The sequence below is a fragment of the Tistrella mobilis genome (assembly GCF_039634785.1).
Taxonomy (GTDB): Bacteria; Pseudomonadota; Alphaproteobacteria; order Tistrellales; family Tistrellaceae; genus Tistrella; species Tistrella mobilis.
The window spans coordinates 113,626-169,586 of sequence record NZ_JBBIAB010000011.1; the positions used below are offsets into that span (position 1 = coordinate 113,626).

Consider the following 55,961-nt stretch of genomic DNA (forward strand, 5'->3'; position numbering starts at 1 on the left):
TCGGCTTCGGCATAGGTTTCGAGCAGAAGTTCCAGATCCAGCCAGGCGACTTTCGACAGGGCCGAGGCGAAGGCGGCATCATTGCTGCGGCGCCGGTTGTGGCCGAACAGGCCGCCGCCGGTTCCGGCGGCGGACATGTCCTCGATGATGGCGCGCGAGACCGTCGAATGACAGATCGCGACCGCATAGCCCGGCACGCCATGGTCGTAGAAGGCCGAGGCGAGGTTGCGGGCCGAGGCGGCGAAGCCGTTGTCGATCTGGCCGCCGGCGGCCCGGCTCCAATGGGCCAGACGGATGGCGTGGACCTTCGGATCCTTCAGCGCCGCCTGAATTTCGGGCCAGGGCGCGAAACGCGCATGCAGCGCATCCAGCAGGGCGGGAAGCCGCTGCTGAACCCGTGCCCGGTATGCGGCCAGGGCGTTCAGATCGTCATCGGTCAGGTCAAAGGCCGCACAGCGGCGGCGCTGATCGGCATCAAGCGTCTGGAGGCTCATGGGGCCTGGTCCCGTCTCGCAACTTGAAGGTCTGCCCTATCGGCCGGTGCAGAGATCGTTCGACGCCGCAACATGGCAAGGTCGATGCACTTATGTCATGAGAAAACCGTCGACTGTGGCGATTTGCCCATGGCTCTCGGCAGGAGATCATGTCCTGATGATCTCAACCAATTCTTGGGGCCCGGGGAGTCGGTAGGTCTTGCAGGTGTTGACGTCTATTTAAGATCAGAAATCTTGCGAAGATATGAAGATCAGATTTTGGATCACCCCACCCTCAAAAAAATATAGAGGTGAATTTAATCATTTTTGTGAGGTGTTCTGTTCATGGAAGTCCGAGATGTCCACGGATGGCCGTCCGAACAGATAGCCTTGTCCGTATTGCACGCCGTTGGAGCGCAGGAAATTCGCCGTGGCTTCATTCTCGATCATTTCACCGACGGTGATGATGCCCAGGCTGTTGCACAATTGAATGATCGCGCGCAGGAACTTGCGGTCGTCATCGGTCTTCAGCGCGTTGCGCACATAGGATCCGTCGATCTTGACCAGATCGACCTTCAGCGACCGCAGATACTGGAACGAGGCCTGGCCTGATCCGAAATCGTCCAGGCAGACCCGGTGGCCGGCGCGGCGGAGATCCTGCAGGAAGGCGTTGGCGCGGCCCAGATCGTCGATCCGCGCGGTTTCCGTCACCTCGAACATCAGCCGGTCGCGCATGGGGCCCAGCGTCGCCAGCAGCTTGTTGAAGGCGATCACGAAGCTTTCGCTTTCGATCGACCGTGCCGACAGGTTGACGGCCAGCCGCAGCACCTGGCTGCGCTGCTCGGCCCGCTTGATCTTGTCGATCACCATCCGGCAGATGGCGAGGTCGAATTCCTCGATGAAGCCGGCCTGTTCGGCGAAGGTGATCACCTCGAACGGGCTTTCATCGACCCGTTTCAGCCGCAGCAGCGCCTCGTAATGCTCAACCTGACGAGAAGCCAGATCCACGATCGGCTGCAGCGCCACCCGGAAATCCCGCCGGCGGATGATGCCGCGATATTCCGAAATCCGTCGGGCGGTGTCGTCGACCATCTCGCCATGCTGGCGGCGCAGGCTGTTGATCCGGCCCGACAGCTTGCGTTCCTTCAGCTGTTCGGCCACGAAGCTGATCGCGCGTGCGACGTCGGTAGAGCCCAGCTCCGCACCGTCCAGCGGCATGGTCGCCATGCGCAGGCCCAGCACGTCGCCCTTGGGGTCCACGGTGCGGGCCAGCCTGCTCACCTGTTCGCGGAGCTTGGCGACATCGGTCTCGGCGCCGTGGATGACGCTGTAGGTGTCCTGGTCCAGCCGGGCGGCGCTGTCGCCCACCACCGAATTGGCGCGCAGCAGGCTGGTCAGATTGGCCATGAACTCGTCGGTCAGCGACCGGTCGAGCTGCTGACGCAGCAGGCCGAACCGTTCGAGATGCAGCAGGGTCATCTCGTAGTTGGAGCCGATATCATTGGCTTCCTGCTGGCGATGTTTGGCGATCTGGGCGAAGGACCGGGCCGAGATCAGGCCGGTCTCCACGTCGCGCGCCTCGGTCGACACGTCGGTCGCGACCATGTATTTGGGCAGCGACAGGGCCAGAAAATAATGGCCGCCCAGATCCGGCAGCCGATAGCCACTGACGATCGCCCGCCGGGTGACGGCGGAATGCGGGTTGGCCAGCCGCACCATCACCGCTTCGAAGCGGCCGGCGACGCCGGGGCGGTCCAGCACGGCGGTGATCATCCGCCGGTCGTCTTCCGCCACCAGCTCTTCCAGCGCCACGCCGATCAGCCGGTCCTGGTCGCGGCCCAGCAGGCCCGAGGTGGCGCCGGCCACGAAGCGGATGATCCGGGCCTCGTCCAGTTCGAGCAGGATATCGGCAGCCGTGAAGGCCAGCGCGACGAAACGGTCGCGTTCCTGCTTCAGACTGCGAATGGGCTCTGGCGTCTGCACGCTCTGCCGGGACATCGGACCCTTGTCTCGAAAACCTCGTCCCCCGATCTTCCGACAGGAACGTGGTCAAGTATATCTCCAACGTGCGTCAAGGAAGCCTTAACGTCGTATCCGGGATGTGCGGGCGGCGGGCCCGCGCAGGATCTCCTTCGCTTCGAGGAACCGCAGCCGATGACTCATACCCCATCCACACCCCCTGAGGACAGCCTGCTCGGGCCCGTCGCTCTGAAACCGGGCCTGGACTGGTCGGCGCTCGACCATGTCGATACCTGGATCTTCGATCTGGACAATACCCTTTATGCCGCCGGCTCGCGGCTGTTCGATCAGGTCCACCGCCGCATGACCGCCTTCATCATGGAGAGCTTTTCGCTCGACCGCGAGGCGGCGCTGACCCTTCAGCGCGATTATTTCCGCGCCCACGGCTCCACCCTGCGCGGGCTGATGCTCCGCCACGGCCTGGATCCGCATGATTATCTGAACTACGTCCACGACATCGACGTCTCGGTGCTGCCGCCGGCGCCCGAGCTTGGGGCGGCGATCGACCGGCTGCCGGGGCGCAAGCTGGTGTTCACCGCCGGCTCCACCGCCCATGCCGACCGCATCCTGACGCGCATGGGCATTGCCGACCGGTTCGAGGCGATCTTCGACATCGTCGCCGCCGATTTCGTGCCCAAACCCGCGCCCGAGGTCTACGACCTGTTCTGCAGCCGCTATGGCGTCGACGCCGCGACCGCGGTGCTGTTCGAAGACAGTGCCCGCAATCTGGCCCCGGCGGCGGCGCTGGGCATGCGCACGGTCTGGATCAATACCGGCGAGCCGTTCTCGCTGCTGGGATCGAAGGGCGACCATATCGACTGGGTGTCACCGGACCTGTCGCTCTGGCTGGAGGCCTATCTCGCGCATCTGGATACGGCAGGGCAGAACCGGAGCGCACGTTGACACCCGCCCCGCGCGGCCTAAACTGCGATCCGTGCGCGCCTGCGCGCCCCCCAACCTGTCCCGAGGGAGACGACATGACCGCGACCGCCGCACCCGCCACGGCAGAACTGGCCGCCGTGATCGAGGCCGCCTGGGAAAACCGCGCCGAGATCGGCATCGCCACCAAAGGCGAGGTCCGCGATGCGGTCGATGCCGCGCTCGAGGCGCTGGACGGCGGCCGTCTGCGCGTCGCCGAAAAGGCGCCCGACGGCAACTGGGTCGTGCATCAGTGGCTGAAGAAGGCGGTGCTGCTGTCCTTCCGCCTGAACGACATGGCGCCGATCCCGGGCGGGCCCGGCGGCAATGCGCCCTGGTTCGACAAGGTGCCGTCGAAGTTCGAGGGCTGGAACGACAATCGTTTTCGCGCCGCCGGCTTCCGTGCCGTGCCGAACTGCGTGGTGCGCCGTTCGGCCTATATCGCCCCCGGCGCCGTGCTGATGCCGAGCTTTGTCAACATCGGCGCCTATGTGGGCGAGGGCACCATGGTCGACACCTGGGCGACCGTCGGCTCCTGCGCCCAGATCGGCCGCAATGTCCATATCTCGGGCGGCGCCGGCATCGGCGGCGTGCTGGAGCCCCTGCAGGCGGGCCCGGTGATCATCGAAGACGGCGCCTTCATCGGTGCCCGCTCGGAAGTCGCCGAAGGCGTGATCGTGGGCGAGGGCGCGGTGCTCTCGATGGGCGTCTTCCTCGGCGCCTCGACCAAGATCGTCGATCGCGAGACCGGCCAGATCCATATCGGCAAGGTGCCGCCCTTCGCGGTGGTGGTGCCGGGTGCCCTGCCCGGCCGGCCGCTGCCCGACGGCACCCCCGGCCCCAGCCTCTATTGCGCCGTGATCGTGAAGACGGTCGACGCCCGCACCCGCGAGAAGACCGGCATCAACGAGCTGCTGCGCACCTGATCGCCGGCCGCGCCGCCCCTGATCTTCCAACCAGACCGGATCCCCGCCCCATGGCCGTCATCGACACCCTCGACCTCGCCCGCGACCTGATCCGCCGGCCGAGCGTGACCCCGGCCGATGCCGGCGCGCTCGACGTGCTCCAGGCGGCACTCGAGGGGTTGGGCTTCACCTGCCATCGGCTGCCCTTCGAACAGCCGGGCTGGGATCCGGTCGACAATCTCTATGCCAGCATCGGCGATCGCGACGGCGATCTGCCGGTGCTGGGCTATGCCGGCCATACCGATGTCGTGCCGGTGGGCGATGCCGCCGGCTGGACGGTCGATCCCTTCGGCGCCGAGGTGATCGACGGCCATCTCTACGGCCGCGGGGCCGTGGACATGAAGGGCTCGATCGCCGCCTTCGTGGCGGCGGTCTCGCGCTATATCGCAGGCGGCGGCAAGCCCCGGCTCGCGCTGGTCATCACCGGCGACGAGGAACGCGACGCCATCAACGGCACGGTCAAGATGCTGGGCTGGATGCGCGAGCGGGCCGAGCGCATGGATCACTGCCTGGTGGGCGAGCCGACCAACCCGATGCGGCTGGGCGAGATGATCAAGATCGGCCGGCGCGGCAGCGTCACCGGCCATCTGACCGTCTATGGCATGCAGGGCCATGTGGCCTATCCGCATCTGGCCGACAACCCGGTGCCGCGGCTGCTGAAGATGCTTTCAGATGTGGTGGAGCACGAGCTGGACCAGGGCACGCCCTATTTCCAGCCCTCCAGCCTGCAGGTCACCACCATCGATATCGCCAACCCGGCGACCAACGTCATTCCCGGGATCGCCAAGGCGAGCTTCAACATCCGCTTCAACGATCTGCACACCCCGGCCAGCCTCGAAGCCTGGCTGCGGCGCAGTTTCGATGCGGTCGGCGGGCGCTGGGAGATGGATTACCGCATCACCGGCGACGCCTTCGTCACCGAGCCCGGGCCGTTCTCGTCGCTGGTGGCCCATGCGGTCAAGGCCGAGACCGGGCTCGATCCGGATCTTTCCACCACCGGCGGCACCTCGGATGCCCGGTTCATCAAGGATTACTGCCCGGTCTGCGAGTTCGGCCTGATCGGCCAGACCATGCACAAGACCGACGAGCGGGTGCCGGTTGCGGCGCTGGAGGCGCTGTCGCGCATCTACGAGCGGGTGATCGCCGACTATATGGCGACGCCGCCCGCCCGGACCGGCACGAGCGGAGCGTGAGCGCCGGCGGCGGCGATCTGCTCCGCGGCATTCGCGGAGGCCTTGGCCTCGCCCGGTTCGACCGGCGGGCGCTGGAGCTGTTGCGGATCGACGTCGGCGGTTTCTGGCACTCGTTCATGGCTCTGCTGCTGGCGGTGCCCGGCTATCTGCTGCTCTACAGCCTGCCGGTGCCGGGCGAGGGGCTGACGCCTCCCTCGCCCGATGAAGAGGCCGCCGCCGACGTCATCGCGACCATGGCCGCCGGCACCGATCATTTCGGCCTGCTGGGCGATGTGCTGGTCGATCTGCTCGCCTGGGCGAGCTTTCCGCTCGTGCTGCTGATCCTGGCCCGGCGCACCGGTGTCGACCGGGGCTTCGTGCCCTATGTCGTCGCCCGCAACTGGCTGTCGATGGTTCAGGTCTATGTCATGGTGGCGGTGATCGCGACCGCCGGCGTGCTGCCGGCACCGCTGGCCGGCCTGCTCACCACCCTGGCGCTTGCGGCGCTGATCGGCATGGAATGGTTCATGACCCGGCTGACCCTCGGCCTCAATTCCGGGGCGGTGACCCTGATCGTGCTGATGGCGATCCTCTGGCCGATCCTGCTGGCCCGGCTGCTCTGACCGCGCTGGCCTTGTTCCGGGACCGGATGGTGAAACGGGCATTCCACTCGATATTGATACGCACTCGCATTCAGGCTAGGGTTCAGCCCTGAATGATTTCCGGTGCGGCTGCATTGACCCACGATCACGGCAAACTGGCGCTGTTCATGGCCCATCGCGCGGACCTGATCGACTATGCGACGTCGATCACGGGCGGCGATCGCGCGCGGGCCGAGGATGTCGTCCAGGATGCCTTCCTGCGCTTCGTGCCCGCAGGCCAGACCGATGCGGCGCTGGATCAGCCGCTGGGCTATCTGTACCGGATCGTGCGCAATCTGGCGCTGGACTGGAGCCGCCGGCGGGCGGTGGAGGTCCGCAACCAGGACGAAGGCGCCCCCTGGTGGATGCTGCCGGCCGTGCCGCGCACGCCCGAGGAAGAGGTCACCCATCGCCGCACGCTGGCGCGGATCGTGACGGTGCTGAACCGGCTGGAGCCCGATATCCGCATCGCGGTGGAGATGCACCGGTTCGGCGGCCATACGCTGGGCGAGATTGCCGCAAGGCTGGGGGTGTCGGTGCCGACCGCCCATCGGATGGTCCGCGGCGCCCTGATGCAGATCGCTGCGGCGATCGGGCCGGATGATGCCGGCCATGGCTGAGGACCCGGTGCTCGAAGCGGCATTCGACTGGCTGCTGCGCCTGCAGGACACCCCTGAGGATCCGGCGGTCCGGGCCGGCTGGCAGGCCTGGCGGCGGTCCGATCCGGCGCATGAGGCCGCCTGGGCGCGGGTCTGCGGGACCTGGCGCGATCTGGGCGAGGCGGGGCCTCTGCGGGTGACGCCTGTGCAGGCCGATACCCTGCCGCCGGTTGGCGATACCAGGCCGCAACCGCCGCGCCGGCCCATGCAGCGCCGGCCCATGCAGCGCCGGCCCATGCGGCACAGGGCCATGCGCCGCGGGGCCATGATGGCGGCGGCCGCCGCGGTCGTTGCGATGGTGGCGGTCGCGAGCGTCAGGCCGGGCGGCTTTGCCGGTCTCGGCGCCGATGCCGCGACCGGTGTGGCCGAGACCCGCCGGGTGGTGCTGGCCGATGGCAGCCGGGTGGAACTCGACGGCCGCACCGCGATCCGCAGCCGCTTCGACGACGGCCGGCGCGAGGTGACCCTGATCGATGGCGGCGCCTTCTTCGACGTGATGCCCGATCCCGCCCGGCCCTTCATCGTTTGGGCCGGCGATGTCGCGGTCACCGTCACCGGCACCGCCTTCGACGTGGCCGCCGATGGCGGCCGGGTGGTGGTGGAGGTGGCGAGCGGCACCGTCCGGGTGGCGCCGGCCAGGGGCCGGCGCGTGGAGCAGCTGGCGGCCGGCGACCGGCTGGCGGTCGATACCGCAAGCGGCGCCGTCACCCGGGGGCGGCTGGCGCCCGAGGATGTCGGTGCCTGGCGGGACGGCCGGCTGTTCGTCTCCGATGCCACGGTCGCCGAGGTGGTGGCGGAATTGCGGCGCCACCAGCCGGGCTGGATCCTGATCACCGATGCGGCACTCGGCGCCCGCCGGGTGACCGGGCTTTACGATCTGCGCGATCCGCAGCGGGCGCTGAAGGCGATGATGCGGCCGGTCGGCGGCGAGGTCCGCGCCTTCGGCCCGCTTCTGACGCTGGTCACCGCCGCGGGCTGAGAGGCCCGGTCATTTTTTCCTGAAAAGAAAAATCGAGCCGTCCGTTGTTGGGATGAGAACGCAAATGATCCGCATTTGCGTGAGATGATCTCCGACGAGGAAGGGTTCGACGGTATGCGGGATGGGGCAGGGCGGGTAACGATCGCCGCCGGGGTCGGCTTCGGGCTGATGACGGTGCTGGCGCCGGTCGGGCTGGTGGCCCTGACGGCCGGGGCGTCGGTGGCGGTGGCCGCCGGCATGGACCGGATCGCCTTCGACATCCCGGCCCGGCCGCTGGACGAGGCGCTGGCCGCCTTCGGCCGTCAGGCCGGGGTTCAGGTCAGCGGCGCGGCCGAGGTGGTCGCGGGGCGGCGGGGCGGCGCGGTGCAGGGGCAGTTCAGCGTCGACGAGGCGCTGGGCCGGCTGCTCGCCGGCACCGGCATCGGCTGGATCACCGAGGCGGACGGCACCGTGACCCTGCTGCCGGCCCCGCCATCCGACGGGACCACCCGGCTCGACCCGCTGACCGTCACCGGCAGCCGCCGGGCAGTTGAGACGGCGACCGGCCCCGTCGAGGGCTATCTCGCCACCCGCAGCTTCACCGCAACCAAGACCGATGCGTCGATCCTGGAGACCCCGCTCTCGGTGCAGGTGGTGCCGCGCGACGTGATCGAGGATCAGGGCTCGCTCAACCTCAAGGACGTTTACGAGAATGTGAGCGGCGTCCAGCAGGCGGGCAACACGCTGAACGCCCAGTCCGAAGTCCTGCCGATGATCCGCGGTTTCGAATCGCCCGGCCTGCTGCGCAACGGTCTGCGGGCGACATCGACCGGCGCGGTCGATCTGGTGAATGTGGAGCGGGTCGAGGTGCTGAAGGGGCCGGCCTCCATCCTCTATGGCGCGCTGGAGCCGGGCGGCGTGGTCAATGTCGTCACCAAGCGCCCGCAGGCCGAGGCGGCCTATGTTCTGGAGCAGCAGCTCGGCACCGACGAGCTGTTCCGCACCTCGGTCGACCTGACCGGGCCGGTGACCGCCGATCGCGACCTGCTCTACCGGCTGAACGCGGCTTATACCGATGCCGGCTCGTTCCGCGACGAGATGGAGGTCGACCGCTATGCCGTGGCCCCCAGCCTGCTCTGGCTGCCGGATGACGACACCGAGCTTCTGGTCGACCTTGCGGTGGTGCACGAGGAACAGCCCTATGACACCGGCATCCCGCTCGGCACCGACGGCCGGCCGCTGGTCGATCCGTCGACCTTTTTCGGCGATCCCGATCTCGACGGGCGGACCATCGACGACTACACCGCCGCCTATCAGCTGACCCACCGCCTCGACGACACCTGGACGCTGCGCAACCAGCTTCAGTTCCACCGCGCCGATGCGAAGAACGAGGCGCTCCGGCCGCGGGGCGTCGTGGACGATCCGGCCGGTGCCCAGCTGCGTTTTCGGTACCAGAACGAGGATCGGCGCGAAGACGAGATCCAGTTCGTGCTCGATGCCACGGCGGCGTTCCAGACCGGGACGGTCGATCACGAGGTTCTGCTGGGCGCCGAACTCATCCGCCAGGAGTCCGATTTCCGGCGGTACCGGGCCAACGCTCCCAATGTCCCGATCTCGAACAATCCGCAGGTCGATTATCAGCCGCCGAGCGACCAGCCCAAGGACCGGATTCAGGGCAAGACCGAGTGGGCGGGGTTCTACCTTCAGGACCAGGTCTCCCTGCTCGACGATGGCCGGCTGAAGCTGCTGCTCGGCGGTCGCTACGACGTCGTCCACCAGGAGAATGAGAGCGGCGGGGTTGCCGCACCCGATGTCGATGACGGCGCCTTCACCGGCCGTGCCGGGCTGCTCTACCGGCTGACGCCGCAATATTCCGTCTATGCCAGCGTGACCCAGTCCTTCCTGCCCCAGACGCCGGGAACACTCGATCAGTCCGGATCGCCCCTCGATCCCGAAGAGGGGCTGCAATACGAGGTCGGCGCCAAGGCGGCCTTCTTCGACGAGCAGCTTCTGGCGACGGTCTCGGTCTTCCAGATCGAGAAGGAGAATGTCGCGGTCTTCGACAACGCCTTCTACAACGCGACCGGCGGTTCGGCCTATATGGCGGATGTGCGCGAGCGCAGCCGCGGCATCGAATTCGATCTGACCGGCCAGCTGACCGACGGGCTGAAGGTGGTGGCCAATTATGCCTTCACCGAAACCGAGACCCTCTCCAATCCGGACGATCCCTCCGCGGTGGGCCAGCCGCTGGGCGGCGTGCCCCGCCACAAGGCGCGGCTGTGGATGAGCTATGACTTCCAGGAAGGCGACCGCGCGGGCGGGCTCGACCTCTATGGCTGGGGGCTCGGCGGCGGCGTGCGCTATACCGGCACCAGCACGGCCCAGTTCGACCCCAGCATTGAACTCGACGACTACATCGTGACCGATGCAGCGCTCTGGTATGCCTGGGGCGGCGGCCGGGTCGGGCTCAATGTCTACAACCTGTTCGACGAGGCGTATATCGTCCGCGCCAGCGACCGGTCGATCGCCCATCCGGGCCAGCCCTTCGCGGTGCTCGGCTCGCTGACGCTCAGGTTCTGAGCCGGTGCCGCCGATCGACCGCCCCGCCGGCCGTGCCCGCACCGGCCTCTTCAGCCGCAAGGGTCTGTTCCGGATCCATGCCTGGATCGGGCTGGTCCTCGGCTATCTGCTCTATGTGATCTGCCTCTCGGGCACGATGGCGGTCTTCGGCCATGAACTCGCCTGGCTGGGCGATCCGGCGAAGCGGGTCGCGGCCCCGGCGGCCGGCACGCCGCGGATGTCGTGGCAGGGGCTGTACGACCGGGTCGCCGCCGCCCATCCGGATCTCAGCATCCTGGGGCTCGCCATGGATCCGGACGCTCTGCGCCGGCCGGCCTGGGCGCTGGTGGCGGGGCGGGACGGCGATCTCCGCCGGGTGCCGGTCGATCCCTGGACGGGGGAGCCCGGCCCCCAGAAGGCCGGGCTGGACCTGCATCTCTGGCTCAGGGTTTTCCACAAGCAGCTCTATGTCGTGCCCGGCGTGACCGGGGTGCACGGGGCGCTGATCGTGGGGGCGCTGGCCCTGCCGCTGCTGGTGGCACTGGTCACGGGGGTCATCACCACCCGCCGCTGGTGGCAGGCGGCGGTGACCCTGCGCCCCGGCCGCAGCGCCCGGCTGTTCTGGTCGGATCTCCATCGTTTCGCGGGCGTGTGGTCGATGCTGATCGGCATCCTGATCTGTCTGACCGGGCTCTGGTATCTGGTCGAGACGGCGGCCGATACCGCCGGCACGGGCTTTACCGAAGGCCCGGCCCTCCCCAGGATCGCGGGGGCACAGGCGCAGGCGGCTCCGCCGGTCGATCTCGATCTGGCCGTGGCGCGTGCCGCAGAGACTTTTCCGGCGCTGGTGGTAACGACCATCCTTCCGCCCCGCCGGCCGGGCCATCCGCTGGTGCTGGCGGGAAGCGGGGATGGCGTGCTGCTGCGCGACGGTACCGAGGGCGTCGCCCTGGACCCCACGACCGGCGCCGTGCTCCAGATCCGCGATGCGGCGGGGCTGACCCTGCTTCAGCGCTGGGTGAACACCGCCGATCCGCTGCATTTCGGCACCTTCGGCGGCGTGGCGACCCGCATTCTGTGGCTGGTGGCGGGGCTGCTGGTCAGCGCCGGCATCCTGGCCGGGCTGATCGGGGCCTGGCTGCGGCTGGACCGCCGGCAGGCCGGAGGCCCCCCGGGCCGGGTGCGGATCGGCCGGGTGCGGATGGGCGCTCTTGCCACCATCCTGCCCTGTCTGGGGCTGCTTCTGGCCGCCATCCATGGCAGCTGGGTCTATGGCGTGGTGGCGGCCCGGCCGAAGCTGCTGCCGGGCGAGGTCGCCTCAATCGGGCTGGCCCCGGGAGAGATGGCCATCCTGGTCGTGATCCTGGCGGCGCTGGTGGCGCCGCTGCCGCTCTGGATCAGGCTGACCATCCGGCGGCAGGCGTCCGTCAAAAGTCCGGCAGGTGGGGCGGCGACGAAAATTGCATCACATCTTCACCATTAACTGTTCTTGGAAATTGTCCTGCGTATAGTCCCGGCCGTCTGGACAGTGAAGGCGGCGATCGATGCGCATCTCGTTGAGCTCAAAAATCATTCTCGCCAACGCCCTGATCCTTGGCGTCCTGGCGGTGGCGACGACGGTCATGATGCTGGGGGCGCGCGAACAACGCCGTCAGATGGAGGTCGCCACAGCCGCCGCCGGGCTGGCGGCGGGCGATGCGCATGATCTGGTCGCCACCGTCCAGCGGGTGAACATCGATATCGTTCAGATCCAGCAGTGGCTGACCGATGTCTCGGCCACCCGCGCCCAGGACGGCCTGGATGACGGTTTCACCGAGGCCGCGGATGCGCGGGCGCGGGCGACAAAGGGGCTGGCCGAAGCGCGACGGATCGCCACCCGCATCGGCGCGCGCGAGGTGGTCGCCGATATGGATCGGGTCGCTGCCGCCCTGCCGGGATTTTACGAGCTGGGCGTCGCGATGGCGCAGGCCTATGTCCGGGACGGGCCCGCCGCCGGCAACCGGATGATGGTTCATCTCGACAGCCAGACCGAAGAACTGTCCGCCGCCCTGACCGCGGTCGTCGACGGTGTGGAGGCGATCGCCAGCGATGCCCGCAGCCGGATGGAGACGGAGCTTGCCGCCGCCGGCGGCATCGCCGATCGCTCGGCCCGGACCGCGGTGATCCTGTTGATTGCCGGTGTCGCGATCGCCCTGCTGGTGATGGCGGTGCTTCACCGTCACATTTCGGTGCCGCTGGCCCGCATGACCGGGGTGCTGGGCCGGATCGGCGAGGGCGATCTGTCGGTCACCGTGCCCGCCGCCGGCCGCCGCAGCGACGAGATCGCCGATATGGCGCGGAACCTGGCCCTGCTGCACGAGCGCACGGCCGAGAACCAGCGCCTGCGCGACCAGCAGGCCGAAACCCGGCGGCGGGCCGACGAGGCGCGCCGGGCGGCGATGGCCCGGATGGCCGAGACGGTGGAACGGGAATCGCGCGTGGCCGTCGATCGGGTCGCCGGGGATGCCCGCACCATGGACGAGGCCGCACGGGCGATGGCGCTGTCGGCGCAGGGTGTCGGCAGCGATGCCGGCAATGTGGCGGCGGCGGCCGGCCAGGCGCTTGCCAATGCCCAGGCGGTGGCCAGCGCCACCGAGGAACTCAGCCTGTCGATCCGCGAGATCGCCGGTCAGGTCGACCACGCCATGTCGGTCAGCCGCGACGCGGTTCGCCATGGCGAGCATACCCGCCAGACCATCGACAGCCTGAGTGCGGCGGTCGGCCAGATCAGCGAGGTGGCGGGGCTGATCCGCGACATCGCCGAGCAGACCAATCTTCTGGCGCTGAATGCGACGATCGAGGCCGCCCGTGCCGGCGAGGCCGGCAAGGGGTTCGCGGTGGTGGCGAGCGAGGTGAAGGGGCTGGCCAGCCAGACCAGCCGGTCGACCGAGGTGATCACCGCCAAGATCGCCGAGATCCAGGCGGTGACCGGCACGGCGGTGGAGGCGGTGGCCGCGATCGCCCGGGCCATCGGCGAGATGGACCATGTCTCGGCGACGATTGCAGCCGCGGTCGAGCAGCAGACGGCGGCGACCGAGGAAATCGCCCGCAATGTCGACCAGACGGCGACCGCCAATCGCGAGGTCGCCCGGCGCATCACCACCGTCTCGTCCGAGGCGGAGGCATCGGGCCGCAAGGCCCTGACGGTGCAGGAGGTGTCGGCAGAGGTCGCCCGCGGCGTGCGCGATCTGCGCGAAGCCCTGGTGCGGGCGGTACGCACCGCCACCGACGAGGCCGAGGGTGGTGCATCCCCGGAAAGCAGCTCCGGCCGGGGCTGACCCGGTCTGCCCAGATCAGTCGGGCCAGGATCAGTCGCCGTCGACCTCGTCCGGATCGTTGCCCGCCGCTTCGGCGTCCACGGGGCGGGCGCGGCGGCGGCTCGCCATCTCGGCCCAAAGCTCCGGCGGCGGATAGGCGACCAGGTCCAGGCACAGCCCCTGGGGCGGTGCGGTCTGGCCGGCGGCGGCGCGTTTGCGGGCCTGAAGCGCCCTTGTGACGTCGTCGGGCGTCCAGCGGCCCCGGCCGACCATGGCGAGCGTGCCGACCATGATCCGCACCTGGTTGTGCAGGAAGGCCTGGGCGCGGGTGCGGATCAGCACCTCGTCGCCCGCGCGCCGGATGGTCAGCTCGTCGAGCGTGCGCATCGGCGATTTCGCCTGGCAGTCGGTAGATCGGAAGCTGGAGAAATCGTGATGGCCCAGCAGCCGGGCGGCGGCGGCGGTCATCGCCTCCAGATCCAGCGGCCAGGGCACATGCCACAGCCGGTTGCGGTCCAGTGCCGGCTGTGCCCGGCGGTTCAGGATCCGATAGGTATAGCCACGGCCGATGGCGGTGAAACGGGCGTCGAAACTGTCCGGCACCGCTTCGGCATCCACCACCGCCACCGCTTCCGGCTTCAGAAAGTGGTTGATCGCCGACATGGTGGTGAAGGGGCTGTCGGCGCGGGGCAGATCCACATGCACCACCTGGGCCGAGGCATGGACGCCGGCATCGGTGCGCCCCGCCGCGCGGAGCGTGCAGGGGCTGCCGGTATAGGCTTCGATCGCCTCTTCCAGCACCTGCTGGACCGAGGGCAGCCCGTCCTGGCGCTGCCAGCCGACATAGCCGGTGCCGTCATATTCGACGGTGAACTTCCAGCGCTGCATCCGCGGCGGCTGCATCAGCCGAGCCGGGCGCCGGGGGCAAGCGCCGGAAAGCCGCGGGCCAGATCATCCAGGGTCATGGGCTTGCGGCCGGCGCGCTGGGCCCGGATCAGCCTCAGCGCCCGACCGTCGCCGCAGGCGACCGACCGGCCGTCGGCCAGCAGCGTGCCGGCCATCGTGCCGGCCGGCACCGCGGTGGCAGAGGGGGCCGCCTCGATCAGCCGCAGGCTTTCGCCCTCCAGCTCGAAGAAGGCGCCGGGCCAGGGGGTGAAGGCGCGCACCAGCCGGTCGATCCGTGCGGCATCGGCCGTCCAGTCGATCCGGCCTTCGGCCTTTTCCAGCTTTTTCGCATAGGTCACGCCGGTTTCCGGCTGCGGTTCAGCGGTGATGCTGCCGTCCAGAACCCCCGGCAGGGTGCGGGCCAGCAGGGCCGCGCCGTCGGCCGCCAGCCGGTCGTGCAGCTCCTGCGCCGTCATCCGCGGGCCGATCGGCACCCGGCAGGTGGCGAGCATCGGCCCGGTATCCAGCCCGGCTTCCATCTGCATGATGGTGACGCCGGTTTCCGCATCGCCTTCCAGCAGCGCGCGGTGAATGGGCGCGGCACCGCGCCAGCGCGGCAGCAGAGAGGCATGGACGTTGATGCAGCCATGGGCCGGCGCATCCAGCACCGGCCGGGGCAGGATCAGCCCATAGGCTGCGACCACTGCGACATCGGCGTCAAGATCGGCGAAAGCCGCGCGGTCGGCCGGATCGCGCAGCGTCGCCGGCGTGCGCACGGGGATGCCCAGCGCTTCCGCCCGGGCCGCCACGGGGGTGGGCTGCAGCTTCTGGCCGCGCCCGGCCGGCCGGGCCGGCTGGGTATAGACGCAGATCACCTCATGCCCGGCGGCAACCAGGGCATCGAGCGAGGGGACGGCGAAATCGGGCGTGCCCATGAAAACGACGCGCGCCCGGTGCGGGGCGCGGGCGGGGGTGTCGGTGCTCATCGGGCGCGCGGATCCGGTTCGGTTCTGTGGAAGAGGGGACGTTCAGACTGCGGCGGTGATCGGCGCCTTCTCGGGCTTGTCGTTGCCCAGGCGGCGGGCCTTGACCAGCTTGCGCAGGATCATGTTGCGCTTGATCGACGACAGATGGTCGACGAACAGCACCCCGTCCAGATGGTCGATCTCGTGCTGGACGCAGACCGCCAGCAGGCCGTCATCCTCGATTTCCTGCACGGCGCCGTCGCGGTCCAGATAGCGCACCCGCACGGCGGCCGGCCGCACCACATCGGCGTAATGGCTGGGCAGCGACAGGCAGCCCTCTTCATAGGTCTTGTCCTCGTCCGAGACCCAGACGATTTCAGGATTGGCCATGAAGAGCGGCGTCGGCTCCTTGCCTTCGCGGCCCCAGCAGACGTCGATCACGATCACCCGCTGCAGCACGCCCACCTGCGGCGCCGCGAGCCCGATCCCCTCGGCGGCATACATGGTCTCGAGCATGTCGTCCATCAGCCGGCGCACGTCGTCGTCGACGCGCGCGACCGGGGTCGCGGTCTTGGTCAGGCGCGGATCGGGCGCGGTGAGGATGGGCATGATGGCCATGAGAGGTCACGACTCCAATTCTGTTCAAGGGTTAGGTATTACGGCGACATCGCGGGGTCAAGATCGCCCGGCGCCGGCCAGCCCTGCATCGGGGTGCGCGCGGGGGCCCGGCCCGCTTGTACCGGGGCCCGTGCCGGCGCATGATCCCGCCCCCGGCGACCCGTCCGGGCCCTGTTTCATCCGGGAGACGACCCGCAGATGCCTGATTTCGCCAGCCTCGACCCCGTTCCGCTCGCCATCGCAGCCCTGTTGCTGGTGGTGCTGGTCGCCGGCGGCTGGGTTGCGGCGGCGGCCGCCCGCCGGGCCCGTGCGGCCGAGGATGCCGCCCTCGACCAGGCGGAGATCCTGGAACGGCTGGCGGGGGATCTGGCCCGTGCCCAGGCCCAGCAGGCGGGGCGGATGGAGCAGGTGGTGGCGGCCCTTGCCGCCCAGCAGGCGCAGGTGGATGCCCGGCTTCAGACCCAGGAGCGGATGATCGCCGAGACGGTGGATGCCCGCCTGACCACGCTTTCGGCCCGGCTGGAGCATCGCTTCGATCTGGAAGGCACCCGTGCCGCCCAGGCGACGGCGGATCTGCGCGCCCGGCTGGCGGTGATCGATCAGGCCCAGCGCAACATTGCCGATCTGGGGCAGAAGGTGGTCGGGCTGCAGGACATCCTGGCCAACAAACAGGCCCGCGGCGCCTTCGGCGAGGTCCAGCTTGCCGATCTGGTCGGCCAGATGCTGCCGCCCGGCGCCTATGCGATGCAGGCGACACTGTCAAACGGCCGCCGCGCCGACTGCCTGATCCATCTGCCGCATCCGCCGGGGCCGATCGTCGTCGATGCCAAATTTCCGCTGGAAAGCTTCCATCTGCTCCGCCAGGCCGACAGCGATGCCCGGCGGACCGAGGCGGCGCGCGCCTTCCGCACGGCGGTCATGGCCCATGTGAAGGCGATTTCGGACCGCTATCTGATCCCGGGCGAAACCGCCGACGGCGCGGTGATGTTCCTGCCGTCGGAAGCGGTTTATGCCGAACTGCACGGCAATTTTCAGGACGTGGTGGAAAAGGCCTTCCGCGCCCGGGTCTGGATCGTTTCTCCCACCACGCTGATGGCGACGCTGACCACCATCCGGGCGGTGCTCAAGGATGTGCGGGTGCGCGAGCAGGCGGCCGAGATCCGTGCCCAGGTCACCGCCCTGCTCGACGATCTCGCCCGGCTCGACGACCGGGCGGCGAAGCTGGTCCGCCATTTCGAACAGGCGGCAGAGGATCTGCGCGGCGTCCGCCTGTCGGCCGACCGGGCCGCCCGCCGGGCGGAGCGCATCGACGCCCTGCAGCTGGGCGACCGGGGCACGGAGGACGAGGTCGGCTGAGGGTGCGCCGTTCTGTTGCAACATGTTGCAACAGAAGACGAATCGGGAAGACGGACGCCGCTTGCCATGCTGGGCGATGCCGAAGGTGCCGACGGGGCGCCTTCCATCCCAGGAGCAAGAGGCCGATGGCCATCTTCACCTATCAGACCGTCGCCGCGATGCAGCAGCCGCCTGTGGGGGCCCTGCCGAGCCCGGGCGACGTGGCGATCGTCGCCGGCTACCACATCTACGACGATGATGGCGGCGGCACCTTCCGTCTTGAAGTCCCGACCGGCCCGTATGCCGACAGGATCGACGAGGGCATGGTCTTCGACTGCGTCAACTCCGACACCGATACCCGGATCGGGGTCTGGCGCCGGATCGATCAGGGGCCGGTGCGGACGGCCTGGTACGGCATCGGCAATGTCAGGGCGAATGGCGCCACGACGGTGACGGTTTCCCAAACGGCGGCGCAGATCGAGCGGGCGATCAATGCCGCGGGATTCGGTGGTGTCGTCGTCTTCAGCGGAACGATCACGCTGGACCGTACCGTCCACATCCCGACAACCACTCAGCTGAAGGGGGAAGGCGAGGGCTGGGACCGGCCGCTGATCAAGGCGGGGGAGAATCTCAAGGTCATGTTCACCCGCGCGTCATCCACGCGCATCTGGGTCACGGGCATCAGTTTCGAAGGCTGGATCGACGGCAACGCAGCCCTGCCGGCGGGAATCTCGACATCGGTGAACGGCTATGGGGCGCGGACCATCGGCTTCGTGCTCTGCAACACCACCAACCGGGCCGACCTGGACAGTGAGTTCGCCTTCTGTCGCTTCTACAACATGCGCATGGGCATTGTCGGCTTCGGCCGCAACTTCCTTGTGACCCGGACCCATTTCAGTTCGTGCCGCTATGGGATCGTGATCCATCCAGCGGCGGTGTCGACGACCACCGATGTCACGATCCGTGGGTTCAATTTCATCGCCAACCGTTTCCACGGATGTGGCGGTCCCCGGCAGCAGGCTGACGTGGTGCTGACATCCTCCGTGACCGCCCAGGACACGGGGCTCGGCCCGTTCGAGGTTGGTGACATCGTGGTCTATCGGGCAGGAACTGCTCCGACCGGCCTCAAGGACAACGTGCTCTATGTTGTCGGTGCGGACGGTGTTCTCTATGACCGGGCGTCGCCAAACATGTACATCATACAAGAAGAGAGCGAGGAGAACGAGGAAGAGAGCGATGAAACGCCGGAGCCGATTGATCCGCAGGCGATTACTCCTGAAGCCTGGGGCGCAGTTGCTCAGACGTTTCAGACGGTGAGTGGTGGCGGCCTCTTCGACCGTTCGTCGACCTGCATCATGGTTGCAGGGCTGTCCGACGCCCTGAAGGGCGGGCTGATCGCCGACTGCTATGCCGATGATTGCCGCCGCTTCTATCACGGCCCGATGGGCGATATGCGGATCACCGGCGTGACAGGTTATCGGGGCTATGAAACGCTGGTCGAAACGGTGCCCGAAGGTACACCCACGGCGAGCAAGGCGATCAATGGTGCGATCACCAACTGCCAGTGGACCTGTGATCTGGCCAGCCCGACCACCTATCGGCATGGTCCCGCCATTCTGATCCATGGTTCGGGCGTCCAGGTCTCGAACAACCTCATCGCCAACTCTGTGGAGCATGGGCTTTATGTCCGGGCGGACGACTGCCAGGTGACTGGCAATATCGTGCGGCGTTCGGGAACTGCTGCGGCTCCCTTCCCCGGCATCCGGGTGACAGGCACCGGCTGTCTGATCGATGGCAATCTCATTGATGGCTATGAAGGGGCCCCGGGGCTCGACCTGCCGTCGCCGACGACCAGCATGGTGGGCACGAACCGGATTGCCGCCTATCCAGCGGGCACTACCTGAACCCATCCGACCGATCGATGACATTCCCATTACGGTTGCACATGATAATTATGATTCTTTTATGAGTTGAATGAGTCCGTCTCCCATGAAACCATGAAGTCGACCGGATGGATGGGGTCCTCCGGTCTCTCAACCAAGGGAGACGTGTCATGCAGAACCGTAAGAAGAACGCCGACTATCTCGGCAGCCTGCTGGGCTGATCCAGCGGCCTTCTCATCCGTTGATTGACGGATGCGGGGTGGCGTGGTGCGCGCACGCAGCGTGTCGCACCACGCCACTTGATGAAGACTTGCATGTCATGTGATCAGGCAAGAGGTGGGCAATGGACCGGATCATCATCGACCCGACCGCGATGCGGCAGTTCGGCGACCCGGAGGGCGCCACCTTCGTTTTCGTCACCAACCGGTCGGCAGCCGATCGTTTCGAGGTCCGGCTGGGGCGGGGTGGCGGTGGCTATGCCGGTGACATGACGCTGTTCTACGAGAAGGGGCAGTCCTTCTCCGAGCTTCTGGACCAGATGCCCGAGACGGCGCATATCCTGGTCATCTCTCCCGACGTCTATTACAAGTCGCCGCCGGCCGGCACGATCGGTGCCCGGCGCAAGCTTCTGGCGCTGGCCTGCAATTCGACGCCGACCGACATGGACAAGCTGGCCCACGGCATCCGGATGATCGAGGCGACCGACCCGGCCGCCCAGCAGGAGCTGGTCGATCGGTTCTTCGCGACGGCCGAGCAGTCGGCCTTCATGGAGATCGTCGATCCGCGCTACGGCACCCGCGCCCGCTTCGACCACATGTCGGACAAGTATGTCTGGAACGAACAGGCCGGCTTCCTCGGCTGGGGAGAGCAGCAGCTGGCGCCGTCGGGCGAAGTCAGCGCCCTGCCGCTCGACGTCTATGATTACAGCGCCGATCTCTCGCTCGGCATCGACGGGCAGATGGTGATCGAGGGCTATCCGATCCTGCACAACGGCGCCCCCAGCTATCATCCGGCCGATCAGGCGCGGATCCACAGCCGGCTGGCGGCCATGCAGCGCGGGCCGATGCTCGCCACCATCGAACGCGGCCATATCGTCCGGCTCGAAGCCCTGGCGCCCGAAGCGACGCCGGCGGTGGAGATGCTGGAGCGGATGTTCGATGTCGACAGCCGCTACCGGATCATGTGGGAGTTCGGCTTCGCGGTGAACTGCACGCTGGAACTGTATGACGCCAACACCGCGATCAACGAACTCTATGGCGGTCAGACCGGCACCATTCATATCGGCCTGGGGCTGACACCGCACACCCAGTATCATCTGGACATCGTCTGCCCGGCGACCACGATTCTGGGCGATCGCGGCCAGCATATCTTCGGGCCGCGTGCGGAAGAGATCATCGCAGGCACCGCCGCCACCGGCCGCGCGGGGTCTCTGGTCCGCATCCGCAGCGCCGCCTGCGGCTGCGTCGCCGCCTGACCGGCGACGCCTGCGGCGTCACCTGCCGCGGAGCATGTCTTCTATCGCCAGCATGGCCGCATGCGCGCCGTCTTCGGCGCGCAGCCTGCGGCCGATCCGGCGGGCGGTGTCGGTCAGCGGGCCGTGGCGGAGCGCGCGGCGGATCGTGCGGCCAAGCCGGTCGCCGGTGCCCAGCCCCCCCGCCGCCAGCTGGCGCAGCCCGGGCCCGCGCAGGCCATAGCCGCCGTCCACGGCCCGGGCCGCCCAGAAGGGCTGATCGGCGCCCCAGGGGCAGATCACCGCGGCGCGGCCGGCCATCAGCCCGCTCGCCAGCGTGCCCACCCCGCCGTGATGAACCACCAGATCGACATGCGGGAAGACCCGGGCATGGGGCATGCGGTCCAGCACCAGCACCCGGTCGCCGGCCAGGCGGTCCAGCGCCCGGCCGTCGATCCCGCCCCAGCCGGTGGTGACCAGCGCCGCCACGTCGGCGCGCTCGATCGCGCGGGCCAGAGAGCGTGCGACGCCGTTGCCGTCCACCCCGCTCATGCTGCCGAACCCGATATGGATCAGCGGCCGCCTGCGGGCGGTTGCGCGGGTGGCGAAGGCCGCCGCCTCGATCGGCAGGCCGGTATCGGCCGCCGCATCGTTTTCCGCACGCCAGAAGCCGGTGGTTGCGACCTCGGGCCCCCAGTCGTCGATGCGCGGCAGCAGGGCCGCGGAAAAGGCGTTGAGCACCAGCCGGGCCGCGGGCGGCGGTGCCTTGCGCCTGGGGGGCAGGCCCAGGCTTTCCGCCCGCCAGCGATCGGTGCGGCCGGCCAGCGGCCGGGCGAGCAGGGGGGTGAGGCAATAGCTGGCCCGGTTCGCCCAGGGGCCCATGTCGCGGGCGAACAGGGCGGCATTGGGCACCACGGCGGTGGGGGCGATGCAGGGCAGCAGCGCCACCTGCGCCCAGGGCACTTGCAGCGTCTGGGCCAGATCGGCGGCGCCGGTATATTTCGGATGGGCGATGATCGCGTCGGGCCGGAAGCTACGTCCGCGGGCGGTGGTCTCGAACAGCGCGTCGACAACGCGGGTCAGCGTGCCCGCCCGGGTCAGCCGGTCGATCAGCCCGGGCAGGCCGGCGGCATGGGCTTGCCCCTGCCGGGCCATGTCGCGGAAATCGATGGCGAGTTTCAGATGCTGCGCGCCGCTTTCGGCGACCATCTCCGCATCGCCTGCGGGGGCGGCCAGCCCCACCTCGTGACCGCGTGCCACCAGCCGCGCCGCCAGATTGACGAAGGGGCGGACATCCCCCTCGGTTCCGGCGGTGAGCAGCAGCAGGCGGGCCATCGGCGCGGGCGTTCCCTCAGACCGGCCGGCGCGCCTTGAGCGCCGCCTGAATGGTGCCGTCATCCATATAGTCGAGCGCGCCGCCCACCGGCATGCCATGGGCCAGGCGGGTGATGTTGGCCTCGGGCGCCGCCTCCGCCAGCCGGTCGGCGATGTAATGGGCGGTGGTCTGGCCGTCGACGGTGGCGGGCAGGGCCATCACCACCTCGGTGATGCCGCCCTCCGCCACCCGGGCGGCCAGCCTTGGGATGCCCAGCTCGTCCGGGCCGATGCCGTCGAGGGCCGAGAGCGTGCCGCCCAGCACGTGATACCGGCCCCGGAAGGCGCCGGCCCGCTCCATCGCCCACAGATCCGCCACCTGTTCCACCACGCAGAGCTGGGCCGGGTCGCGCCGCTCGTCCGCGCAGACCCCGCAGGGGTCGCGGGCATCCAGATTGCCGCAGATCGTGCAGCTTTTGACCTCGGCCGCCGCCTTGGCCAGCGCATCGGCCAGCGGCATCATCAGCGCCTCGCGCCGCCTCAACAGGGTCAGTGCCGCGCGCCTGGCCGAGCGCGGGCCCAGCCCCGGCAGGCGGGCGAGCAGGGTCACGAGCTTCTCGATCTCGGGTGCGGCCATGGGGTCTCGTGGGTCCGGAGCGGGGCGTATCGGGGTGGGGCGGGTCGCGTCGGGGCGGGCGGATGCCGACTATAGGTCAGTCTTCCGCCGCTTCCTAGGCCCGCGGCCGTGCGGCGGCACTGGACGCCCGGGGCGGAGGATTGCAGGATCGGGGCCATGACCCGTCGACCGCCCTATCAGGAAGCCCTGCGCCGGATCGGCTATCCCGGCCGTCTGGCGGGTTTCGATCCGCATCCGGCCGGCACGCCGCCGCTTGGCCTCGACCGGGCGGAGAGCGATATCGACCTGCTGTGCCATGCCCCCGATCCCGAAGCGCTGGCGGCGGTGGCCTGGGCCGATTTCCGCCACCTGCCCGGCTTTTCGGTGCATCGCTGGTGTGGCGACGGCCGGCCGGTGGTGGTGCGCTTCGTCTCGGCCGGCTGGCCGGTCGAAATCTTCGGCAGCCCGCTGCCGGTGGCGGAACAGCCGGGCTGGCGCCATTTCGAGGCGGAGCGCCGGCTGCTCGCCCTCGGCGGGCCGGGTTTGCGGCGGCAGGTGATCGGCGCGCGCGACCGCGGCCTCAAGACCGAGCCCGCCTTCGCGGCGGTGCTCGGTCTGGATGGCGACCCTTATGCGGCGATGCTGGCTGTGGCGGATCTGGACGATGACGGGCTCCGCCGCCTGCTCCGGCGGGCGAAGGTCAGCGTCTGAGCCGGGCTCAGCCCTCGCGCGCGGCCTCGAACAGGAACCAGGCGCGCTGCTCGGCAAGATCGGTCCACTCGTCCAGGATGCCGGAGGTGGCGTTGTCCTTCGCCTCCTCGACGATCTCCTTGGCCTCGCGCAGCTGCTTCACCAGGGCCAGATTGTCCTCGCGCAGCTCCGCCAGCATGTCGCGGGCCGACACGAACTCGGCGTCGTTGTCCTTGATCGACTGCAACTTCGAGATGTGGCCGATCGAGCGCAGCGTGGTATGGCCGATCTTGCGGACCCGTTCGGCGATCTGGTCGGTGGTGCCCAGGATCTGGGTCGCCTGCTCGTCGAGCAGCAGGTGATAGTCCCGGAAATGCGGGCCCGACACGTGCCAGTGGAAATTCTTGGTCTTGAGGTAGAGCGCGAAGCTGTCGGCCAGAATGGCGTTCAGCACCTCGGCCACTCCGCGGGCATTCTTGCCGCCGAGATCGGACGGGGTGGCGAGGTCGGCGGCGGGCGTTTTCTTCGGCATGATGCTCGGGCTCCGTGTTCCGGGTCTGGAGGGGAAATCCGCCGGGACATGGGCCGGTTCCGGCCTGTCCCGCCCCTGACATGTCGGGCGGCCACGGCTGCCGTACAAGCCCGGAGGATGGATGGCTGGGCGGCATGAATGTCATGACACCCGGCCGGGCACCCGTGCTGGGCGTGACCATCGCATGACGCGAATGCATAATATTTATGTTTTGATTCGAGATTGAAGTTTGAACGCGCAGGTCTGATCCTGCTCCTCCCCGAGGGGGCTCTGACGGAGGAGGCAGGCCTGTGACTTCAGATCGCGTCGCTGACCGCGTCGTTCCGGCCGGACAAGGGGGGCGCCGTCATGTTCTGGCCCGGACATGGCCCGTGGGGCTTGCCCTCATGCCGGTGGGGCTGCTGTTCGGGGTTCTGGCCGGTGCACAGGGCTGGGCTGCGTCGGAGATCCTGGCGGTGAGCCTGATCGGGTTTACGGGGAGCGGACAGTTCATCTGGCTGCGGATCGCCGGCGAGGGCGGCGGGCCGGTTGCGGCCTTTGCCGTCATCCTGCTGATCAATCTGCGGTATCTGCCGATGATCCTGACGGTGTCGGCGCCGTTTCGCGGTCAGGGGCCGCTCAAGGGCCTGGCGGCGCATATGGTCTCGGACGAATCCTATGCCGTGGAAGGGCCCGGCGACGACCGCCCGGCGCGGTGGGCGATCCGGGCCGGCATTTTCCTGACCTGGGCAGCCTCGACCACCGCAGGCGGGTTGCTGCTGCCGGTGATCGCCGGCAGCCGGGCGGCCGAAACCCTGGCTCTGCTCGCCTTCTTTCCGGCCAGCCTGCTGCTGTTCACCCTGTCGGTTCTGCGCCTTGAAGCGGCCGCACGCACGGCCACCGGCCGGCTGGCGACCCGCATGGTGACGACGATCGCGGCCGCGGCGGCGCTGGTGCTCGTGCTCTATCTGGTGCTCGGCCCGCAATGGTTCTGGCTGCCGGGCATTCTGGCCGCCGCGGTTCTGGTCGACCGGTTCGCCTTTCCAACGACGGCCAGTCCGAACGACGGATCGGGAGGCGCGTGATGACCGACGGATCAGAGCTTGTGCAGATGTGGGGGGTGCCGCTTACCGGCATGATCCTGCTTGGCCTGGTGTCGGTGCTGGTGCGGGTGCTGCCTGCCTATCTGCCGTTGCCGACATCGCCGGCGACGCGGCGGCGGATCGAGGTGGTGCTGCCGGTCGCCGTTTTCGTGAACCTTGCCGTCTATTGTGCAGCCGGAGAGATCGGCACGGCGGCATGGCCGGCGATTGCCGGTTTTGCCGCCCTGGCCGCGCTGTTTCCGCTGCGTCGGCGCCTTCCCTTTATCGTGCTGGTTCTGATTCCGAGCGGGGTTTATGTGGTGGTGCTGCGCCTGGCGGAGGGGTGACCGGCCCTATCCGCCCACCGGGCCGCAGACCTCGATCAGCAGGCCGTCGGGGTCGTGGAGGAAGGCGACCAGCTGGCCCCAGGGCTGGCGGACGGGGGCGACGGCGAGTGTGGCGCCGGACGAGACGGCGCGGGCGACGGTGGCCTCTACCTCGGCATCGGGGACCACGAAGGCCAGTTCGGTGCCGAAGGGCGGGGTCTGGCCCGCGGTGCCGGGGTCGACGCCCAGCTCGCGGATCAGGCCGGGGGTCGCGAAGGCGAGGGTGGTGGTGCCGGTGTCGAGTTCGATATAGCTGCCGCTTTCATGGATCAGCCGGGCCGTGAGGCCGAAGACGGCTTGGTAGAAGCGGGCGCTGCGGGCGACGTCGGGGACATGGCGGATGACATAGCCGAGCGTGGCGGGGGTCATGGTCTCTCTCCGGGGTTGGATACCGGATCAGTCTGCCCCCCGGGTGGGGTCGGCGTCTTGAAGCTTTCGGACACCCAGCTCTGCCAGCAGCCGGCCGGTGGAGAGGCCGGTGAGGGCGCGGGTTTCGCGGGTCATGTGCGGCTGGTCGGCGAAATTAGCCGAAACGGCTAATTCGGCGAGAGAAATAGTCGGATCGGCCATTGCGGCGGCGAGCAGCCGCTGCAGGCGGAAGATCCGGGCGAGGTGGCGGGGGGAGAGGCCGGTGGCGCGGCGGATGGCGCGGTCGAAGCGGCGCTGTCCGAAGCCGTGGGCGGCGGCCGTGGGGCCGACCAGCGCCGGGGCGTCGAGGGCTGCGAGTGCGGCCGCAAGTGCCGGGCCGGGCAGGTGGCGGCGGCGGGTTTCGGCCAGGCCCGCGAGTGCTGCGGCAAGTGCCTGGCGGGACCGGGCATCCCGGGGGCGGTCGAGCAGGTGCCGGGCGGCGTCGCGCAGGGGCTGCGGCAGCAATGGGGCCGCATCGGGCGACTGGCCGAGAAGATCGCGGGGGGTACAGTCGATCAGGGCGCCGAGACAGCCGGGGCGGAAGCGCAGGCCCAGGCGCTGCCGGCCGGGCCGGTGGTCCACCATCCGGGCGACGGGATCGGTGCCGGCCAGGATGAGTTCGGGATCGGCACCACCACCCCAGGCCAGGATCAGATCCATGCAGCCATCAGGCAGAACCCGGAACGGGGCCGCGGGCCCGGCGGCGGCCCGCGACGACCACACCGCCCGAACCAGCCCGCCAAGGGCCGGGGGCGGCGGGGTCTCGACATAGGCGGCCCCGCCGGTATCGGTCATGGGTCTGCCGACGGGATCAGAAGGGCAGGTTGCCCATGCCGGGGATGTTCAGCCCGCCGGTCATCTTCTGCATCTCGTCGTTCACATAGGTCTCGACCTTCTTCTTCGCGTCGTTCACCGCCGCGACGATCAGGTCTTCCAGCATCTCGACCTCTTCCGGATCGACCAGCTTGGGATCGATCTTCAGGCTGCGCAGCTCGGACTTGCCGGTCATCACCGCGGTGACCATGCCGCCGCCCGACTGGCCGGAGATCTCGACCTTGGCGAGCTGCTCCTGCATCTCGGCCATCTTCGACTGCATCTTCTGGGCCTGCTTCATCAACTGGCCGATGTTGCGCATCACAAGGGCTCCTCGGGTCGGGATCGGATGTTGGCTGCTATATAAAGGCGGGGGGCGGCCGGCGCCAGCCCCGCGCGGCCCCCTTGGGCGATGCGCGGTCAGAAATCGGCAAACCGGGCGTCGTAATCGGCCCCGGCGGCATCCTCGTCGCCGGCCCCATAGGCCTCTTCGTCGAAGACGCCGTCGAACATCTCGGCATCCAGCCGTTCGATCTCGGTCTGACCGCCGCCCTCGTCGGCGGCGGCGCCGGCGGCGAAGATCGGGGTGACGGCTTCGAGCGTCGCACCGGGGAAGGCCGCGAACACCGCCTCGACCATCGGATGGCGGCGGGCCAGCGCCAGCATGCGCCGGTTGCGCATCTCGTCGTATTGCACCAGCGTCGGCGTCGCCCGCGCGGCGGCGGTGAGCGCCGGATCGTTGAGGGCGCCGGCCGCCAGCACCTGCCAGGGGGCATCGTCGATCCGGCTCAACAGATCCTGCAGTTTCGTGGCGAGCCCGCCATCGGTCCCCGGCTCGAAGGCCAGCACCAGCCGGCGCTCGGCCGCGGTGACGGTGATCTCGGCGACATGGGCGGCGGCCCGCAGCTCGGGCACGATCCGGATCTCGCGATGCCGGCGCAGCAGATCGATGATCTCGCGCCAGCGATCGAGCCGGGTGCGGATCTCGTCGGGCAGCAGCTGTTCGGGTTCGGCGGCCGGTTCGGGCCTGGGCGCGGGCACCCTGGCCGCAGGAGCCCCGGCCGCAGGAGCCGGCGCGGGTTTCGCTGCCTCGACCGGGCGCGGTGTCTCGACCGGACGGGGCGGCGGAGCCGGGCGTGGCGGCGGGGGAGCCGCGCGGGGCGGTTCGGAGGGGCGCCGGTCTGGCGCCGCCGGGGTCGGCGCTTGAGACGCCCCGGCGGCCGGGCTAGGGCGGGGCGGGGGCCCCCCGGGGCCACCAACCGCGGGGCCACCACCCGCGGGGCCAGCCGTCCCGGCATCCTTCAGCATCCGGGCAAGCTCGGCCGGGTCGGGCAGGTCGGCGGCATGGGCCAGACGGATCACCACCATCTCGGCCGCAGCCTGGGGCACGGGGGCGAGGCGCACCTCTCCCAGACCCTTGAGCAGCATCTGCCAGGCGCGGCCCAGATGGGCCATGCCCAGACGCTGGGCGATGCGGTGGGCGGCATCCCGCTCGGCAGCGGTCAGCACCGGGCCCTTGCCGTCGACGCCGGCCAGCTTGACGCGGGTCATCAGATGCACCAGCGCCAGCATGTCTTCCACGATCACCGCCGGATCGGCACCGGCACGGGCCTGATCGTCCATGATCGCGAGCGCACCGGCGACATCGCCCGACAATGTGCGGTCCAGGAGGTCGACCACGATCGCCCGATCGGCCAGGCCCAGCATGTCGCGGACCTGATGTTCGGTGACGCGGCCCGCCCCATGGGCGATGGCCTGGTCGAGCAGAGAGAGGCCGTCACGCACCGAACCGTCGGCGGCCCGCGCGATCAGCGCCATGGCCGCATCGTCGATCTCCGCCCCCTCGATCCCGGCAATGCGGGAGAAATGGGCGGAAAGCACCTCGGGCTCGACCCGCTTCAGATCGAAGCGCTGGCAGCGCGACAGCACCGTCACCGGCACCTTGCGCAATTCAGTGGTGGCGAAGATGAATTTCACATGCGCCGGCGGTTCCTCAAGCGTCTTGAGCAGCGCGTTGAACGCGCTGGTCGAGAGCATGTGGACCTCGTCGATGATGTAGATCTTGAACCGCGCGCCCACCGGGCGGTAGCGCACGCCCTCGATGATCTCGCGGATGTCGTTGACGCCGGTGCGGCTGGCCGCGTCCATCTCCAGCACGTCGACATGGCGGTCTTCGACGATCATCCGGCAGTTCTCGCACACCCCGCAGGGCGCGGGCGTCGGCCCGCCGGTGCCGTCGGGGCCGGTGCAGTTCAGCGCCCGGGCGATGATCCGCGCGGTCGAGGTCTTGCCCACGCCGCGCACGCCGGTCAGCAGGAAGGCATGGGCCAGGCGGCCGGTCTCGATCGCATTGGTCAGCGTGCGGACCAGGGCGTCCTGGCCGATCAGCTCAGCGAATGTGCGGGGGCGGTATTTGCGGGCGAGAACGCGGTATTCGACGGGTGTCCCCGTTGCAGCCGATCCCGTCGCCGTGGCGCCGCCGGCCGCATCTGCGGTCGGGGCTGGCTCTGCGGCGATGTCGGATGCGGTCATGCCGGGTTCCGGTCGGGATCTCTGGGAAGAGGGCGGCGCGGCCCGGAAGAGGGATCGAAGCAGGCAGGCGAAGGTGAATGAGGTGGAAGGCTGGACAGCGACCCGGATCGCGACTCGTTACGGCTGCTGCCTTCCGGCCCTGACCGGGTTGGCGAGGCTCTCCGTCCGCGCCAGCCTTCCGCGGGTCACTATGGGGATGAGGCCCCTGGTTTGCAAGCCCGCTGTGCAGCATCGCGGGACCCGGGGCCAGCGGATGCGGCGGCGTGCCGGCGGCGGGACAGCCCCGGACGATGGTGCTATCGTTCCCGCCATCGCCGTGAAGAGCCGCAACGTTCCGCCAAAGTCCGAGGACGACCCCGATGTACGACCCGCATGATCCCGACCGCCCCAATGTGCTCGCCGGCCTGCGCATCGATCGCGCCGGACGCCACCGTCGGGATCCGGACTGGATCGCCGCCCGCGCCGCCGCCCCGGAAGCGCGCAGCGTGCTGATCTGGCGCGACCAGACGATCGTGGCGCCCACGACCGGCGGCATGACCATGGCGCTGCTGGCCGAACTGGGCCGGCTGGTCGATGCGGCCGGCGACCTGCTGGAAGACCCGCCGGTCTTTCTGGGCGACATGGACGGCCGGCCGGTCTTTGCGGTGGACGTGACCCGGGTGGAGGATCTGCCCGGGCTGATCGGCCGTCTGCCCATGGACGACCCGGCGATGGAGGCGGCGGCCGCGATCCCGATCGATCTGCGCCAGGCGGCCGCGACGCTGGATCCGCAGCAGGCGGCCCTGGTCGCCTATGGCAGGGCGATGGCCTATTGGCACAGCCGCCACCGGTTCTGCGGCGTCTGCGGCGCGCCGACCCGGTCGGAGCAGGGGGGACATGTCCGCCACTGCACCGGCTGCGGCGCCGACCATTTCCCGCGCACCGACCCGGCGGTGATCATGCTGGCGCACAAGGACGACTGGTGCGTGCTGGGCCGCCAGCCGCGCTTTCCGGCCGGGATGTATTCCACCCTGGCGGGGTTCGTCGAACCGGGCGAGAGCCTGGAGGAATGCGTCCGGCGCGAGATCGCCGAAGAGGTGGGCCTGAAGATCGGGAAAGTGACCTATCGCCACAGCCAGCCCTGGCCGTTCCCGGCCTCGCTGATGGTCGGCTTCCGGGCCGAGATTCTGGAAGGCGGGCCGCTGGACGTCGATCGCCACGAGCTGGAAGACGCGATCTGGGTGCAGCGCGACGAGCTGAAGGACCCGGAACTGTCGCCGGTCAGCCTGCCCAACCGGATTTCGATCGCCCGCCGGCTGATCGACGAATGGCTGGCCGAAGGCTGACGGTCGGCCGCGGACGGCGGCGGAAACGGGGAGAGGACGGGAACCGCCATGCGGGTGCTGCTGGTCGAAGACGATGACCGCCTGTCGGAAGGCGTGGTGATGGGGCTGACCGGGGCCGGCTTTGCGGTCGACCGGGTGGAGGATGGCGAGGGCGCCGAGGCCGCGCTGGCCGTGACCAGTTTCGACGTGGTGGTGCTGGATCTGGGCCTGCCCGATGTCGACGGGCTGGAACTGGTGCGCCGCTGGCGGGGGCGGAGCATCGCCGTGCCGGTGCTGATCCTGACCGCGCGCGACGGCGTTCAGGACCGGGTGGCGGGGCTGGATGGCGGGGCGGACGACTATCTGCCCAAGCCGTTCGCCATGCCCGAACTGGTGGCGCGGGTCCGGGCGCTGATGCGCCGGCCGGGCGGGGCGCTGGGCCTGGCGATCACCTGCGGCGACCTTACCTTCGACACGGTCGGGCGCGAGACCCGGGTCGGCGGCCGGCTGGTGGCGCTGGGCCGGCGCGAAACCGCGCTGCTGGAGGTGCTGCTGCGCCGGCAGGGCCGGGTGGTGCCCAAGGATTCGGCCGAAGCCGCGGTCTATGGCTTCGACGATGCGGCAAGCGCCAACACGCTGGAGGTGCTGGTCCACCGGCTGCGCAAGCGGCTGGAGGGCGCCGGATCGGCCGTGCGCATCCATACGCTGCGCGGTCTGGGCTATCTGCTGGATGGCGGAGAGGGCGTCGATGGCGGGGCCTGACGCGTATGATCGGGGGCGGCATGATCGGGCGCCAGATGATCGCGCACCGGGAGAGCACGACCGGGATCGCGGCTGGTCGCTGAGCCAGCGGGTCGCGGTGCGTGCGGTGCTGGCGGCGCTGGTGGTGCTGGCGGCGATGCTGGCGGCGCTGGTGCTGGAGCTGGAGGATGTCCGCGGCGATCTGGACGACCAGTCGCTGCAGACCCAGGCCCGCCAGGTGCTGCGGCATCTGACCATCGGGGCCGGAGGCGATCCGGTCTTCGATCCGCCGGCCGCGATCGCAGCACTTTATGCCGATCCGGCGGGCAACGAGGCCTTTGCGCTGCTGGATGAGGCCGGCACCTTTCTGCTGGGATCGGCCGGCGTCAGGGCGCCGCTGAGCGAGCTGCTGCCGGACCAGGATACCCGCACCTCGGCCGATGCCGATCCGCACGGGCTGGGCGATCTGGGGCGCCCCTTCCGCGGCCATGCCGCCGGGCGGCCGGTTACCGGCACCGGCTTTCGGGTGCAGGTCGACGGCCGGCCGCTGATCCTGCAGGTGGGCCAGGGCAACGACCATCCGGACGTGCTGGCCGACAGCCTGATCGAGGAATTTCTGGAAAACGCCGCCTGGTGGGTGATCGGGTCGTTCACCGTGCTGATCGGGGTGACCTTGTGGACGATCCGATCGGGCCTGGCACCCTTGCGCCGGCTTTCGGCCCGGGCCGCCCGCATCGGGCCGACCACCAGCGGTGTCCGCCTGGGCCGGAAGGCCGGCGGCGACGGCATGGGCGGCGACGATCTGCCGCAGGAGGTGCGGCCGCTGGTCGCCGCGATCGACGGCGCGCTGGACCGGCTGGATGGGGCGCTGGAAAAGCAGCGGGCGTTCATTGCCGACGCCGCCCACGAATTGCGCACGCCCATCGCCGCCCTGCGCGCCCGGATGGAGGCGACCCTGCCGCCGGATCAGGCGGCCCGGCTTGCCCCCGATTTCGACCGTCTGTCGCGCCTGGCCGGCCAGCTTCTGCGCCTGGCCGAAGTCGATACACTTGGGGTTGCGGCCGAGGAGCGGGCGGATCTGGCAGCGATCGCCCGCGACGTTCTGGCCGAAATGGCGCCGCTTGCCGTTCAGAACCACCGGAGCCTGGCCCTGGATGGTGCTGATCGGGTGATAACAGTGCGCGGAAAACGAGAATTGCTCTCGCGTCTTCTGCGAAATCTGGTTGAAAATGCGCTTGCTCACGTTCCCGCCGATGGTAATGTGACCGTCAAGGTGGTGCCCGGGTCTTCACTTCTCTCGGGAAGCGAGGATGGGCCCGAGCTGATCGTCGATGACGACGGGCCGGGGGTACCACCAGAGCGGCGCGCCCAGATCTTCGAACGGTTCTGGCGTGCCGATCGCCGCCGCGGCGACGGCGCCGGGCTGGGGCTCGCGATCGTGCAACGGATTGCGGATGCCCATGGGGCCGGTGTCAGCGTCGAGGAGTCCCCCGAAGGTGGGGCCCGATTCCGACTACGCTTTCCGCCGGTCAGAGACAGCGGCGGATACAGGGGCAGCTGACCCGGTTGCGTTGCCGATGTGGTGACAGGCCAGAGAGCTTGATGCCAGGGAGCGTAAGGCCAGGGAGCGTAAGGCCAGGGAGCGTAAGGCCAGGGAGCGTAAGGCCAGGGAGCGTAAGGGCGGAGTAAGGGCTTCCACCATATGGTGCACGGAACACGATGTCCGTCCCGGGCGTTGTTCCGATCCCCCAGCGAGCGAGGCCCTGCCATGCTCCCCACCGCCGCGCCGGCCGTTCCGGCCCCGGTTTCCCTGCCCCTGATCAGCGTGGTGCTGCCGGTCCGCGACGAGGCGGCCGCCATCCTGCCCCTGATCGCCGAGATTCACCGGGCCTTCGCGACGCCGGACATCCTGGCCGGCGGCTACGAGATCATCGCCGTCGACGACGGCAGCAGCGACGGGTCCGACCGTCTGCTGGCCGCGGCCGCCTCTGCCGATCCGCGGCTGGTGGCGATCGCCCATGATCGCGGCCGCGGCCAGAGTGCGGCGATGACCACCGGGTTTCGTGCGGCGCGCGGGCGGGTGATCGCCACGCTGGATGCCGACGGCCAGAACGACCCGGCCGATCTTGCCCGGCTGATCCGGCGCTGGATGATCGAGGCGGGCGGGCCCGCGCGCGGCGTGATGGTGGCCGGCCACCGCAAGGGCCGGGCCGACGGCGCCTGGCGCAAGCTGGTGTCGCGGGTCGCCAACGGCATCCGCAGCCGCGTGCTGCAGGACGGCACCCCCGACAGCGGCTGCGGGCTGCGGGTGATTGCGCGCGACGACCTGCTGTCGCTGCCGCTGTTCGACCATGCCCATCGTTTCATGCCGAGCCTGGTGACCGCCGCCGGCGGCCGGGTCGTGTCGGTAGAGGTGACGGATCGCCGCCGCCGGGGCGGGCGGTCCAAATACCGCACCCTGACCCGCGCCCTGCAGGGCATCGTGGATCTGGCCGGGGTCGCCTGGCTGCAGCACCGGCTGCGGCCGCTGGACCCGATCGGCCGCGCGCTGGCCATGCCCGCCCCCTCTGCCATGCCAGCCCTGTCTGCCGGGCCGGCCGGGTTTGCCCTTCAGAAGCCGTCTGCGGCCGCCGAACCGGCGGCATCCCGGGCGGCGATCAGCAGCGGAGAAGCCGCAGCATGACCCTGTTTGGCGCAATCCTTGATGCCATCACCCCTTCGGATGACTGGTTCGACCTGTGGCTGATTGTGGGCTTCGCCGGACAGGCGCTGTTTTCCGCCCGGTTCATCGTGCAGTGGGTGGCGAGTGAACGGCGCCGGCGCAGCTATATCCCGGTGCTGTTCTGGTATTTCAGCCTGGGCGGCGGGGCGCTGCTGTTCGTTTATGCGGTGAAGCGGGGCGACCCGGTGTTCATCGCCGGCCAGGGCATGGGGCTGCTTGTCTATCTGCGCAATCTGGTGCTGATCCGCAAGGAAGCGGCGGCGTCGCGCCAGCCGGCCGACATCGCGGTATCGGCCGGATGACCACCACCACGACGGAACGTGCCGCCCGCCCGGGCCTGGCCCGGACGGCTGCGGCCGATCTTGTGCTTGCGGCAGCCATGCTGCTGGTGCTGGGCATGACCGCCATTCTGTTCCGCCCGCCGCTGCCGGTGGACGAGACCCGCTATCTGACGGTTGCCTGGGACATGACCCGGGCCGGCAACCTGCTGGTGCCGCATCTGGACGGCCAGGGCTATACCCACAAGCCGCCGCTGCTGTTCTGGGCGATCCGCCTGGTCTGGGCTGTGTTTGGTGTTTCGGAGACCGCCGCACGGCTGGTGCCGGTGGGGTTTGCCGCCGGTCTGCTGTGGGCGACCCATGCGCTGGGCCGCCGGCTGTGGCCCGAACGGCCGGGGGTGGCACCGCTTGCCCTGCCGCTGCTGGTGGGCATGGGGCCGGTCACGCTGTTCGCCACCATGGTGATGTTCGACGTGCCGGTGGCGCTGGGGGTGACGATCGCCCTGATCGGCCTGCATGATCTGGCCCATCATGGCCGGCCGCGGGACATGGTGGTGACCGGTCTGGGGCTGGGCATCGGCCTGCTGGCCAAGGGGCCGGTGGCGGCGGTGTTCGTGCTGCCGGCGCTGATCGCGGCCCCGCTCTGGGCGGGCCGGGTGCCGCCCGGCGGATGGAGGCGCTTCGCCCTTAAGGGGCTGGGGGCCCTGGCGATCGGCATCGCCATGATCCTGGGCTGGGCCCTGCCGGCGGCGCTGGCGGGCGGGCCCGAATTCGCCCGCATGCTGCTGTGGGGCCAGACCGCCGGCCGGGTGGTGCAGGCTTTCGACCATGCCCGGCCCTGGTGGTTCTATCCGGCGATCCTGCCCGCGATGCTGCTGCCCTTCCTGGTGGTGCCGGCCTTCTGGCGCCGGCTGCGCGCCAGCCTGGGCCGGCCCGATGCCGGCAGCCGTCTGTGCCTGGTCGTGGCCGCCGGCGCCTTTCTGGTGATGAGCTTCGTCAGCGCCAAGCAGATCCATTATCTGCTGCCGGCGCTGGGCCCGGTGGCGCTGCTGCTGGCCCGCATGGCCGACGGCGCGCCGATGCGGCCGCTGAACCGCTGGCTGCGCCGGACCTGGCTGCTGCCGGCGGCCCTGGTCGCGGTGGCGGGCATCATTGCCGCCCTGCCGCCTGTCGTCGGGCGGCTGGCCGGCATGTCCGGGACCGTCATCGCCTGGGGGCCGCTGGCGGTGGCGCTGGTGGCGGGGCTGGCGGTGGTGGCGGCGGCGATCCATGCCTCGCCCGATCTCGCCCCGGCCGCGGCGCTGAAGCGGGCGGCGCTCGCCTGGGTGGGCGTGCTGGTGATGCTGACCGTCTATGGCGGGCTCGGCCCCTTCCGGGCCTTCGACATCCGGCCGGCAGCGCAGGAGGTTGCCCGGCTGGTGGCGGCGGATGGCGGGCCGGTGGTGTTCGTCGGCGGCAGCCATGACGGCATGCTCGATTTCCAGGGCCGGCTGACGGCGCCGGTGACCGAATTCCCCGCCGATGGCGACATTACCCGCTGGGCGTCGGACAACCCCGGCGGCATCATCGCCGGACGCATCGATGCCCGGGGCGCACCCGGCTGGACCCCCGTCTATGTCCAGCCCTTCCGCAGCCGCCGGATGGCGGTCTGGCGGGCGGCCGACCGGCCGCAGTGACGCGCCTCAACCCCGCCCGAACAGATCCATCTGGCCGGCCCGCTCCGCTTTTGTGGGGCGGGCCGGCGGCGTGAAGAGGGCGGTGGTGAGCTTGTAGGAGCGTTGGTTGAGGCCGAGCTTGCGGCAGGCGAGGCGGAAGCGGTCGGCGATCAGCTTCGCCTCGATGCCGGTGCCGGTCATCCGCCGGCCGAAGCCGCTGTCATAGAGCGCGCCGCCGCGGGTGGCGCGCACGGCTGCCAGAACCCGTTCGGCCCGGGCCGGGCGTTCCAGGCGCAGCCATTCCTCGAACAGGCCGGCGATTTCCCGCGGCAGGCGCAGCATGATCCAGCCGGCGCGCACCGCGCCCGCCTCTGCCGCGGCGGCGAGAATGCCCTCCAGTTCGTGATCGGTGAGGCCGGGGACCAGCGGTGCCGCCATCACGGTCACCGGCACGCCGGCCGCGGCCAGGCCGCGGATCGCATCGATCCGGCGGCCGGGGGTGGCGGCGCGGGGTTCCATGGCGCGGGCGAGGCCGGCATCCAGCGTGGTGACCGAGACGGCCACCTGGGCGAGCCCCGCGGCGGCGGCCGGCGCGATCAGGTCCAGATCGCGCAGCACCAGCGCCGATTTGGTGATGATGGTGAAGGGGTGGCGGTGGCGGGTCAGCACCTCGATCGCCGCCCTGGTCAGCCCCTCGGTCTTTTCGGCCGGCTGATAGGGATCGGTATTGCCGCCGATGGTGATGGTGGAGGGAACATAGCCGGGCTTCGCCAGGTCGCGGATCAGCGCCTCGGCCAGGCCGCGCTTCACCTCGATCACCGTTTCGAAATCGAGCCCCGGCGACAGGCCCAGATAGGCATGGCTCGGCCGGGCATAGCAGTAGATGCAACCGTGCTCGCAGCCCCGATAGGGGTTGATCGAGGCATCGAAGGGGATGTCGGGGCTGTCGTTGCGGGCAAGGGCCGTGCGCGCGACCACGCCGCGCAGTTCGGTCTTGCGGCGCGTGCCGGCCGTCGCCCCGGAGGCTTCCCTCGTACCGGAGGCTTCGTCCGCCTCGGGACGGCCCCAGCCGTCATCGGCGGCCTGGTGGCTGAAACGTTCGAAGCGGCCGTCGCGATTGCTGACGGCACCCCGCCCGCGATGCGGGTCGAGACCGAGCCGTGCCGCGGCGGCCGCACGATCGGCCTCGGCCTGGCGCTGGCCGGGCCGTCGGGTCAGGGGTTTGAAGGGATCCATGGGCGATTTCCCCCGCGAACATAACGGGAACATCGCCGCACTATACGGGGTTGCGCCCCGGCTGTGAAGCCCGGGATCAGGCTTCGTGTTCGCGCAGCCGCGGCATCAGCTCGACGAAATTGCACGGGCGGTGGCGGTTGTCGAGCTGCAGGACCAGGATCTCGTCCCAGGCATCGCGGCAGGCCGAGGTGGAGCCGGGCACGGCGAAGAAATAGGTGCCCTTCGCCACGCCGGCGAGGGCGCGGGACTGGACCGTCGAGGTGCCGATCTTGGCGAAGGACAGCCAGCGGAACAGCTCGCCGAAGCCCTCGATCGGCTTCTCGATCACCCGGCGCAGGGCTTCCGGGGTGACGTCGCGGCCGGTGACGCCGGTGCCGCCGGTCGAGATCACGACGTCGATTTCGGGATCTGCGGCCCAGGCGGCGAATTGCGCGGCCAGCCGGTCTTCGTCATCGGGCAGGATCAGCCGGGCGGCCAGGGTGTGGCCGGCCTCTGCGATGCGGCCGGCGAGCAGGTCACCGGAGGTGTCGGTCTCGGGCGTGCGGCTGTCGGAGACCGTCAGCAGGGCGATGTTGACGGCCAGAAACGGGCGGCTCTCGTCGATGCGGCCGGGCATGGGGGTCGGTCCTCCGCCGGTGGTCGGGTGGGCCGTGAAGGCTAGCCCGACCGGGGGCGGAGGTCCAGGACGGCGAGGGCGTAGCCGCCCCTCAGCGCAGCGGGAAGACGAGTCTCAGCGCAGCGAGAAGATGACGGGGACCACAAAGGTGAGTTCCGTCGACGGGATGTCGTCGGGCGGCGGCGGCAGCGGATCGGCGCGCTTCATCATCGCCAGGGTCTCGCGGTCGAAGAGCGCATTGCCCGAGGGACGCTCGATGGATGAGGCGAGCACATGGCCTTCACGGTCGATGCTGAAGCGCAGCGTCACCTGGCCCTGCTGGTTGCGCAGCTGGGCCTGGCGCGGATAGCGGCGATGGCGTTCCAGATGGGCGAACATCTCCGCCTGCCAGCTGCGCGCGGCATCGGTGGTCATATAGGACGAGGGGGCCGCAGGGGCGGGCGGCCCGGCCGGTGCGTTCGACTGCGTCGGCGCCGCCGGGGCACCGGATGCCTGGGCGGTCGCGTTCTCGGGCACGGTTTCGGGCGGCTGCTCCACCGGCTTCTGCACCTTGGGCGGCACCGGCTTGGGCGGGGTCTGGACCCGGGGCTTGGGCGGTGCCGGCGGCTTGGGCCTGGGCTTCGGCGCGACCTGCAGGGGTTCCGGGTCCGGCACCGGCACGGGCGGTGGCGGCGGCAGATCGGGCAGGTCGGGCTCCACCACCTCGGGTTCGGGGGCCGGCGCCGGATCGGGGGCGGCCTCCTGCGGCGGGGTGGGGGCGGGCGATGGCGGTGCGGCCGGCAGCGGGGCGAGATCGATCATCACCGCCGCTTCCGGCAGCGGCGGCGGCGGGGTCATCTCCCAGGGGGCGGCTGCGACCAGCAGGGCGCCGCCGTGCAGCGCCAGGATCACCAGCCCGGCGGCCCCCCAGCGCACCGCGCCGGGGCCGTGCAGCATGTCGGCGCCGGCGCTCATCTGGCGGCGGCCTGCTGCTGCCCGGCGGCCGCGGCCGCGGCGGTGGCGGATTCAAGGCCGACCAGGCCGATCTTGAGATAGCCGGCGGTCCGCAGCTCGTTCATCACCCCCATCAGCTGGCCGTAATCGACGCTCTGATCGGCGCGGAGCAGGATGCGCTCGTCGGGGTTGTTCTGCGTCGCCTTGTCCAGCGCGGCCTTCAGCTGATCGCGCGGCACGGCCTCTTCGCCGAGCGCCAGGCTCAGATCCTGTTTGATGGTCAGGAAGACCGGCTTGGCGGGGCGCGGCTGGGGCGTGGCGGTGGAGGTGGGCAGGTTGACCGGCACATCGACGGTGGCGAGGGGGGCTGCGACCATGAAGATGATCAGCAGCACCAGCATGACGTCGATGAAGGGCGTGACGTTGATTTCGTGCGATTCGGTCAGATCGTCGCCGTCGTCGAGCCTGGCGGCCATGGGGTCAGCCTCCGATCGTCTGGGCGGGCACCACCGCGATGCCGCCGCGGTCCAGATCGCGCGACACCAGGCGCGCGACGGCCGCCGAGGCATCGGCCAGCTCGGCGCGGTAGCCGGTGATGGCGCGGGCGAAGATGTTGTAGATGATCACCGCCGGGATCGCGGCCACCAGGCCGATGGCGGTGGCGAGCAGGGCTTCGGCGATGCCGGGGGCGACCACGGCCAGATTGGTGGTCTGGCTTTCGCTGATGCCGATGAAGCTGTTCATGATGCCCCAGACCGTGCCGAACAGGCCGACGAAGGGGGCGGTGGAGCCGATGGTCGCCAGGATGCCGGTGCCGCGGGCGATCATTCGCCCGGCCCGGGCCTCGATGCGGGCAAGGCGCGAGGCGACGCGGGATTCAAGGCCGGCACCGGATGCGGGGCCGGCACCGGATGCGGGCGGCCGGCCGGCGGTCACCTCGCGGGTGATACGGGTCTCGGCCACCGCCGCGCGGACCAGGGCGGCGGCGGGGCCGCGCTGCCCGTCCATGCCGGTCACGGCTTCGGCCAGGCTGCGCGCCTCGTCGAGCATCGCCAGATCGCGGCGGACCCGGCGGCGGGCGGCGGCCAGCTCCAGGCTTTTCACCAGCCAGACCGTCCAGGTGGCGATGGAGGCGAGGGCAAGCCCGGTCATCACCGCCTTCACCACGATGTCGGCGGCCATGAACATGCCGATCGGCGACAGGTCGTGGGGCAGGGTGGCGGCCATCGCGGCGTCTTCTTCGATTGCCGTCTCTTCGGTCGCAGCCTCTTCAGCGGCCGGCAGGGCCTCTCCGGCGACCGGCTGCGGTGCGGCCTGGACGCCCTCCGTTGCGGGGGCCGAGGTCGTCGCAGGGCCCGGGTCCGTCACAGGGCTTTGGGCCATCGCCGGGGCCGTTGCCGTCATCGCAAGCAGGATGGCGGCGGTGAGGTGTCTGAAAGCCGTGTGGCGCATCGGGTGGGCACTGCCTCGAGCCGGGGGACCGGCACACATTCAGGCATGTGACACCGGCCGCTTGTTGTTTGCAATTGCGAGTCGTTTGCAAACTACGCCCGGGTCGGCTGCGAAGGCAAGTGCGATGCCTGCAAGGCGGTGCTTCGCAAATTGCGGCCCAGCCAATGAAAAACCGGCGCCGTCCATCCGAACGACACCGGCTCGATGCCCGGCCCCCGCAGCTGTTGTGGATCAGCGGCGCGAGGCGATGGCGGCGTTGTCGCTGCCGACATTGCCGTCGATGGTCTCGTAAGACGGCCAGTCGCCCTCCGCCAGGGCCGCCAGCGACGGCGAGGTCTGGCCCAGACGGTTGCGATAGATCCAGAGATTGGTCAGCACCTGTTCCAGGAAGTCGCGGGTTTCGGCGACCGGGATGGTCTCGACGAAGAACAGCGGATCATCGTCGGCAGAGATGCCGCGGCCGTCCTGCCAGCGGCGCAGATTGCCCGGGCCGGCATTATAGGCGACCAGCACATTGACCAGATTGTTGCCGATATAGGACTCGTCCATCAGCCGGCGGAGATAGGCCTGGCCCAGCTGCAGGTTCACGTCCGGCCGGCTGAGCGACAGCCCGCCGCCCAGCCCCAGGCTGTTGGCCACCAGCTGCGCCGTGCCCGGCATCAGCTGCATCAGGCCGCGGGCGCCGGCGGGGCTGACGGCATGCGGGTTGAAATTGCTCTCCTTGCGGGCGAGCGCATAAAGCAGCGCCCGGTCGACCGAGAAGCCGCCGCGGGGCGTGTAGTCCGGCACCGGAAAGATCGAGGCGACATCGGGCATGCCCGAGGCGGCGGCGACCTTGCGGCCGATCACGGTGGCGGCCTCGGGCGCGTTCACCTGCTCGGCCAGTTCGACCACGGCCGGCGCCTCTTCGGGGGCGGCCGCGGCCGCGACCAGCTCCACCTCGCCCGCAGCCCGGTCGTATTCGCCGATCTGGGCCAGGGCCAGCGCCCGGCGGGCACCTTCGTTCTGCAGCAGCGCCCGGCGCAGGCCCGGCGTCACGCCGCCGGCGAGCGAGGGCTGCCAGACATCGCCGGTGGGCGCGCCCAGCATGGCCCGCGCGATCTGGCCATAGAAGGTCAGCGGCTGACGGGCCGCCCGGTCGAGCCAGGTCTGTGCGGTGTCGAAATCGCCCAGCGCCATATTGGTCCGCGCCGCCCAGAAGGCGCCGGCGGCCTCGTTCCAGGCCGACAGGCCGGCGGTGCGGGCGAAGAGTTCGAAATGCCGCCGCGCGGTTTCGACCCGGCCGAGCTTCCAGGCCGCGAGACCCGCGGTCCAGTGGCCATAGGGCACGATCGCGGCCGAGCGGTCGGCTGCGGGGCCGGCCAGTTCATAGGCGCGGGCGATCTGCCCCTGCACCAGATGCAAAGAGGCGACGCGGATGCGCGCCTGATCGAGCGCCGGACGGTCGAAAAGCTTCTGAACCTCGGCCGAGCCGATCAGCTTCTCGGCCGCCTCGGCCTCGCCCTTGCGGACACGGGCGGCGATCTGGGCTTCGAGCGCACGCGCACGCTTTGCCTGCGCCCCCTTCAGCCGGTCGGCGGCGGAATAGCTGTCGAGCTGGTCGATGGTGCTGGGCTGGCGGCTGGCCACCGGCATCACGGTCTCTTCCGGACGCTCCGGCTCGCGCGGGCGAGCCTCGCCACCCGGGCGGCGCTTCATCGCCAGCGCATAGATCCGTTCGGCATCGGGGTGGTCGCCATAGAACGCCATCCAGTCCCGCAGCTCGTCGTAGCTCGCGGTATAGGCCGTCGGATGCATCAGTCGCTGTTCGGTCACATGGCCCATCAGCAGCCGGTCGCCAAGCCGCGCGATCAGCCTGTCCGCCTCGTCGAAGCGGCCGTCGGACTGCAGTGCAAAAATCCGGGCATAACGCTCGGCATCCGCATCAGAGAGGACCTGGGGCCACTCTTCGAACGAATCGACCAGACCGAATCCAGCCATTCCGAAGTCGGCGTCATCCGCCGTCTCCAGGCCGGTCGGCAGGGAGGTCTCTGCATGCGCGCGCGTGATGAACACACCCGAAGCCACAGGACCGCCGAGCAAGAGGGCCAGCGCCACCGCAGGCGCCACGATCGCACGCGCGAAGCTACGTGCAGACCGCGGTTGGTGACGCGCGTCGTTGCTTTCCGAAGCCATGATGGCAACGTTTATAGGGGAGGATGTGGTGTCCCGGCAAGCCCCCGCTTCGCGACACGACATTGTCACGGAACCGGGGATGATTGCTTTTCAAGGATTTCCGCGATTCTGAGCCAGTCGCCCCAGGCCAGACGCTTCTGCGCCGGCTGGCGCAGCAGGTAGGCGGGGTGGAAGGTCGCGAAGACCGGCAGAGGCCCCGCCAGCCCCGGAAGATCGAGGGTTGCCGAGCGTCCGCGCAGCCGGGTGATGCCCTCGGGCCGGTCGAGCAGCGCCTTGGCCGAGACCCCGCCCACCGCCACGACCAGCTTCGGGCGGACCAGGGCGATATGTCGCAGGGCAAAGGGCAGGCAGGCGGCGATTTCGGCCGGGGTGGGGGTGCGGTTGCCCGGCGGGCGCCAGGGCAGCACGTTGGTGATATAGACGCTGCTGCGGTCGCGGCCGATCGCCTTCAGCATCCGGTCGAGCAGCCGGCCCGACTGGCCGACGAAGGGCAGGCCGCGCCGGTCCTCTTCCGCACCCGGCGCCTCGCCCACCAGCATGAGATCGGCTTCGGGGTTGCCGTCGGCGAAAACGGTGTTCGAGGCGGTGGCCTTGAGCGCACAGCCTTCGAAGGCGCGGATCGCCTGTTCCAGCTCCGCCAGGCTTTGGGCGGCCCCCGCATGGCTGCGGGCAAGCGCGGCCGCCCCTTCGGGCGAGAGCGGGTCGACGGCCGCCGGGTCGGCCCGCGGCACGGCGGGCGCCGGCGCCCTGCCGTCACGCAGGGCGGCGCCGCGCACGGGTGCCGGCCCGCCACGGGAGGCCGGGGCGTCCCCGGCCGCCCTGGGCCGGTCGCGCAGCAGCCTTTCCCGGGCGGCCGCGGCGGCGGCATACCAGTCGGCCGGGGTATCGGTGGTGGCGGTCTCTACCCCCCACTCCATATACCACGTGGCGAGTGCGGAGATGGCCGCTGCCGGTGTCGGATCGATCGTCGTCATGGCCTGGACTGTAGCAATTTCACGGCGGCGCTGATAGATAACCTTACTGAATCGCGATTCGCGTCTCGTATCAGGCGACCCCTGTAACGGGCACGGATCGGGTCCATATCCGAGGAGCGAGGGCCGAACGTAGCGAGGGGGACGCGAGCGGCGCCGCGTGACGAGCGAGAACGAGATCACCCGGCCGCACTGCAGGACGAGGCGGCTTGAGGAGGGGTCATGGAACGGGAAGTGATGGAATTTGACGTGGTCATCGTTGGCGCCGGCCCTGCCGGCCTGTCGGCGGCGATCCGTCTGAAACAGCTCGCCGCCGAGAACGACCACGACGTCTCCGTCTGCGTCATCGAAAAAGGGTCGGAGGTCGGCGCGCATATCCTGGCCGGCGCCTGCTTCGAGCCGCGGGCGCTCAACGAACTGATCCCCGACTGGAAGGAGAAGGGCGCGCCCCTGAACCAGCCGGCCGACGAGGATCGGTTCCTGCTGCTGACGGAGTCCAACCACATCCGGCTGCCGACGCCGCCGCAGATGAACAATCACGGCAACTACGTCATCAGCCTGGGCAATCTGGCCCGCTGGCTGGCGGAGCAGGCCGAGGCGCTGGAGGTCGAGGTCTATCCCGGCTTCGCGGCGGCCGAGGTGCTGTATGACGAACAGGGCCGGGTGAAGGGCGTCGCCACCGGCGATCTGGGCATCGGCCGCGATGGCGAGCAGAAGTCGGGCTATACCCCCGGCGTGGAGCTGCACGCGAAATACACCCTGTTTGCCGAAGGCGCCCGCGGCTCGCTGACCCGCATGCTGACCGACAAATTCGGCCTGCGCGACAACTGCGACCCGCAGACCTATGGCATCGGCATCAAGGAGCTGTGGGAGATCGATCCGGCGAAGCACAAGCCGGGCCTGGTCATCCACACCATCGGCTGGCCGCTGGACACCAAAACCTATTCGGGGTCGTTCCTCTATCACATGGAGAACAACCAGGTCGCCGTGGGCCTGGTGATCGGCCTCGACTATCAGAACCCGCATATCTCGCCCTTCGACGAGTTCCAGCGGCTGAAGCAGCATCCGGCGCTGCGCGACTATTTCGAAGGCGCCAAGCGCATCGCCTATGGCGCCCGCGCACTGACCGAGGGCGGCTTCCAGTCGGTCCCGCAGCTGGCCTTCCCGGGCGGCGTGCTGATCGGCTGCACGGCCGGCTTCATGAACGTGCCCAAGGTCAAGGGCAGCCACACGGCGATGAAGACCGGCATGCTGGCCGCCGAAGCCGCCTTCGAGGCGCTGAAGGACGGCCGGGCGAACGACGTTCTCGACGCCTATCCGGCGCTCTATGAACAGAGCTGGGTGCATCAGGAACTGAAGAAGGTGCGGAACATCCGCCCCTCCTTCAACAAGGGCCTGCTGGCCGGCCTCGCCTATTCGGCGCTGGACACCTATCTGTTCCGCGGCAATGCGCCCTGGACCTTCCACCACCACGAAGACCACAAGTCGCTGAAGCCGGCCTCGGCCTGCAAGAAGATCGTCTATCCCAAGCCCGACGGAAAGATCAGCTTCGACAAGCTGTCCTCGGTGTTCCTGTCGAACACCAATCACGAGGAGGATCAGCCGATCCATCTGCGGCTGAAGGATCCGTCGGTCCCGGTGACGGTGAACCTGCCCACATATGACGCCCCCGAGCAGCGCTATTGCCCGGCCGGCGTGTACGAGATCGTGCAGGAAGACGCCGGCCCGCGGCTGCAGATCAACGCGCAGAACTGCGTGCACTGCAAGACCTGCGACATCAAGGACCCGACCCAGAACATCGTCTGGACGGTGCCCGAGGGCGCGGGCGGCCCCAACTATCCCAATATGTGACGACGGCAGCGCCCGCCCCGATCAGGGGCGGGCGGCCTGACGACCGGAAGGCGGCATCTCGGAGAGGGGGTGCCGCCTTTTGCGTGTCTGCGGCCCGCCGGCTACCGGCGGTGGATTGACATCCGGGTACCCCGGCACGACATGACCGTTTTAACGGGCGTGAAAGCCCTTTGCGACCGGTATACACGCCAAAATCGGGAGGACGACATGGCGGCGCATCTGCGTACCTATTCGCGGGCGACCCGGGATGCGCTCACCCTGATGGGCGGACAGATCCGGCTTGCCCGCAAGCAGCGCCGACTGTCGGAAGCAGAGCTTGCCGCCCGCATCGGCATCGCGCGCAGCACCCTGCAGCTGATCGAGAAGGGCCATCCGAAAGCCGAAATCGGCCTGGTCTTCGAAGCCGCCCATCTGGTCGGCATTCCGCTGTTCGTGGCCGCCCCGTCGGACCTGCCCGACCGCATCGCCCGCGTCGAGGACAAGCTCGCCCTGCTGCCGCGGTCGATCCGGCAGCGGCGGACGGAGGTGGTCGATGACTTCTGATCCCGGAGAGGCTGCGCCCGGCATGCCGATGGAGGCCTATGTCTGGATCTGGCTTCCCGGACGCACGGAGCCCGTTGTCGCCGGCCGCCTGGCCCGTGACGGCAGCGGTCATGTCTTCAACTATGGCCGATCCTATCTCGATCGGCCGGATGCCATCCCGATCTATCTGCCGGAACTGCCGCTGAGGCGGGGCGCGATCCGCCCTGATCCCCCACTGGAGATGGCGGGAGCCCTGCGTGACGGTGCGCCCGATGCCTGGGGGCGTCGGGTCATCATCAATCGTCTGACCGGCCTTAAAGGGATGGCGGCCGGTGCGGTGGATTTCGACGACCTCACCTTCATGCTGAATGCCGGCTCTGACCGGATCGGCGCGCTCGACTTTCAGGCGGCCCCTGACCGGTATCGGCCCCGCGAGGCGGATCAGACGGTGACGATCGAGGATCTGCACGCCGCTGCCGGACATGTGGAACGTGGGGAGCCTGTGCCGCCGGCCCTGGACAAGGCGCTCTTCCATGGCAGTTCCATCGGCGGCGCCCGCCCGAAGGCCCTGATCGACGACGGCCGGACGAAGCTGATCGCCAAGTTTTCAGCCACGAACGATACCTATGCGGTGGTGAAGGCGGAGTATGTCGCGATGCGACTTGCCCGGGATGCGGCCGGTCTTGATGTTGCGCCGGTCCGGCTCGCCAGAGCGAATGGCAAGGATGTGCTTCTGGTCGAGCGTTTTGATCGGGTGTGGACGGAGCGCGGCTGGACACGGCGTGCCATGGTGTCCGCACTGACCATGCTTGGCCTGCACGAAATGGAGGCGCGCTATGCTAGTTACCGGGATCTTGCCGACCTCGTTAGGGCGCGCTTCACCCGGCCGCGGGAGACATTGAGGGAACTGTTCGGACGGGTGGTCTTCAACGTCCTGTCAGGCAACACCGACGATCACGCCCGCAATCATGCCGCCTTCTGGGACGGCGCCTCGCTGACCCTGACGCCCGCCTATGACATCTGCCCGCAGCTTCGCAGCGGCCGGGACGCCAATCAGGCGATGCTGATCGGGGAGACCGACCGCCGCAGCCGTCTTGAAACCTGCCGCATGGCCGCCCAGGCCTTTCTGCTCGGCGATGCGGAGGCGCGTGCCATCATCGCGGCGCAGATCGCAGGCATTCGCGCGCACTGGGCACGCATATGCGATGAGGCGGAGCTGAGCGCGACCGACCGCGCCCTGCTGTGGCGGCGCCAGTTTCTGAACGACTATGCCTTCGAGGATTTTGACGACAGAGACTGAATGAACGGCTACTCGGGATTCACCCGAGCATCGTATTGAAGACGATTATCCTGGATGATCTTTTGATGCGCAGTCGCCCATTCGGCCAGCTGCTTCACACTGTGCGCCAACGAGTGCCCCAACGGCGTCAATGCATATTCGACTCGAGGTGGCGTGTCGGGATGCACCGTCCTCTCGACCATTCCGTCGCGTTCCAGGGCCTTGAGCGTCCTGGTCAGCATCTGCTGGGAAATGCCGTGCACGTGCCTCTTGATCGCATTGAAACGCTGGGGAGCGTGCCGGAGCGCTACGATTACCTGAATCGTCCACTTGTCACCGATCCGACCGAGAACCTCACTGACGCCCTGGCAACTGTCACCCGCGGCAGTCCTATCCATATGACCTGCTCCCCAAAATATGCTTTTGACGGTCGATCGTCGGTCAAATAACTAGATCTGGTCAACATTTCAAACTTACTCGTCGAAAGGCCCCTCGTCGAGAAGGTGTAACTGTGGAGACTGAGATGATCTTGTTCTATTACCCCGGCGCCTGCAGCATCGCCAACCATATCGCCCTGATCGAAGTTGGGATGCCCCATAAGCTGATCAGCATAAACCATGAGAAAAAGACGGAAGATGGTCGCGATTTCCTCGCGATCAATCCCAAGGGATACATCCCAGCCCTTGAGACTGATGAGGGCGCAGTTCTGACAGAGAATGCGGTGATTCTGCATTATATCGCAGAGAAGAGCGGCCGGCTTCTTCCTCAGGGTGGCATCTCAAAGTGGCGCGCTCTCGAGGCACTTGCCTTTATGAATTCTGAAATACATGGAAGCTACGCGCCATTTTTCAGGAATTTTCCCGAAACAGAAAAAGCCCGCGCTCGCGAGAAATTGGCGAAGGCGTTCTCGATACTTTCCGATCAGATGGGCAGCAAGACATTCCTCATCAGCGACGAACTGACAATCGCTGACTGCTATCTTTTCTGGGTTCTCATGGTCTCTGGCAGAAGTGGTGTGGATTTGCCGGAAAACCTCAAGAGCGGTTATGAACGGCTCAGGGGACTCCCGTCGGTAAGCCGCGCGCTCTCAGAGGAGGGATTGTTCAGGGACAATTCTTGAATGTGCTATGATGATGAAGGAATTTAATCTGATTAGTTGGCGTGCAATATTTGAGAGAAGGAGATGAGTATGTCCGGTGCAAGAGAGAGGTTCTAACCGGAATAATCGTGCCGTCGATTTGGCCTCACCCCTCATCCACCGGCAGCGCCGGCCGCAGCAGGCAGCCCTGGCCGCCATTGAGGCTGGGGTCGTAGCGGCTGCCGAGGGTGTGCCCCAGGGTGCCGGCGGCGTCGAGGTAGAGGGCGCGGCCGCTGGCGGCGGCCCGGGCCATGATCTGGCGCATCAACATCGTGTCGGCGACGCCCCGGCCGGCGCCGGCCTCCCCGAAGAGAGCTGCGCGATCGCGAGCGGGGAGACGGGCAACATCATCCATCGTTATCGGCCGTGGCTGCGTTGGCGATCGAAACGAGGGTGGGCCGCATCCAGGCGGGCGCGTGACGCGCGGTTGACGCCAGCCTTTTCTTGTCGTTGGCCGAAAGCTGGCGCGCCGCGATCTGCGCGACGTCAGCCGCCCGAACGGGGCCGACATGGCGAAGGGCCTGAAACACCGTTCCGGCGGGGCTGCCCGGCGCGATCAGATGTTTGGGCGAGGCGTGACGAAGATCCACGACGCGCTTTCCCAGCACGACGCGCCGCGAGGGACCATCGGTGAGATAGGTGCTTTGCGCCGGGACCTGCGTCGAAAGGCCGAGCGCGTTCGCTGCCCGTGCGCCGGCGATCTGCACCCGCGAGCCGGTCTCCCGGGCCAGCGCCTGAGCGACTTCGTCGGGAGCGGGCGACAGCGCCCCGAGTTTCGGGTGCAGCTTGGGAAAGTCGTAGAGCCCGCGTGCCAGCCGACGAAGCTGCCCGCTTTTCACCAGCCGGGAGAGGGCCTGATCGACAGACGGGCGAGCGGCAACCGTGAGGAAGTCGCTGGGCGTAAAGACGCTGCCGCGTCCGCGGGCGCGGACGCGCTTCATGATCCGGTCGGGAACAGAGGCGGCAATCGTCGTCATGCGTCAGAAAATAGGCCATCTTTTTCTGACGTTCAAGGGCGGCTTCCCGGTGGGCGGCCGGTGGGTCACGTCCCACCCCATGGTGTGGCGGCGGCAGTTGCCGGGTCAGGTCATTCCAGCCGGCGACGCCCGGTGTCAGACGGGCAACGCGCCCCTCAGCGGCTGGGGATCACCCCTCATCCACCGGCAGCGCCGGCCGCAGCAGGCAGCCCTGGCCGCCGTTGAGGCTGGGGTCGTAGCGGCTGCCGAGGGTGTGCATCAGGGTGTCGGCGGCTTCGAGGTAGAGGGCGAGTTCGCCGGCGAGCTGGGATTCGTCGAGCACCAGCATGTCCGACACCGCGCCGTGGAACATGGCATGGGCGACCCGCATGGCGGTCTCGGGCGTCCAGCCGGGGGCGAGGTCGCCGGCGGCGGCGGCCCGGGCCATGATCTGGCGTATCAGCGTCATGAAATGCACCCGGTCGGCCTGCTGGCGTTCATGCAGCGGCGAGTGGTCGTGGCCCTGGTCGATGCGGGTGAAGATGATCCGGAAGACCAGGCGCCGGCGCTCGTCGTTCACGATCATGCTGAGGGCGTCGCGGCTCGATTCATGGAAGAGGTCGAGCGGGCGCCGGTCGGTGATCCGGCCGGCGGCCAGATCCTGCATCACCTGTTCCTGCGGCAGGCGCACCCGTTCGAGCATGGCGTCGAGCAGGTCGGACTTGTTCTTGAAATGCCAGTAGATCGCCCCGCGGGTGACGCCGGCCAGACGCGCCACATGTTCCAGGGCGCAGGCGGCCACACCTTCGGCATCGAAGGCGGCAGCCGCAGCATCCAGGATCTGCTGGCGGGTCTTTTCGGCATCTTCCTTGGTGCGTCTGGCCACGATCGGTCTCGGCTTCCTCAGGCAGGGGGGATCAGGGGCGCCCCGGCGTGCACGCCCCCCGGCATGCGCGCCCCCCGACGTGCACGCCTTCCGGGCGGTTCGCGCCCGGGGCGCATATAGCACGTTTCCGCAAAAATAACGGATCCGGTGGCGAATGCCGTGATGGACGTCACTTTACATACATTCATGCACGTATATTACTTGTGCAGTGCACTCGCCTCCACCCCCTTCGTGCCACACCCTTTGTGAGGGCGGAAGATCCAGGCCGCGGCGGCAGCCCGCCCCCCGGGGGAGCGGCAGGCGGCGGGTCTCGACAGGAATTGAGGAAGATCCATGGTCCGGTACCGTTTCGGGCGGCGCGACAGACGCGCCGGCCCCGCTGTCGTTCTGTCGACGATCGCCGCCCTTGCCCTTGCTGCGTGTGATGGGGCGGAATCCAATACGCCGGCGCAGCAGCAGGGCGGGCAGATGCCGCCGGCACAGGTGAGCGTCGTCGAGGCGACGCCGCGCAATCTGCCATTGTCCTATGAATATGCCGGCCGGGTGGCCGGTTCGAAGTCGGTCGAGGTTCGCGCGCGCGTCCAGGGCATTCTGCTGGAGCGGACCTATGTCGAGGGTGCGCGGGTGGAGGCGGGCGACCTGCTGTTCCGCATCGACCCCGATACCTACAAGGCGGCGGTCGCCGAAGCCGAAGCCTCGGTCGCCGAGGCCCGCGCCAATCTGGCCAAGGCCGACCGCGACTGGGCGCGCGGATCGAAGCTGTTCCAGCAGAACGCGATCAGCGCCTCGGAACGCGACCAGCTGCTGTCGGCCCGCGATCTGGCCCGCGCCTCTCTGGCCTCGGCCGAGGCCCGGCTCGACACCGCCAAGATCAATCTGGGCTATACCGAGGTGCGGGCGCCGATCGACGGCGTGACCAGCATCGAGGAAGTGTCGGAAGGCAGCCTGGTCGGCACCGGTTCGACCGACAGCCTGCTGACCACGATCACCCGGCTCGACCCGGTCTATATCAACTTCTCGGTCCCCGACAGCGAACGTCAGCGCCAGCTGCGGCTGATGGCCTCGACGCCCGCGACCGAGCAGAAGCTGGACGTGGCGGTGAAGGTCGAGGGGCGCGACGAGGTGGTGCGCGGCGAGGTGAACTTCGCCGACAGCACCATCGACCCGGCCACCGGCACCGTCCGGCTGCGCGCCGAGGTGGCGAACCCCGACGAGACCCTGATGCCCGGCCAGTTCGTGCGGGTGTCGCTGCAGGGCCTGACCCTGCCCAATGCCATCGCCGTGCCGCAGGAAGCCGTGCAGCAGGGCCCGAACGGCACCTTCGTCTATGTCGTGGAAGAGGGCGGCAAGGCCGGCGTGCGGCCGGTGGTGCTGGGCCCGACCGTCGGCAAGGAGTGGGTGGTGGAGCAGGGCCTGGCCGCGGGTGACGACGTCATCGTCGGCGGCACGATCAAGGTCCGGCCGGGCGCCCCGGTGCAGGTCGCCAAGGGCGGCGATGCCGCCCCGGCACGCCCGGAGGGTGGTGCATGATCTCGCGCTTCTTCATCGACCGGCCGGTCTTTGCGGCGGTCATCTCGATCGTGATCGTGCTGGCCGGTTTCATGGCCATGCGCGCTTTGCCGATCGAGCAGTATCCCGAAATCGTGCCGCCCCAGGTGGTGGTGAGCGCGAGCTATCCGGGTGCGAGCCCGGAGGTGCTGGCGGAATCGGTGGCATCGCCCATCGAGCAGGAGATCAACGGCGTCGAGGGCATGCTCTACATGACCTCCAACGCCTCGGCCTCGGGCTCTCTGGAGATCACCGTCACCTTCGAGATCGGCACCGATCCCGACCAGGCGACCATCAACATCAACAACCGCGTGCAGGCGGCCGAGCCGCTGCTGCCCGAGACGGTGCGCCAGCAGGGCGTCCGGGTGGACAAACGATCCTCCTCGATCCTGCAGGTTGTAACGATGTCGGCCCCGGTCGACCGCTACGACCCGATCTATGTCAGCAATTACGCCCTGCTGAACGTGATCGACGAGCTGAAGCGCGTGCCGGGCGTGGGTGATGCCTCGCTGTTCGGCGCCAAGGACTATTCGATGCGCATCTGGCTGAAGCCGGACGAGCTGGCCCGCTACGACATGACGCCGTCGGACGTGGCCAGCGCCATCGAAGAGCAGAACGACAATTTCGCGGCCGGCAAGTTCGGCCAGGAGCCGGATGCCGGCGGCCAGGCCTTCACCTATACCGTCCAGACCCCCGGCCGGCTGCCGGATGCCGAAGCCTTCGGCAACATCATCCTGCGCTCTGATTCCAACGGTGCCGTGCTGAGGCTGCGCGACGTGGCGCGGGTGGAGCTGGGGGCGAAGGACTATGCCTTCCAGTCCTATTACAACGGCCAGCCCTCGGTCGCGATCGGCATCTATCTGCAGCCGGGCGCCAATGCGCTGTCGACCGCCCAGGCGATCAGCACGCGGATGAGCGAGCTTTCGCAGCGCTTCCCCGAAGGCATCTCTTACGCGCTCCCCTATGACACGACCAAATTCGTCCAGGTGTCGATCGAGGAGGTGATCAAGACCTTCGCCGAGGCGATCGCGCTGGTGATCGTGGTGGTGTTCCTGTTCCTGCAGAGCTTCCGCGCGACGCTGATCCCGATCATCGCGGTGCCGGTGTCGCTGATCGGCACGTTCGCCGGCATGTATCTGCTGGGCTTCTCGATCAACCTGCTCACACTTTTCGGCATGGTGCTGGCCATCGGCATCGTCGTCGACGACGCCATCGTCGTGCTGGAGAATGTGGAGCGCGTGATGCGCGAAAAGGGCCTGCACCCGCGCGAAGCCGCCATCCAGGCGATGCAGGAAGTGTCGGGCGCGGTTATCGCGATCGTGCTGGTGCTGTGCGCGGTGTTCGTGCCCGTGGGCTTCCTGGGCGGCCTGACCGGCCAGATGTACAAGCAGTTCGCCATCACCATCGCGATGTCGGTGTTCATTTCCGGCATCGTGGCGCTGACCCTGTCGCCGGCGCTGTGCGCCCTGCTGCTGAAAGAGGGCGAGCACAAGCCCTGGGCCTTCTTCCGCTGGTTCAACCGCAATTTCGATCGCCTGACCCGCGGCTATGTCTATGGCGTGTCGGTGATCGTGAAGCGCGCCTTCCTGGCCATTCTGGTTCTGGCGGCGGTGGGCTTCGCGTCCTGGACGCTGTTCCAGCGCATCCCGGGCTCTCTGCTGCCGAACGAAGACCAGGGCTATATCATCGCCCAGACCTATCTGCCGCCGGCCGCCTCGCTGTCGCGGACCGAGGACAGTGCGCTGGGCCTGACCGAGAAGTTCATGCACCATCCGGCCGTGAACGAGGTGGTGACGCTGTCGGGCTTCGACCTTCTGTCCTCGGCCCAGAAGACCAACGCCGCCGCCTATTTCCTGCCGCTGAAGGACTGGAGCGAGCGTAACGACCCGTCGCTGGATGCCCGCAACCTGCCCGGCCCGATGATGGGTATCGGCATGAGCGACCCCAACTCGTTCACGCTGGCCTTCAACCCGCCGCCCATTCAGGGCATCAGCATGACCGGCGGCTTCGAGGCCTATGTCCAGGACCGCACCGGCGGCACCGTCGCCGACCTTCAGGCTGCCGTGCAGAGCCTGATCCAGGCGGCATCGCAGCGGCCGGAGCTGACCGGCCTGTCGACCACCTTCTCGGCCGCGGTGCCGCAGTACGACGTGGCCGTCGACCGCGAGAAGGCCAAGGCGCTGGGCGTGCCCATCGCCGATGTCTACACCACCATGCAGGCGACCTTCGGGTCGCTCTACGTCAACGACTTCACCCTGTTCGGCCGGACCTTCCAGGTGAATGTGCAGTCGGAAGGCGACTTCCGCCGCACGCCGGACGATATGCGCTATGTCTTCGTGCGGTCCAATTCGGGCGAGATGATCCCGCTCGACGTGCTGGTGACGGCGAAGCGCATCGTCGGCCCCGACATGCTGGAACGCTTCAACCTGTTCACCGGCGCCAAGATCATGGGCCAGCCCGCCCCGGGCTTCAGCTCGGGCCAGGCGCTCTCGATCATGGAGCAGGTGGCGGCGGAAACCCTGCCCGAGGGCTATACGCTGAGCTGGACCGGATCCGCCTATCAGGAAAAGGCGGCCGCCGGGTCGAGCATGCTGGCCTTCGGCTTCGGCATCGTGATGGTGGTGCTGATCCTGGCCGCCCAGTATGAACGCTGGACGATGCCGCTGGCGGTGGTGGCCGCCGTGCCCTTCGCGGTTCTGGGCGCGCTGCTCGCCATCTGGCTGCGCGGCATCGAGAACGACGTGTATTTCCAGATCGGTCTGGTTACCCTGATCGGCCTGTCGGCGAAGAACGCCATCCTGATCGTGGAGTTCGCCATGCAGCAGCGCCGGGCGGGGCGGAGCATCATCGATGCGGCGGACGAGGCGGCACGCCTGCGCTTCCGGCCGATCGTGATGACCTCTCTCGCCTTCATCCTGGGCGTCGTGCCGCTGGCGATCAGCTCCGGTGCCGGCTCTGCCAGCCGTCACTCGATCGGCACCGGCGTGATCGGCGGCATGCTGGCGGCCACCTTCATCGCGATGTTCTTCGTGCCGGCCTTCTATACACTGGCGGCGAAGCTGTCGCGGAAAGACCGCCACCAGGCCTCAGCCCCGACCGAAACTCCGGAGAGCGCCCATGTCCGTAGCTGACCCGAGCCTCGCGGCACCCGTGATCCGGGGCGATCTGCCCCGCCGCGCGGCCCGGCCCCTTGTCGCAGTGCTGGCTGCAGCCCTGATGTCCGCCTGTGCACTGGCCCCGGCCGGGGATCCCCCGGCCATCCAGACCGGCGCCAGCTGGGGCGAGCGCGGCCAGGCCGCTGCCGAGGCGCGCGCCGCGGAACTGCCTGCCGCCCGTGTCGACGGCACCTGGTGGCGCAATTTCGGCGATCCCGCCCTGACCCGCCTGGTGGAAGAGGCGCTGGTCGCCAATGACGACCTGCTGCTGGCGGTGGAGCGGGTGAACGAGGCCCGGGCCCTGGCCCGTGGTACCTCGGCCGACCGGCTGCCGTCGCTGGATGCCAATGGCAGTGCCCAGCGCAACCAGACGTCGAGTTTCGGCGGGTCGGGCGGTCAGCTGGCCAATACCTTCTCGGCCTCGGCGGCGCTGTCTTATGAGCTGGACCTCTGGGGCCGGCTCAGCAATGCCGACCGGGCTGAGCGTGCCCAGCTGCTGCAGACGGTGGCCAATCGCGATGCGGTGCGCCTGACCGTCGCGGCCGACACCGCCAACGCCTATCTGCAGCTTCGGGCGCTGGACCTGCAGCTTGAAATCGCCCGCCGCACGCTGTCGGCGCGCGAACAGACCCTGGAGCTGCAGCAGGCCCAGTACGAGGCCGGCACGATCGATGCGCTCGACCTGGCCCAGGCGCGGTCGGAGCGGGAATCGACCCGCGCCCGGATCCCGCAGCTGGAAGGCTCTCGCGATCAGGCGGCGAATGCGCTTGGCGTGCTGCTGGGTCGCACCCCGGCGGAACTGATCGGCAAGGATGTCGAGCGCGGCGTGGCGCTGGACGTTCTGCCGGATGCGCCGGTGCCGCCGCTGGGCCTGCCGTCGGAACTGCTGCTGCGCCGCCCCGACGTGGCGGTGGCCGAACAGCAGATCGCGGCCGCGGCCGCCAATGTCGGCGTCGCGCGGGCGGGCTATTTCCCGCAGATCAGCCTGACCGCCTCCGCCGGCCGGCAGAGTTCGGAACTGGCCGACTTCCTGTCGAATGGCGCCGGCATCTGGGGCCTGGCCCTGGCGCTGACCGGGCCGATCTTCGATTTCGGGCGCACCGATGCCCAGGTCGAGGCGGCGAAGTCGCGCTATGAGCAGACCGCGATCAGCTATCGCCAGACGGTGCGCACCGCCTTCCAGGACGTTCTGGATGCGCTGGCATCGCGCACGGCGGCCATGGGCCAGCTGGAGGCGCAGGACGCCCAGGTGGCCGAGCTGCAGAGGACGGTGGAACTGGCGCGGCTGCGCTATGACGCCGGCTATGCCGCCTATCTGGACGTGCTGGATGCCGAGCGCACCCTGCTCGACGTCGAGCTGTCGCGGGTGACCACCCGCCAGAACCTCTATGTCGC

General features: G+C 69.0%; 51 protein-coding genes and 1 other RNA gene (2 of these 52 only partly in view). 28 read left to right on the forward strand and 24 right to left on the reverse strand.

The features are described from left to right. Together WI697_RS16895 and WI697_RS16900 are read right to left on the reverse strand one after the other, a co-directional pair. Positions 1–494: the 5' portion of a methyl-accepting chemotaxis protein gene (locus tag WI697_RS16895; protein ID WP_345959249.1), read on the reverse strand. The gene continues 862 nt to the left of window position 1, outside the view; only the first 494 of its 1,356 coding nucleotides appear in the window; its start codon is at positions 492–494; the stop codon falls past the left edge of the window. 300 nt (positions 495–794) lie between these two features. Then, positions 795–2,471 (reverse strand): EAL domain-containing protein, encoded by a 1,677-nt coding sequence (locus tag WI697_RS16900; RefSeq protein ID WP_345959250.1) that lies wholly within the window; start codon positions 2,469–2,471, stop codon positions 795–797. A 156-nt stretch (positions 2,472–2,627) separates the two neighbouring features. Between WI697_RS16900 and WI697_RS16905 the strand changes: the two genes are divergently transcribed. From WI697_RS16905 to WI697_RS16945, 9 genes are all read left to right on the forward strand, one after another. Beyond that, on the forward strand, positions 2,628–3,395 hold the full coding sequence (locus tag WI697_RS16905) for a pyrimidine 5'-nucleotidase (RefSeq protein ID WP_345959251.1): 768 nt from the start codon (positions 2,628–2,630) through the stop codon (positions 3,393–3,395). Positions 3,396–3,469: 74 nt separating this feature from the next. Further along, positions 3,470–4,336, forward strand: a complete 867-nt coding sequence (gene dapD / locus WI697_RS16910; protein ID WP_345959252.1) for a 2,3,4,5-tetrahydropyridine-2,6-dicarboxylate N-succinyltransferase — start codon at positions 3,470–3,472, stop codon at positions 4,334–4,336. A 50-nt stretch (positions 4,337–4,386) separates the two neighbouring features. Continuing rightward, positions 4,387–5,568: a succinyl-diaminopimelate desuccinylase gene (gene dapE / locus WI697_RS16915; RefSeq protein ID WP_345959253.1), complete on the forward strand. Its 1,182-nt coding sequence runs from the start codon at positions 4,387–4,389 to the stop codon at positions 5,566–5,568. Continuing rightward, complete coding sequence (locus WI697_RS16920) at positions 5,565–6,170, forward strand: hypothetical protein (RefSeq protein ID WP_062761624.1); 606 nt, start codon at positions 5,565–5,567, stop codon at positions 6,168–6,170. The genes dapE and WI697_RS16920 overlap by 4 nt, the downstream gene beginning before the upstream one ends. A 113-nt stretch (positions 6,171–6,283) precedes the next feature. Further along, positions 6,284–6,808: a sigma-70 family RNA polymerase sigma factor gene (locus tag WI697_RS16925; RefSeq protein ID WP_345959254.1), complete on the forward strand. Its 525-nt coding sequence runs from the start codon at positions 6,284–6,286 to the stop codon at positions 6,806–6,808. Continuing rightward, positions 6,801–7,826 carry a FecR family protein gene (locus WI697_RS16930; protein ID WP_345959255.1) on the forward strand — a complete coding sequence of 342 codons (1,026 nt, stop codon included), beginning with the start codon at positions 6,801–6,803 and terminating at the stop codon, positions 7,824–7,826. Before WI697_RS16925 ends, WI697_RS16930 begins: the two co-directional genes overlap by 8 nt. Positions 7,827–7,910: 84 nt before the next feature. Further along, a complete protein-coding gene (locus WI697_RS16935) occupies positions 7,911–10,385 on the forward strand; it encodes a TonB-dependent siderophore receptor (protein WP_345959256.1) in 2,475 nt (824 codons plus the stop codon). 4 nt (positions 10,386–10,389) lie between these two features. Next, positions 10,390–11,847, forward strand: coding sequence for a PepSY-associated TM helix domain-containing protein (locus tag WI697_RS16940; RefSeq protein WP_345959257.1), 1,458 nt, complete (start codon positions 10,390–10,392; stop codon positions 11,845–11,847). 61 nt (positions 11,848–11,908) lie between these two features. Beyond that, a complete protein-coding gene (locus WI697_RS16945) occupies positions 11,909–13,681 on the forward strand; it encodes a methyl-accepting chemotaxis protein (protein ID WP_345959258.1) in 1,773 nt (590 codons plus the stop codon). A 30-nt stretch (positions 13,682–13,711) separates the two neighbouring features. Here the strand turns inward: WI697_RS16945 and truA are convergent, their stop codons facing one another. From truA to def, 3 genes are read right to left on the reverse strand one after another with little or no spacing between them, the layout of a single operon-like run. Next, a complete protein-coding gene (gene truA / locus WI697_RS16950) occupies positions 13,712–14,548 on the reverse strand; it encodes a tRNA pseudouridine(38-40) synthase TruA (RefSeq protein WP_082828212.1) in 837 nt (278 codons plus the stop codon). Positions 14,549–14,562: 14 nt separating this feature from the next. Then, complete coding sequence (gene fmt, locus WI697_RS16955) at positions 14,563–15,531, reverse strand: methionyl-tRNA formyltransferase (protein WP_345959259.1); 969 nt, start codon at positions 15,529–15,531, stop codon at positions 14,563–14,565. Between the two features lie 42 nt (positions 15,532–15,573). After that, a complete protein-coding gene (gene def, locus WI697_RS16960; protein ID WP_014746213.1) occupies positions 15,574–16,128 on the reverse strand; it encodes a peptide deformylase in 555 nt (184 codons plus the stop codon). Between the two features lie 198 nt (positions 16,129–16,326). Between def and WI697_RS16965 the strand changes: the two genes are divergently transcribed. The 3 genes from WI697_RS16965 to WI697_RS16975 all read left to right on the forward strand — a co-directional run bounded on the left by WI697_RS16965 (position 16,327) and on the right by WI697_RS16975 (position 20,820). Then, positions 16,327–17,484 (forward strand): DNA recombination protein RmuC, encoded by a 1,158-nt coding sequence (locus WI697_RS16965; protein ID WP_345959260.1) that lies wholly within the window; start codon positions 16,327–16,329, stop codon positions 17,482–17,484. Between the two features lie 125 nt (positions 17,485–17,609). Then, positions 17,610–19,367 (forward strand): hypothetical protein, encoded by a 1,758-nt coding sequence (locus WI697_RS16970; protein ID WP_345959261.1) that lies wholly within the window; start codon positions 17,610–17,612, stop codon positions 19,365–19,367. Positions 19,368–19,689: 322 nt separating this feature from the next. Further along, positions 19,690–20,820, forward strand: coding sequence for a hypothetical protein (locus tag WI697_RS16975; protein ID WP_345959262.1), 1,131 nt, complete (start codon positions 19,690–19,692; stop codon positions 20,818–20,820). A gap of 18 nt (positions 20,821–20,838) precedes the next feature. Here the strand turns inward: WI697_RS16975 and WI697_RS16980 are convergent, their stop codons facing one another. Continuing rightward, entirely contained in the window at positions 20,839–22,131 is a 1,293-nt protein-coding gene (locus tag WI697_RS16980; protein WP_345959263.1) for a glycosyltransferase, read from the reverse strand. Positions 22,132–22,147: 16 nt separating this feature from the next. Next, positions 22,148–22,747 (reverse strand): recombination mediator RecR, encoded by a 600-nt coding sequence (recR, locus tag WI697_RS16985; RefSeq protein WP_062761363.1) that lies wholly within the window; start codon positions 22,745–22,747, stop codon positions 22,148–22,150. Positions 22,748–22,903: 156 nt separating this feature from the next. Here recR and WI697_RS16990 point away from each other — a divergent pair, with 156 nt between their 5' ends. Then, entirely contained in the window at positions 22,904–23,437 is a 534-nt protein-coding gene (locus WI697_RS16990; RefSeq protein WP_345959264.1) for a DUF4269 domain-containing protein, read from the forward strand. A 7-nt stretch (positions 23,438–23,444) separates the two neighbouring features. On the opposite strand, the gene WI697_RS16995 is transcribed toward WI697_RS16990, so the two are convergent. Further along, positions 23,445–23,948 carry a Dps family protein gene (locus WI697_RS16995; protein ID WP_062761361.1) on the reverse strand — a complete coding sequence of 168 codons (504 nt, stop codon included), beginning with the start codon at positions 23,946–23,948 and terminating at the stop codon, positions 23,445–23,447. Between the two features lie 371 nt (positions 23,949–24,319). On the opposite strand from WI697_RS16995, the gene WI697_RS17000 reads away from it, so the two are divergent. Together WI697_RS17000 and WI697_RS17005 are read left to right on the forward strand one after the other, a co-directional pair. Next, positions 24,320–25,012 carry an AzlC family ABC transporter permease gene (locus WI697_RS17000; protein ID WP_345959265.1) on the forward strand — a complete coding sequence of 231 codons (693 nt, stop codon included), beginning with the start codon at positions 24,320–24,322 and terminating at the stop codon, positions 25,010–25,012. Next, a complete protein-coding gene (locus tag WI697_RS17005) occupies positions 25,012–25,356 on the forward strand; it encodes a hypothetical protein (protein ID WP_296716101.1) in 345 nt (114 codons plus the stop codon). Before WI697_RS17000 ends, WI697_RS17005 begins: the two co-directional genes overlap by 1 nt. A 6-nt stretch (positions 25,357–25,362) precedes the next feature. Here WI697_RS17005 and WI697_RS17010 read toward each other — a convergent pair whose 3' ends face one another. The 5 genes from WI697_RS17010 to ffs all read right to left on the reverse strand — a co-directional run bounded on the left by WI697_RS17010 (position 25,363) and on the right by ffs (position 29,327). Then, positions 25,363–25,764 carry a VOC family protein gene (locus WI697_RS17010; protein WP_345959266.1) on the reverse strand — a complete coding sequence of 134 codons (402 nt, stop codon included), beginning with the start codon at positions 25,762–25,764 and terminating at the stop codon, positions 25,363–25,365. A gap of 27 nt (positions 25,765–25,791) precedes the next feature. Next, positions 25,792–26,598: a helix-turn-helix domain-containing protein gene (locus WI697_RS17015; protein WP_345959267.1), complete on the reverse strand. Its 807-nt coding sequence runs from the start codon at positions 26,596–26,598 to the stop codon at positions 25,792–25,794. Positions 26,599–26,614: 16 nt separating this feature from the next. Further along, positions 26,615–26,938: a YbaB/EbfC family nucleoid-associated protein gene (locus WI697_RS17020; protein ID WP_014746202.1), complete on the reverse strand. Its 324-nt coding sequence runs from the start codon at positions 26,936–26,938 to the stop codon at positions 26,615–26,617. 98 nt (positions 26,939–27,036) lie between these two features. After that, a complete protein-coding gene (locus WI697_RS17025) occupies positions 27,037–29,148 on the reverse strand; it encodes a DNA polymerase III subunit gamma/tau (RefSeq protein WP_345959268.1) in 2,112 nt (703 codons plus the stop codon). Between the two features lie 82 nt (positions 29,149–29,230). Further along, positions 29,231–29,327: signal recognition particle sRNA small type (gene ffs, locus WI697_RS17030), an RNA gene on the reverse strand. Between the two features lie 180 nt (positions 29,328–29,507). Here ffs and nudC point away from each other — a divergent pair. The 6 genes from nudC (at position 29,508) to WI697_RS17060 (ending at position 35,869) form a co-directional block, all read left to right on the forward strand. Further along, positions 29,508–30,473, forward strand: coding sequence for an NAD(+) diphosphatase (nudC, locus tag WI697_RS17035; protein ID WP_345959270.1), 966 nt, complete (start codon positions 29,508–29,510; stop codon positions 30,471–30,473). Between the two features lie 48 nt (positions 30,474–30,521). Further along, on the forward strand, positions 30,522–31,214 hold the full coding sequence (locus WI697_RS17040; RefSeq protein WP_298641317.1) for a response regulator: 693 nt from the start codon (positions 30,522–30,524) through the stop codon (positions 31,212–31,214). Next, positions 31,201–32,754: a sensor histidine kinase gene (locus tag WI697_RS17045; protein ID WP_345959271.1), complete on the forward strand. Its 1,554-nt coding sequence runs from the start codon at positions 31,201–31,203 to the stop codon at positions 32,752–32,754. Before WI697_RS17040 ends, WI697_RS17045 begins: the two co-directional genes overlap by 14 nt. Before the next feature lie 207 nt (positions 32,755–32,961). Beyond that, a complete protein-coding gene (locus tag WI697_RS17050) occupies positions 32,962–33,876 on the forward strand; it encodes a glycosyltransferase (protein ID WP_345959273.1) in 915 nt (304 codons plus the stop codon). After that, complete coding sequence (locus tag WI697_RS17055; protein ID WP_345959274.1) at positions 33,873–34,217, forward strand: lipid-A-disaccharide synthase N-terminal domain-containing protein; 345 nt, start codon at positions 33,873–33,875, stop codon at positions 34,215–34,217. Before WI697_RS17050 ends, WI697_RS17055 begins: the two co-directional genes overlap by 4 nt. Further along, the gene (locus WI697_RS17060; RefSeq protein ID WP_345959275.1) at positions 34,214–35,869 is read left to right on the forward strand and encodes an ArnT family glycosyltransferase; all 1,656 of its coding nucleotides are present in this window, start codon (positions 34,214–34,216) and stop codon (positions 35,867–35,869) included. Before WI697_RS17055 ends, WI697_RS17060 begins: the two co-directional genes overlap by 4 nt. Positions 35,870–35,875: 6 nt before the next feature. Here the strand turns inward: WI697_RS17060 and WI697_RS17065 are convergent, their stop codons facing one another. The 7 genes from WI697_RS17065 to WI697_RS17095 all read right to left on the reverse strand — a co-directional run bounded on the left by WI697_RS17065 (position 35,876) and on the right by WI697_RS17095 (position 43,234). Further along, complete coding sequence (locus WI697_RS17065; protein WP_345959276.1) at positions 35,876–37,084, reverse strand: PA0069 family radical SAM protein; 1,209 nt, start codon at positions 37,082–37,084, stop codon at positions 35,876–35,878. 76 nt (positions 37,085–37,160) lie between these two features. Next, positions 37,161–37,700, reverse strand: a complete 540-nt coding sequence (gene moaB, locus WI697_RS17070) for a molybdenum cofactor biosynthesis protein B (protein ID WP_298645949.1) — start codon at positions 37,698–37,700, stop codon at positions 37,161–37,163. A 114-nt stretch (positions 37,701–37,814) separates the two neighbouring features. After that, on the reverse strand, positions 37,815–38,654 hold the full coding sequence (locus tag WI697_RS17075) for an energy transducer TonB (RefSeq protein ID WP_345959277.1): 840 nt from the start codon (positions 38,652–38,654) through the stop codon (positions 37,815–37,817). After that, on the reverse strand, positions 38,651–39,109 hold the full coding sequence (gene exbD / locus WI697_RS17080; RefSeq protein WP_014746191.1) for a TonB system transport protein ExbD: 459 nt from the start codon (positions 39,107–39,109) through the stop codon (positions 38,651–38,653). The genes WI697_RS17075 and exbD overlap by 4 nt, the downstream gene beginning before the upstream one ends. A 4-nt stretch (positions 39,110–39,113) precedes the next feature. Further along, positions 39,114–40,085: a tonB-system energizer ExbB gene (gene exbB / locus WI697_RS17085; RefSeq protein WP_345959278.1), complete on the reverse strand. Its 972-nt coding sequence runs from the start codon at positions 40,083–40,085 to the stop codon at positions 39,114–39,116. Between the two features lie 231 nt (positions 40,086–40,316). Further along, the gene (locus tag WI697_RS17090; RefSeq protein WP_345959279.1) at positions 40,317–42,065 is read right to left on the reverse strand and encodes a lytic transglycosylase domain-containing protein; all 1,749 of its coding nucleotides are present in this window, start codon (positions 42,063–42,065) and stop codon (positions 40,317–40,319) included. A 260-nt stretch (positions 42,066–42,325) separates the two neighbouring features. Further along, positions 42,326–43,234, reverse strand: coding sequence for a uracil-DNA glycosylase (locus WI697_RS17095; protein WP_345959280.1), 909 nt, complete (start codon positions 43,232–43,234; stop codon positions 42,326–42,328). A 219-nt stretch (positions 43,235–43,453) separates the two neighbouring features. Here WI697_RS17095 and WI697_RS17100 point away from each other — a divergent pair, with 219 nt between their 5' ends. The 3 genes from WI697_RS17100 (at position 43,454) to WI697_RS17110 (ending at position 46,904) form a co-directional block, all read left to right on the forward strand. Next, entirely contained in the window at positions 43,454–45,082 is a 1,629-nt protein-coding gene (locus WI697_RS17100) for an electron transfer flavoprotein-ubiquinone oxidoreductase (protein ID WP_062762009.1), read from the forward strand. A gap of 207 nt (positions 45,083–45,289) precedes the next feature. Next, positions 45,290–45,625: a helix-turn-helix transcriptional regulator gene (locus WI697_RS17105; protein ID WP_345959281.1), complete on the forward strand. Its 336-nt coding sequence runs from the start codon at positions 45,290–45,292 to the stop codon at positions 45,623–45,625. After that, complete coding sequence (locus WI697_RS17110; RefSeq protein ID WP_345959282.1) at positions 45,615–46,904, forward strand: type II toxin-antitoxin system HipA family toxin; 1,290 nt, start codon at positions 45,615–45,617, stop codon at positions 46,902–46,904. Before WI697_RS17105 ends, WI697_RS17110 begins: the two co-directional genes overlap by 11 nt. Positions 46,905–46,912: 8 nt before the next feature. Here WI697_RS17110 and WI697_RS17115 read toward each other — a convergent pair whose 3' ends face one another. Beyond that, positions 46,913–47,281, reverse strand: a complete 369-nt coding sequence (locus WI697_RS17115) for a winged helix-turn-helix transcriptional regulator (protein WP_345959283.1) — start codon at positions 47,279–47,281, stop codon at positions 46,913–46,915. A gap of 125 nt (positions 47,282–47,406) precedes the next feature. Between WI697_RS17115 and WI697_RS17120 the strand changes: the two genes are divergently transcribed. Next, positions 47,407–48,003 (forward strand): glutathione binding-like protein, encoded by a 597-nt coding sequence (locus tag WI697_RS17120; protein WP_345959284.1) that lies wholly within the window; start codon positions 47,407–47,409, stop codon positions 48,001–48,003. A gap of 124 nt (positions 48,004–48,127) precedes the next feature. Here WI697_RS17120 and WI697_RS17125 read toward each other — a convergent pair whose 3' ends face one another. The 3 genes from WI697_RS17125 to WI697_RS17135 form a co-directional block, all read right to left on the reverse strand. After that, on the reverse strand, positions 48,128–48,286 hold the full coding sequence (locus WI697_RS17125; protein ID WP_345959285.1) for a hypothetical protein: 159 nt from the start codon (positions 48,284–48,286) through the stop codon (positions 48,128–48,130). Positions 48,287–48,368: 82 nt separating this feature from the next. Beyond that, positions 48,369–48,962, reverse strand: coding sequence for a DUF6088 family protein (locus tag WI697_RS17130; protein WP_345959304.1), 594 nt, complete (start codon positions 48,960–48,962; stop codon positions 48,369–48,371). Between the two features lie 205 nt (positions 48,963–49,167). Then, the gene (locus WI697_RS17135) at positions 49,168–49,863 is read right to left on the reverse strand and encodes a TetR family transcriptional regulator (protein WP_345959286.1); all 696 of its coding nucleotides are present in this window, start codon (positions 49,861–49,863) and stop codon (positions 49,168–49,170) included. A gap of 468 nt (positions 49,864–50,331) precedes the next feature. Here WI697_RS17135 and WI697_RS17140 point away from each other — a divergent pair, with 468 nt between their 5' ends. The 3 genes in view from WI697_RS17140 to WI697_RS17150 are tightly spaced (each overlapping or abutting the next) and all read left to right on the forward strand, a layout consistent with a single transcriptional unit that may run on beyond the window. Continuing rightward, positions 50,332–51,393 (forward strand): efflux RND transporter periplasmic adaptor subunit, encoded by a 1,062-nt coding sequence (locus WI697_RS17140; protein ID WP_345959287.1) that lies wholly within the window; start codon positions 50,332–50,334, stop codon positions 51,391–51,393. Then, positions 51,390–54,542 (forward strand): efflux RND transporter permease subunit, encoded by a 3,153-nt coding sequence (locus WI697_RS17145; RefSeq protein ID WP_345959288.1) that lies wholly within the window; start codon positions 51,390–51,392, stop codon positions 54,540–54,542. Before WI697_RS17140 ends, WI697_RS17145 begins: the two co-directional genes overlap by 4 nt. Then, positions 54,529–55,961, forward strand: partial view of an efflux transporter outer membrane subunit gene (locus tag WI697_RS17150; RefSeq protein ID WP_345959289.1) — the 5' portion only. It continues 109 nt past the right edge of the window; 1,433 of the gene's 1,542 nt are visible here — the first part of the coding sequence; it begins with the start codon at positions 54,529–54,531; its stop codon lies beyond the right edge, outside the window. The genes WI697_RS17145 and WI697_RS17150 overlap by 14 nt, the downstream gene beginning before the upstream one ends.

Excerpts from the sequence above, each read along its gene's own strand:
- exbD (WP_014746191.1), bottom strand. The coding sequence starts at position 39,109 with ATGGCCGCCAGGCTCGACGACGGCGACGATCTGACCGAATCGCACGAA.
- WI697_RS17045 (WP_345959271.1), top strand. The coding sequence starts at position 31,201 with ATGGCGGGGCCTGACGCGTATGATCGGGGGCGGCATGATCGGGCGCCA.
- recR (WP_062761363.1), bottom strand. The coding sequence starts at position 22,747 with ATGGCCGCACCCGAGATCGAGAAGCTCGTGACCCTGCTCGCCCGCCTG.
- WI697_RS17060 (WP_345959275.1), top strand. The coding sequence starts at position 34,214 with ATGACCACCACCACGACGGAACGTGCCGCCCGCCCGGGCCTGGCCCGG.
- WI697_RS17120 (WP_345959284.1), top strand. The coding sequence starts at position 47,407 with ATGATCTTGTTCTATTACCCCGGCGCCTGCAGCATCGCCAACCATATC.
- WI697_RS17145 (WP_345959288.1), top strand. The coding sequence starts at position 51,390 with ATGATCTCGCGCTTCTTCATCGACCGGCCGGTCTTTGCGGCGGTCATC.
- WI697_RS17110 (WP_345959282.1), top strand. The coding sequence starts at position 45,615 with ATGACTTCTGATCCCGGAGAGGCTGCGCCCGGCATGCCGATGGAGGCC.
- WI697_RS17065 (WP_345959276.1), bottom strand. The coding sequence starts at position 37,084 with ATGGATCCCTTCAAACCCCTGACCCGACGGCCCGGCCAGCGCCAGGCC.
- dapD (WP_345959252.1), top strand. The coding sequence starts at position 3,470 with ATGACCGCGACCGCCGCACCCGCCACGGCAGAACTGGCCGCCGTGATC.
- WI697_RS17130 (WP_345959304.1), bottom strand. The coding sequence starts at position 48,962 with ATGAAGCGCGTCCGCGCCCGCGGACGCGGCAGCGTCTTTACGCCCAGC.
- WI697_RS17090 (WP_345959279.1), bottom strand. The coding sequence starts at position 42,065 with ATGGCTGGATTCGGTCTGGTCGATTCGTTCGAAGAGTGGCCCCAGGTC.
- def (WP_014746213.1), bottom strand. The coding sequence starts at position 16,128 with ATGGCCATCATGCCCATCCTCACCGCGCCCGATCCGCGCCTGACCAAG.
- WI697_RS16930 (WP_345959255.1), top strand. The coding sequence starts at position 6,801 with ATGGCTGAGGACCCGGTGCTCGAAGCGGCATTCGACTGGCTGCTGCGC.
- WI697_RS17055 (WP_345959274.1), top strand. The coding sequence starts at position 33,873 with ATGACCCTGTTTGGCGCAATCCTTGATGCCATCACCCCTTCGGATGAC.
- dapE (WP_345959253.1), top strand. The coding sequence starts at position 4,387 with ATGGCCGTCATCGACACCCTCGACCTCGCCCGCGACCTGATCCGCCGG.
- WI697_RS17100 (WP_062762009.1), top strand. The coding sequence starts at position 43,454 with ATGGAACGGGAAGTGATGGAATTTGACGTGGTCATCGTTGGCGCCGGC.
- WI697_RS16980 (WP_345959263.1), bottom strand. The coding sequence starts at position 22,131 with ATGGCCCGCCTGCTGCTGCTCACCGCCGGAACCGAGGGGGATGTCCGC.
- WI697_RS16935 (WP_345959256.1), top strand. The coding sequence starts at position 7,911 with ATGATCTCCGACGAGGAAGGGTTCGACGGTATGCGGGATGGGGCAGGG.
- WI697_RS17050 (WP_345959273.1), top strand. The coding sequence starts at position 32,962 with ATGCTCCCCACCGCCGCGCCGGCCGTTCCGGCCCCGGTTTCCCTGCCC.
- WI697_RS17075 (WP_345959277.1), bottom strand. The coding sequence starts at position 38,654 with ATGAGCGCCGGCGCCGACATGCTGCACGGCCCCGGCGCGGTGCGCTGG.
- WI697_RS17025 (WP_345959268.1), bottom strand. The coding sequence starts at position 29,148 with ATGACCGCATCCGACATCGCCGCAGAGCCAGCCCCGACCGCAGATGCG.
- moaB (WP_298645949.1), bottom strand. The coding sequence starts at position 37,700 with ATGCCCGGCCGCATCGACGAGAGCCGCCCGTTTCTGGCCGTCAACATC.
- WI697_RS16905 (WP_345959251.1), top strand. The coding sequence starts at position 2,628 with ATGACTCATACCCCATCCACACCCCCTGAGGACAGCCTGCTCGGGCCC.
- WI697_RS17125 (WP_345959285.1), bottom strand. The coding sequence starts at position 48,286 with ATGCGCCAGATCATGGCCCGGGCCGCCGCCAGCGGCCGCGCCCTCTAC.
- WI697_RS17005 (WP_296716101.1), top strand. The coding sequence starts at position 25,012 with ATGACCGACGGATCAGAGCTTGTGCAGATGTGGGGGGTGCCGCTTACC.
- WI697_RS17115 (WP_345959283.1), bottom strand. The coding sequence starts at position 47,281 with ATGGATAGGACTGCCGCGGGTGACAGTTGCCAGGGCGTCAGTGAGGTT.
- WI697_RS16945 (WP_345959258.1), top strand. The coding sequence starts at position 11,909 with ATGCGCATCTCGTTGAGCTCAAAAATCATTCTCGCCAACGCCCTGATC.
- WI697_RS17140 (WP_345959287.1), top strand. The coding sequence starts at position 50,332 with ATGCCGCCGGCACAGGTGAGCGTCGTCGAGGCGACGCCGCGCAATCTG.
- WI697_RS16900 (WP_345959250.1), bottom strand. The coding sequence starts at position 2,471 with ATGTCCCGGCAGAGCGTGCAGACGCCAGAGCCCATTCGCAGTCTGAAG.
- WI697_RS17105 (WP_345959281.1), top strand. The coding sequence starts at position 45,290 with ATGGCGGCGCATCTGCGTACCTATTCGCGGGCGACCCGGGATGCGCTC.
- fmt (WP_345959259.1), bottom strand. The coding sequence starts at position 15,531 with ATGAGCACCGACACCCCCGCCCGCGCCCCGCACCGGGCGCGCGTCGTT.
- exbB (WP_345959278.1), bottom strand. The coding sequence starts at position 40,085 with ATGCGCCACACGGCTTTCAGACACCTCACCGCCGCCATCCTGCTTGCG.
- WI697_RS17095 (WP_345959280.1), bottom strand. The coding sequence starts at position 43,234 with ATGACGACGATCGATCCGACACCGGCAGCGGCCATCTCCGCACTCGCC.
- nudC (WP_345959270.1), top strand. The coding sequence starts at position 29,508 with ATGTACGACCCGCATGATCCCGACCGCCCCAATGTGCTCGCCGGCCTG.
- WI697_RS16965 (WP_345959260.1), top strand. The coding sequence starts at position 16,327 with ATGCCTGATTTCGCCAGCCTCGACCCCGTTCCGCTCGCCATCGCAGCC.
- WI697_RS17015 (WP_345959267.1), bottom strand. The coding sequence starts at position 26,598 with ATGACCGATACCGGCGGGGCCGCCTATGTCGAGACCCCGCCGCCCCCG.
- WI697_RS16995 (WP_062761361.1), bottom strand. The coding sequence starts at position 23,948 with ATGCCGAAGAAAACGCCCGCCGCCGACCTCGCCACCCCGTCCGATCTC.
- WI697_RS17010 (WP_345959266.1), bottom strand. The coding sequence starts at position 25,764 with ATGACCCCCGCCACGCTCGGCTATGTCATCCGCCATGTCCCCGACGTC.
- WI697_RS16975 (WP_345959262.1), top strand. The coding sequence starts at position 19,690 with ATGGACCGGATCATCATCGACCCGACCGCGATGCGGCAGTTCGGCGAC.
- WI697_RS17040 (WP_298641317.1), top strand. The coding sequence starts at position 30,522 with ATGCGGGTGCTGCTGGTCGAAGACGATGACCGCCTGTCGGAAGGCGTG.
- truA (WP_082828212.1), bottom strand. The coding sequence starts at position 14,548 with ATGCAGCGCTGGAAGTTCACCGTCGAATATGACGGCACCGGCTATGTC.
- WI697_RS16990 (WP_345959264.1), top strand. The coding sequence starts at position 22,904 with ATGACCCGTCGACCGCCCTATCAGGAAGCCCTGCGCCGGATCGGCTAT.
- WI697_RS16970 (WP_345959261.1), top strand. The coding sequence starts at position 17,610 with ATGGCCATCTTCACCTATCAGACCGTCGCCGCGATGCAGCAGCCGCCT.
- WI697_RS17020 (WP_014746202.1), bottom strand. The coding sequence starts at position 26,938 with ATGCGCAACATCGGCCAGTTGATGAAGCAGGCCCAGAAGATGCAGTCG.